The sequence below is a fragment of the Achromobacter sp. 1011791174 genome, assembly GCF_059760925.1.
In genome coordinates, this window is sequence record NZ_JCBANH010000035.1 from 1 (window position 1) to 55,080 (window position 55,080).

General features: G+C 69.0%; 53 protein-coding genes and 1 tRNA gene (1 of these 54 only partly in view). 33 read left to right on the forward strand and 21 right to left on the reverse strand.

The annotated features are described in order from the left end of the window. Positions 1-28: 28 nt before the first annotated feature. Positions 29-361 carry a SorB family sulfite dehydrogenase c-type cytochrome subunit gene (gene sorB / locus AC6LJ5_RS14200; protein WP_103272095.1) on the reverse strand — a complete coding sequence of 111 codons (333 nt, stop codon included), beginning with the start codon at positions 359-361 and terminating at the stop codon, positions 29-31. A gap of 10 nt (positions 362-371) precedes the next feature. Continuing rightward, positions 372-1,607 carry a SorA family sulfite dehydrogenase catalytic subunit gene (gene sorA / locus AC6LJ5_RS14205; protein ID WP_498140795.1) on the reverse strand — a complete coding sequence of 412 codons (1,236 nt, stop codon included), beginning with the start codon at positions 1,605-1,607 and terminating at the stop codon, positions 372-374. A gap of 151 nt (positions 1,608-1,758) precedes the next feature. Between sorA and AC6LJ5_RS14210 the strand changes: the two genes are divergently transcribed. Then, complete coding sequence (locus AC6LJ5_RS14210; protein ID WP_103272097.1) at positions 1,759-2,154, forward strand: ribosomal maturation YjgA family protein; 396 nt, start codon at positions 1,759-1,761, stop codon at positions 2,152-2,154. A gap of 42 nt (positions 2,155-2,196) precedes the next feature. On the opposite strand, the gene AC6LJ5_RS14215 is transcribed toward AC6LJ5_RS14210, so the two are convergent. Further along, positions 2,197-2,634 (reverse strand): universal stress protein, encoded by a 438-nt coding sequence (locus AC6LJ5_RS14215; RefSeq protein WP_103272098.1) that lies wholly within the window; start codon positions 2,632-2,634, stop codon positions 2,197-2,199. Between the two features lie 138 nt (positions 2,635-2,772). Then, positions 2,773-2,991, reverse strand: a complete 219-nt coding sequence (locus AC6LJ5_RS14220) for a hypothetical protein (RefSeq protein WP_103272099.1) — start codon at positions 2,989-2,991, stop codon at positions 2,773-2,775. Positions 2,992-3,254: 263 nt separating this feature from the next. Between AC6LJ5_RS14220 and AC6LJ5_RS14225 the strand changes: the two genes are divergently transcribed. The 15 genes from AC6LJ5_RS14225 (at position 3,255) to AC6LJ5_RS14295 (ending at position 17,137) form a co-directional block, all read left to right on the forward strand. After that, a complete protein-coding gene (locus tag AC6LJ5_RS14225) occupies positions 3,255-4,625 on the forward strand; it encodes an LLM class flavin-dependent oxidoreductase (RefSeq protein WP_498140796.1) in 1,371 nt (456 codons plus the stop codon). 220 nt (positions 4,626-4,845) lie between these two features. Then, positions 4,846-5,646, forward strand: coding sequence for a MetQ/NlpA family ABC transporter substrate-binding protein (locus AC6LJ5_RS14230; RefSeq protein WP_498140797.1), 801 nt, complete (start codon positions 4,846-4,848; stop codon positions 5,644-5,646). 46 nt (positions 5,647-5,692) lie between these two features. After that, entirely contained in the window at positions 5,693-6,286 is a 594-nt protein-coding gene (gene ssuE, locus AC6LJ5_RS14235) for an NADPH-dependent FMN reductase (RefSeq protein WP_103272102.1), read from the forward strand. A gap of 15 nt (positions 6,287-6,301) precedes the next feature. Then, the gene (locus AC6LJ5_RS14240) at positions 6,302-7,267 is read left to right on the forward strand and encodes a sulfonate ABC transporter substrate-binding protein (protein WP_498140798.1); all 966 of its coding nucleotides are present in this window, start codon (positions 6,302-6,304) and stop codon (positions 7,265-7,267) included. Between the two features lie 17 nt (positions 7,268-7,284). Beyond that, positions 7,285-8,454: an FMNH2-dependent alkanesulfonate monooxygenase gene (gene ssuD / locus AC6LJ5_RS14245; RefSeq protein WP_498140799.1), complete on the forward strand. Its 1,170-nt coding sequence runs from the start codon at positions 7,285-7,287 to the stop codon at positions 8,452-8,454. Then, a complete protein-coding gene (ssuC, locus tag AC6LJ5_RS14250) occupies positions 8,454-9,236 on the forward strand; it encodes an aliphatic sulfonate ABC transporter permease SsuC (RefSeq protein WP_498140800.1) in 783 nt (260 codons plus the stop codon). Before ssuD ends, ssuC begins: the two co-directional genes overlap by 1 nt. A gap of 21 nt (positions 9,237-9,257) precedes the next feature. Next, positions 9,258-10,499, forward strand: coding sequence for an acyl-CoA dehydrogenase family protein (locus AC6LJ5_RS14255; RefSeq protein ID WP_103276284.1), 1,242 nt, complete (start codon positions 9,258-9,260; stop codon positions 10,497-10,499). Positions 10,500-10,550: 51 nt separating this feature from the next. Next, the gene (locus AC6LJ5_RS14260; RefSeq protein ID WP_498140801.1) at positions 10,551-11,360 is read left to right on the forward strand and encodes a methionine ABC transporter ATP-binding protein; all 810 of its coding nucleotides are present in this window, start codon (positions 10,551-10,553) and stop codon (positions 11,358-11,360) included. After that, the gene (locus AC6LJ5_RS14265; RefSeq protein WP_103272107.1) at positions 11,360-12,022 is read left to right on the forward strand and encodes a methionine ABC transporter permease; all 663 of its coding nucleotides are present in this window, start codon (positions 11,360-11,362) and stop codon (positions 12,020-12,022) included. Before AC6LJ5_RS14260 ends, AC6LJ5_RS14265 begins: the two co-directional genes overlap by 1 nt. A gap of 27 nt (positions 12,023-12,049) precedes the next feature. After that, positions 12,050-12,889, forward strand: a complete 840-nt coding sequence (locus AC6LJ5_RS14270) for a MetQ/NlpA family ABC transporter substrate-binding protein (protein ID WP_498140802.1) — start codon at positions 12,050-12,052, stop codon at positions 12,887-12,889. A gap of 50 nt (positions 12,890-12,939) precedes the next feature. After that, on the forward strand, positions 12,940-13,854 hold the full coding sequence (locus AC6LJ5_RS14275) for an ATP-binding cassette domain-containing protein (RefSeq protein WP_498140803.1): 915 nt from the start codon (positions 12,940-12,942) through the stop codon (positions 13,852-13,854). Between the two features lie 64 nt (positions 13,855-13,918). Beyond that, positions 13,919-14,134 (forward strand): TOBE domain-containing protein, encoded by a 216-nt coding sequence (locus AC6LJ5_RS14280; RefSeq protein WP_006227327.1) that lies wholly within the window; start codon positions 13,919-13,921, stop codon positions 14,132-14,134. Positions 14,135-14,350: 216 nt separating this feature from the next. After that, on the forward strand, positions 14,351-15,331 hold the full coding sequence (locus tag AC6LJ5_RS14285; RefSeq protein WP_199770963.1) for a YVTN family beta-propeller repeat protein: 981 nt from the start codon (positions 14,351-14,353) through the stop codon (positions 15,329-15,331). Continuing rightward, the gene (locus tag AC6LJ5_RS14290; protein WP_498140804.1) at positions 15,315-16,127 is read left to right on the forward strand and encodes a polysaccharide deacetylase family protein; all 813 of its coding nucleotides are present in this window, start codon (positions 15,315-15,317) and stop codon (positions 16,125-16,127) included. Before AC6LJ5_RS14285 ends, AC6LJ5_RS14290 begins: the two co-directional genes overlap by 17 nt. A gap of 2 nt (positions 16,128-16,129) precedes the next feature. Then, positions 16,130-17,137 (forward strand): sterol desaturase family protein, encoded by a 1,008-nt coding sequence (locus AC6LJ5_RS14295; protein ID WP_498140805.1) that lies wholly within the window; start codon positions 16,130-16,132, stop codon positions 17,135-17,137. 19 nt (positions 17,138-17,156) lie between these two features. On the opposite strand, the gene AC6LJ5_RS14300 is transcribed toward AC6LJ5_RS14295, so the two are convergent. Together AC6LJ5_RS14300 and AC6LJ5_RS14305 are read right to left on the reverse strand one after the other, a co-directional pair. Beyond that, on the reverse strand, positions 17,157-18,131 hold the full coding sequence (locus AC6LJ5_RS14300; protein WP_498140806.1) for a Bug family tripartite tricarboxylate transporter substrate binding protein: 975 nt from the start codon (positions 18,129-18,131) through the stop codon (positions 17,157-17,159). 52 nt (positions 18,132-18,183) lie between these two features. Next, positions 18,184-19,680, reverse strand: coding sequence for a sulfatase-like hydrolase/transferase (locus tag AC6LJ5_RS14305; RefSeq protein ID WP_498140807.1), 1,497 nt, complete (start codon positions 19,678-19,680; stop codon positions 18,184-18,186). A gap of 134 nt (positions 19,681-19,814) precedes the next feature. On the opposite strand from AC6LJ5_RS14305, the gene AC6LJ5_RS14310 reads away from it, so the two are divergent. Then, positions 19,815-20,738, forward strand: a complete 924-nt coding sequence (locus tag AC6LJ5_RS14310) for a LysR family transcriptional regulator (protein ID WP_498140808.1) — start codon at positions 19,815-19,817, stop codon at positions 20,736-20,738. Between the two features lie 18 nt (positions 20,739-20,756). Here AC6LJ5_RS14310 and AC6LJ5_RS14315 read toward each other — a convergent pair whose 3' ends face one another. Both AC6LJ5_RS14315 and AC6LJ5_RS14320 read right to left on the reverse strand, forming a co-directional pair. Next, the gene (locus AC6LJ5_RS14315) at positions 20,757-21,266 is read right to left on the reverse strand and encodes an acyl-CoA thioesterase (RefSeq protein WP_103272115.1); all 510 of its coding nucleotides are present in this window, start codon (positions 21,264-21,266) and stop codon (positions 20,757-20,759) included. A 139-nt stretch (positions 21,267-21,405) separates the two neighbouring features. Further along, positions 21,406-22,998, reverse strand: a complete 1,593-nt coding sequence (locus AC6LJ5_RS14320; RefSeq protein ID WP_498140809.1) for a DUF1254 domain-containing protein — start codon at positions 22,996-22,998, stop codon at positions 21,406-21,408. A 397-nt stretch (positions 22,999-23,395) separates the two neighbouring features. Between AC6LJ5_RS14320 and AC6LJ5_RS14325 the strand changes: the two genes are divergently transcribed. Both AC6LJ5_RS14325 and AC6LJ5_RS14330 read left to right on the forward strand, forming a co-directional pair. After that, entirely contained in the window at positions 23,396-24,733 is a 1,338-nt protein-coding gene (locus AC6LJ5_RS14325) for an MFS transporter (protein ID WP_498140810.1), read from the forward strand. 100 nt (positions 24,734-24,833) lie between these two features. Beyond that, positions 24,834-25,538 (forward strand): SDR family oxidoreductase, encoded by a 705-nt coding sequence (locus AC6LJ5_RS14330; protein ID WP_392411536.1) that lies wholly within the window; start codon positions 24,834-24,836, stop codon positions 25,536-25,538. A gap of 35 nt (positions 25,539-25,573) precedes the next feature. Here the strand turns inward: AC6LJ5_RS14330 and solA are convergent, their stop codons facing one another. After that, complete coding sequence (gene solA, locus AC6LJ5_RS14335) at positions 25,574-26,713, reverse strand: N-methyl-L-tryptophan oxidase (protein ID WP_103272119.1); 1,140 nt, start codon at positions 26,711-26,713, stop codon at positions 25,574-25,576. 395 nt (positions 26,714-27,108) lie between these two features. Here solA and fdnG point away from each other — a divergent pair, with 395 nt between their 5' ends. The 7 genes from fdnG (at position 27,109) to AC6LJ5_RS14370 (ending at position 36,273) form a co-directional block, all read left to right on the forward strand. Then, positions 27,109-30,177 carry a formate dehydrogenase-N subunit alpha gene (fdnG, locus tag AC6LJ5_RS14340; RefSeq protein ID WP_158658322.1) on the forward strand — a complete coding sequence of 1,023 codons (3,069 nt, stop codon included), beginning with the start codon at positions 27,109-27,111 and terminating at the stop codon, positions 30,175-30,177. Positions 30,178-30,189: 12 nt separating this feature from the next. Further along, positions 30,190-31,089 carry a formate dehydrogenase subunit beta gene (gene fdxH, locus AC6LJ5_RS14345; RefSeq protein WP_103272122.1) on the forward strand — a complete coding sequence of 300 codons (900 nt, stop codon included), beginning with the start codon at positions 30,190-30,192 and terminating at the stop codon, positions 31,087-31,089. Continuing rightward, positions 31,082-31,741, forward strand: a complete 660-nt coding sequence (locus tag AC6LJ5_RS14350) for a formate dehydrogenase subunit gamma (RefSeq protein ID WP_498140811.1) — start codon at positions 31,082-31,084, stop codon at positions 31,739-31,741. Before fdxH ends, AC6LJ5_RS14350 begins: the two co-directional genes overlap by 8 nt. 88 nt (positions 31,742-31,829) lie before the next feature. Then, positions 31,830-32,765 (forward strand): formate dehydrogenase accessory protein FdhE, encoded by a 936-nt coding sequence (fdhE, locus tag AC6LJ5_RS14355; protein WP_103272124.1) that lies wholly within the window; start codon positions 31,830-31,832, stop codon positions 32,763-32,765. Next, positions 32,762-34,201, forward strand: coding sequence for an L-seryl-tRNA(Sec) selenium transferase (gene selA / locus AC6LJ5_RS14360; protein ID WP_498140812.1), 1,440 nt, complete (start codon positions 32,762-32,764; stop codon positions 34,199-34,201). The genes fdhE and selA overlap by 4 nt, the downstream gene beginning before the upstream one ends. Further along, positions 34,198-36,165, forward strand: coding sequence for a selenocysteine-specific translation elongation factor (gene selB, locus AC6LJ5_RS14365; protein ID WP_498140813.1), 1,968 nt, complete (start codon positions 34,198-34,200; stop codon positions 36,163-36,165). The genes selA and selB overlap by 4 nt, the downstream gene beginning before the upstream one ends. Before the next feature lie 12 nt (positions 36,166-36,177). Further along, positions 36,178-36,273, forward strand: a tRNA-Sec gene (locus AC6LJ5_RS14370). Positions 36,274-36,305: 32 nt separating this feature from the next. On the opposite strand, the gene AC6LJ5_RS14375 is transcribed toward AC6LJ5_RS14370, so the two are convergent. Together AC6LJ5_RS14375 and AC6LJ5_RS14380 are read right to left on the reverse strand one after the other, a co-directional pair. Then, entirely contained in the window at positions 36,306-36,845 is a 540-nt protein-coding gene (locus AC6LJ5_RS14375) for a TlpA disulfide reductase family protein (protein ID WP_103272127.1), read from the reverse strand. A 19-nt stretch (positions 36,846-36,864) separates the two neighbouring features. Further along, the gene (locus AC6LJ5_RS14380) at positions 36,865-37,980 is read right to left on the reverse strand and encodes a transglutaminase-like domain-containing protein (RefSeq protein WP_392411540.1); all 1,116 of its coding nucleotides are present in this window, start codon (positions 37,978-37,980) and stop codon (positions 36,865-36,867) included. A 137-nt stretch (positions 37,981-38,117) separates the two neighbouring features. On the opposite strand from AC6LJ5_RS14380, the gene selD reads away from it, so the two are divergent. Further along, on the forward strand, positions 38,118-39,179 hold the full coding sequence (gene selD / locus AC6LJ5_RS14385; protein WP_498140814.1) for a selenide, water dikinase SelD: 1,062 nt from the start codon (positions 38,118-38,120) through the stop codon (positions 39,177-39,179). Positions 39,180-39,219: 40 nt separating this feature from the next. On the opposite strand, the gene AC6LJ5_RS14390 is transcribed toward selD, so the two are convergent. Together AC6LJ5_RS14390 and AC6LJ5_RS14395 are read right to left on the reverse strand one after the other, a co-directional pair. Next, positions 39,220-41,274, reverse strand: coding sequence for an LTA synthase family protein (locus tag AC6LJ5_RS14390; RefSeq protein WP_498140815.1), 2,055 nt, complete (start codon positions 41,272-41,274; stop codon positions 39,220-39,222). Between the two features lie 247 nt (positions 41,275-41,521). Further along, the gene (locus AC6LJ5_RS14395) at positions 41,522-42,439 is read right to left on the reverse strand and encodes a LysR substrate-binding domain-containing protein (protein WP_212313711.1); all 918 of its coding nucleotides are present in this window, start codon (positions 42,437-42,439) and stop codon (positions 41,522-41,524) included. Between the two features lie 201 nt (positions 42,440-42,640). Between AC6LJ5_RS14395 and AC6LJ5_RS14400 the strand changes: the two genes are divergently transcribed. From AC6LJ5_RS14400 to AC6LJ5_RS14410, 3 genes are all read left to right on the forward strand, one after another. Beyond that, on the forward strand, positions 42,641-42,835 hold the full coding sequence (locus tag AC6LJ5_RS14400) for a DUF2917 domain-containing protein (protein ID WP_233772681.1): 195 nt from the start codon (positions 42,641-42,643) through the stop codon (positions 42,833-42,835). Continuing rightward, entirely contained in the window at positions 42,835-43,491 is a 657-nt protein-coding gene (locus AC6LJ5_RS14405) for a 2-hydroxychromene-2-carboxylate isomerase (protein WP_498140816.1), read from the forward strand. Before AC6LJ5_RS14400 ends, AC6LJ5_RS14405 begins: the two co-directional genes overlap by 1 nt. An 82-nt stretch (positions 43,492-43,573) precedes the next feature. Next, a complete protein-coding gene (locus tag AC6LJ5_RS14410) occupies positions 43,574-43,735 on the forward strand; it encodes a hypothetical protein (protein WP_199770965.1) in 162 nt (53 codons plus the stop codon). Positions 43,736-43,797: 62 nt separating this feature from the next. Here the strand turns inward: AC6LJ5_RS14410 and AC6LJ5_RS14415 are convergent, their stop codons facing one another. After that, the gene (locus AC6LJ5_RS14415; RefSeq protein ID WP_103272134.1) at positions 43,798-44,175 is read right to left on the reverse strand and encodes a DUF779 domain-containing protein; all 378 of its coding nucleotides are present in this window, start codon (positions 44,173-44,175) and stop codon (positions 43,798-43,800) included. Between the two features lie 95 nt (positions 44,176-44,270). Beyond that, positions 44,271-45,800, reverse strand: a complete 1,530-nt coding sequence (gene adh / locus AC6LJ5_RS14420) for an aldehyde dehydrogenase (protein WP_498140817.1) — start codon at positions 45,798-45,800, stop codon at positions 44,271-44,273. Positions 45,801-46,052: 252 nt separating this feature from the next. Here adh and AC6LJ5_RS14425 point away from each other — a divergent pair, with 252 nt between their 5' ends. Beyond that, a complete protein-coding gene (locus AC6LJ5_RS14425; protein WP_498140818.1) occupies positions 46,053-47,957 on the forward strand; it encodes a sigma-54-dependent Fis family transcriptional regulator in 1,905 nt (634 codons plus the stop codon). Positions 47,958-47,999: 42 nt separating this feature from the next. Here AC6LJ5_RS14425 and trpC read toward each other — a convergent pair whose 3' ends face one another. From trpC to rpe, 6 genes are all read right to left on the reverse strand, one after another. Next, positions 48,000-48,788 carry an indole-3-glycerol phosphate synthase TrpC gene (gene trpC, locus AC6LJ5_RS14430; protein ID WP_103272137.1) on the reverse strand — a complete coding sequence of 263 codons (789 nt, stop codon included), beginning with the start codon at positions 48,786-48,788 and terminating at the stop codon, positions 48,000-48,002. A 226-nt stretch (positions 48,789-49,014) separates the two neighbouring features. Beyond that, entirely contained in the window at positions 49,015-50,046 is a 1,032-nt protein-coding gene (gene trpD, locus AC6LJ5_RS14435; RefSeq protein WP_103272138.1) for an anthranilate phosphoribosyltransferase, read from the reverse strand. A gap of 13 nt (positions 50,047-50,059) precedes the next feature. Further along, positions 50,060-50,626 (reverse strand): aminodeoxychorismate/anthranilate synthase component II, encoded by a 567-nt coding sequence (locus tag AC6LJ5_RS14440; RefSeq protein ID WP_498140819.1) that lies wholly within the window; start codon positions 50,624-50,626, stop codon positions 50,060-50,062. A 61-nt stretch (positions 50,627-50,687) separates the two neighbouring features. Next, positions 50,688-52,208, reverse strand: coding sequence for an anthranilate synthase component I (gene trpE / locus AC6LJ5_RS14445; protein WP_498140820.1), 1,521 nt, complete (start codon positions 52,206-52,208; stop codon positions 50,688-50,690). Between the two features lie 306 nt (positions 52,209-52,514). Further along, complete coding sequence (locus AC6LJ5_RS14450) at positions 52,515-53,243, reverse strand: phosphoglycolate phosphatase (RefSeq protein ID WP_103272141.1); 729 nt, start codon at positions 53,241-53,243, stop codon at positions 52,515-52,517. A 17-nt stretch (positions 53,244-53,260) separates the two neighbouring features. Continuing rightward, positions 53,261-53,980, reverse strand: coding sequence for a ribulose-phosphate 3-epimerase (gene rpe, locus AC6LJ5_RS14455; protein WP_103272142.1), 720 nt, complete (start codon positions 53,978-53,980; stop codon positions 53,261-53,263). Between the two features lie 161 nt (positions 53,981-54,141). On the opposite strand from rpe, the gene apaG reads away from it, so the two are divergent. Further along, positions 54,142-54,516 (forward strand): Co2+/Mg2+ efflux facilitator ApaG/CorD, encoded by a 375-nt coding sequence (gene apaG, locus AC6LJ5_RS14460; protein WP_103272143.1) that lies wholly within the window; start codon positions 54,142-54,144, stop codon positions 54,514-54,516. 29 nt (positions 54,517-54,545) lie between these two features. After that, positions 54,546-55,080, forward strand: the start of a protein-coding gene (gene mltA / locus AC6LJ5_RS14465; RefSeq protein ID WP_103272144.1) for a murein transglycosylase A. Its footprint extends 761 nt past the window's final position; the window shows 535 of its 1,296 coding nt (coding positions 1-535); the start codon lies at positions 54,546-54,548; its stop codon lies off the right edge, out of view.

Genomic DNA, 55,080 nt, shown 5'->3' on the forward strand with positions numbered 1-55,080 from the left:
GGCCCGCCCCGGGCCTTCCCGGTCCGGCCTACTTCGCGGCGGCGGGCGCCGCCGGGGGCGGGGGGTAGGCCTGGTTGAGGTACTGGATGATCAGCTGCGCCTGATCCGGCGCGATGGGCGCGCCATAGACGGCGACCATCTTCTTGACCTCGGCCTCCCAGAAGCCCAGCGGCATGGGCGGCTGGGTGGACAGGTAGTCCACCGAATGGCACATGAGGCACTGGGCCGCGCTCTGTGCGCCGGGGCTGGCGCCCGGATGCAGGGTGGCGGTTTCGGCGGGCAGCTGGATGTCCAGCGCATGGGCCGGCGACAGCATGGCCAGGGCGGCAGCGCCGGCCAGCGCAAGCAGATGACGGTTCATGACGGGCTCCTCAGGCGGCGGTGACGCGCAGGGTTTCGACCACGTTGCGCATGTAGCCGGCGGGGTTCCACAGCGCCTCCAGCGGCTGGGTCTCGCCGGCCATGTTGGTGGCGCGGGCCTTCAGCTCGTAGGCGCCCGCCCGTTCCGGCCTGAAGTCCGCCTGCCATTCGCGGAAGGAGTAGCGCCCCAGGTCCTGGCCCAGTTGCGCGGCGCGCCAGGTCTTGCCGCCGTCGGCCGAGAACTGCACCTCGCGGATGCCGCGTCCGCCGTCGAAGGCGATGCCGCGCACGCGCTGCGCCTGGCCCAGCGGCAGGCGCGCGCCGTCGGCCAGGCTGGTGATGAAGCTGCGCACGTTGTAGCGGCCGATCGGGCGGGTCTTCTCCGGCGCCTTGCCCACCGGCGTACAGGCGCAGTCGTTGTCCGGGATGCGGTAGGCCTTCTGCATCCAGTAGCCGTCGAACTCCTTGTCCAGCACGGTGATGTCGGCCAGGTGCTTGACCCAGTAGGTGCCGTAGTGGCCCGGCACCACCAGGCGCACGGGATAGCCGTTGAGCAGGGGCAGGTCGGCGCCGTTCATGGCGTAGGCCAGCATGACCTCGCCGTCCATCGCGTGGGCCGCATCCAGCGCCTTGACGAACTCGGGCGTGCCCGGCAGCACCGGCCGGTCCATGCCTTCGAAGCTGACCTGGCGCGCGCTCTTGCCGATGCCGGCCTTCTCCAGCACGCGCGACAGGGGGATGCCGAGCCAGCGCGCATTGCCCATGGCGCCGTTGCCCAGCTGTCCGCCGCCCACGCGCGGCTCGAAGAAGCCGCGGCTGTTGCCGGAACACTGGGTCACGGCCACCAGCTCCACCGGCGCGCCGAACTTCTCTTTCAGGTCGGCCAGCGTCAGTTCCAGCGGCGCGTCCACCAGGCCGCCCACGCGCAGCCGGTAGGCGGCCGGGTCGATCCGGGTCGGTATGTTCCCCAGGTGATAGCGCACGAAGAAGGCATCGTTGGGGGTGATGAGGCCCTCGTTGTAGACCTCGAACGGCGTTTCCAGCTGCGGCGGCCGGGCGGTCTGGCGGATCAGGGGGCGCTTCTGCGGGTAGGCGATCAGCTCGCGCTCGCCGTTGGCGAAGGGCAGGGTGACGGTGGCGGGGGCCGCCAGCGCGTTCAGGGCCTGGCCGGCTGTCGTGCCGGCCGCGCCCAGGGTACAGGCCTGGCGCAGGAAGCGCCGGCGTCCGTTGGTGCCGGATGTGCTCATACTCGTTGTCTCCAGGAGTTTTTCGAGTACGCTGCCGGCGTTGCGCAACCTGTCCGGCGGCGGCTTGCCAGAGTATGCGCCCGGACCCCGTCGCCGCGCCACGCTTTTGCGCGCCGCGCGGTTTCAAAAACCGCTATTTCCGTCTTGGACCATGTCGCTACGATTCGATGGCCGCGCCTTCGCGGCCCTGCTGCTGCTCACCGCCGTGGAGGCGTTGATCGCCACCGTGGGAAAACCCTATCCCTGGCTGCGAGGCTTCGTCGGCGACGTGCTGGCGGTGGGCTGGGTGTACCTCGTGTTCCGCAGTTTCATCCGGGCGGGCGTGCTGCCGCTGGCGGTGGCGGCGCTGCTGACGGGCTATGCGGTCGAGTTCGGCCAATACCTGGCCAAGCTCTACGGCTGGCAGATCAAGCAGCCGCTGCTGCGCATCCTGCTCGGCAGCGTGCCGGACTGGTGGGACGTGCTGGCCTACACCGTGGGTTTCTTCCTGGTGCTGGCGCTGGCGGGCTGGCGCCGGCGCGGCGGGCGCGTGCCCGCCGGCGCCTAGGTGGCGTGCGCATGCCGGCGGCCGTATTTGCGGGACTGCACACTAGCGCAGCACCAGCACCGGCAGCTTGGTCTGCGCCAGCACGCGCTGGGTTTCGCTGCCCAGCAGGAAGCCGGTCATGCCGTGGCGTCCATGCGAGCCCATGATGATGAGATCGCAGCCCTGCGCCTTGGCGGTGTCGACGATGGCGGCGTGCGGGTGGTCGTTGACCGCCACCAGGCAGGAGCAGGGCACCAGCGCACTGCGGGCCTGCGCCTCCAGCCCGTCCAGGTAGGCCTGCGCGTTCTTGCGCGCCTGGTCGGTGTGGTAGCCCTGGGCGGTGCCTAGCATCTCGGCCTGGTAGACCAGCAGGTGGTCTTCGGGAATGGCGCGCAGCACGGTGACGGCGGCGTTCATCTCCTTGGCGAAGACGATGCTGCGCTGGAAAACCGAATCGGACAGCGGCGAGCCGTCCACGGTGATGAGCAGGTGCCTGTACATGTTGCCTCTCCCTTGGAAAAAGGAACGTTCAGCAACGGCGAATTCAGTATAGGCCCGTGTTTTGGCGTGATCCAGTCCCGCTTTCGGACGAGGGCGGCGGGGTTTTCCCGGACGGCGCCGGGCGTGTCGGACGGCGGGTCAGGCGTGCGCGGGAGCGCGGCGGCCGACGGCCGGCGCGGCCCGGTCGGCGGCGGGCGGCGCGCCATCAACGGCGCGGCCGTCCGGCAGGATCACGTTGGGGAACAGCGCGCCGGTGCCCATCAGAGCGCCGGCGGCCATCAGCCAGCGGTGCAGGGTCTGGCCGACGCCTTGCGGGTCGCTGGCGCCGTTTCGGGTGTCCGGTAGGGTAGGGGTCATGGATCTGCTCGCGATGCCGCGCAGGCGCTGCCGCCCGCGGTTTGGGCTGGTGGTGGCAAGCCCAGACTCTAAGCAAGCGTGCGCATCGCCAGCAAGCATTCTTTAGTGATGACGATATGCGCGCGCCTTATGCCGGCCTCGCATAAGCGCATGCGCAATCCGTTCTTCCGCGCCGACGCGCGCGGCGATAGGCTGCATGCCTGAACCCCGCCGGGGCCAGCCGTCGCGCCGGCCCCGGCCAGAAGCCTGGAAGACCGTCCGTCATGACCAAGAAGCAGATCCTGCTCAACGCCTTCAACATGAATTGCGTGGGCCACATCAACCATGGGCTGTGGACGCATCCGCGCGACACGTCCACCGCCTACAAGACACTGGATTACTGGACCGGCCTTGCGCGGCTGCTGGAGCGCGGCCTGTTCGACGGCCTGTTCCTGGCCGACATCGTCGGCGTGTATGACGTGTACCAGGACTCGGCCGACCTGACCCTGCGCGAGTCCATCCAGCTGCCCGTCAACGACCCGCTGCTGATCGTGCCGGCCATGGCGGCGGCCACGCGCCACCTGGGCTTTGGCGTCACCGTCAACCTGACCTACGAGGCGCCCTATCTGCTGGCGCGCCGCTTCTCCACGCTGGACCACCTGACCCAGGGCCGCGTGGGCTGGAACATCGTCACCGGCTACCTGGAGAGCGCGGCGCGCGCCATGGGGCTGTCCGGGCAGATCGCGCACGACGAGCGCTACGACCGCGCCGACGAATTCCTGGACGTGGCCTATCAGCTGTGGGAAGGCAGCTGGGACGCGGACGCGGTCAAGGCCGACAAGCGCGCGCGGGTCTATGCCGATCCCGCCGCCGTGCGCCGGGTGGACCATGCCGGCAAATACTATCGTGTTCAAGGCTATCACCTGGCCGAGCCTTCGCCGCAGCGCACGCCGGTGCTGTACCAGGCGGGCTCGTCGGGCCGGGGGCTGGCCTTCGCCGCGCGCCATGCCGAATGCGTGTTCGTTTCCAGCCAGACCAAGGAGGGGCTGCGCAAGCTGGTGTCCGAGCTGCGCGAGGCGGTCGCGCGCGAGGGCCGCGATCCGCGCGACATCAAGTTCTTCATGGGCATCACGGCCGTCGTCGGGCGAACGGAACGGGAAGCCCGGGACAAGCACGCCGAGTACCTGCGCTACGCCAGTCCCGAGGCTGGCCTGGCGCACTACGCCAGCTCCACCGGCATCGATTTTTCCACCTACGCGCCGGACGAGCCGATCCGCTACGTGAAGAACAACGCCATCGAATCCGCCGTGCGCAGCCTGACCGTCGCGCGCACCGACCGCACGGTGCGCGACCTGCTGGCCGACATGGCGCTGGGCGGGCGCTATCCGGCGTTGGTGGGCAGCGCCGCGCAGGTGGCCGACGAGCTGGAATCCTGGGTCGCGGAAACCGGCATCGACGGCTTCAACCTGGCGCGCACGGTCACGCCGGAGTGCTATGAGGACTTCATCGACCTGGTGATTCCCGAGCTGCAATCGCGCGGCTCATACAAGACCGTCTACGCCGACGGCACGTTGCGCGAGAAGCTGTTCGGCGCGGGCCGGGCGGCCTTGCCGGACGTACACGCGGGCGCGCGCGCCCGGGCCGCCTACGCCTGAACGCGCGGCGCGCATGCGTGGCAGATAACCGGCGCCGCAAGGCGCCGGCTTTGCTTAGAACCCCAGGCGATAAGCGCATATTTCCCGAAGTGGGTTGCTGTCCATGCGGTGCAAGCGCGGCCACATAAGGCACATAAGGTCATGCCGACTAAGTATTTTTCGGCGCGCAAACGCGATGACAGAATCGTCCCGTCTCCTGTCCCATCCTGGAATCGAAACGATGTCTACCCTGATCCGCCTGCTGTCCGTCGCCGTCCTGGCCACCGCCTTCACCGCCGGCGCGCAAGCGCAGCAAAAGTCCTCCATCAGCGTCGGCATTTCCGTCGGCACGACCGAGAAGATCTTCGACGTGGTCAAGCAGGTCGCGGCCCGCGACGGACTGGAGATCAAGCTGGTCAAGTTCAATGACTACCAGCTGCCCAATGCCGCGCTGAACGCCGGCGACCTGGACGCCAACGCCTTCCAGCACAAGCCCTTCCTGGACAACCAGATCAAGGCGCGCGGCTTCGACATCGTGCCGGTGGGGCTGACCGTCACCGCGCCGCTGGGCTTCTATTCGCGCAAGATCAAGGCGCTGGGCGACCTGCCCGAGGGCGCTTCGGTGGGCATCCAGAACGACCCGTCCAACGGCAACCGCGCGCTGCGCCTGCTGGCGGCGTACAAGCTGATCACGCTCAAGCCCGAGGCCGAGCAGAAGAACAACGCCACGCCGCAGGACGTGGTGTCCAACCCGCGCAAGCTCAAGCTGGTGCCGCTGGACGCGGCGCAGTTGCCGCGCTCGCTCGATGACCTGACCGCCGCCGCCATCAACAACGACTATGCCGACCAGGCCGGCCTGGTGCCGGCGCGCGACGCCATCGGCCGCGAAGCCGCCGATGGTCCCTACGCCAACCTGATCGCGGTGCGTACCAAGGACCGCGACCAGCCCTGGGTCAAGAAGCTGGTGGCGGCCTACCAGTCGCCCGAGGTCCGCGCCTTCATCGAGAAAGAATTCAAGGGCTCGCTGGTGCCCGCGTTCTGACGCGTCCGGCAGTCTTTTCCGCATCCCTGACATCCGGCGACACACCATGAGCATCATCACCCTGGCGGGCAGCCCGTCGCAGCGTTCCCGTTCCTCCGCCCTGCTGCGCCACGCCGCCAACCGGCTGCGCGCGGGCGGCTGGAACATCGGCGAACTGGGCCTGCGCGACATTCCCGCCGAAGAGCTGATCGAGGGCCACTACGCCAGCCCCGCCGCCGGCGCGCTGCGCGCCCGCGTCGCGGCCGCCGACGCGGTGCTGATCTCCACCCCGGTCTACAAGGCCTCGTTCGCCGGCGGCCTGAAGGCCGTGCTGGACCTGCTGGACGAGAAGGCGCTGGCCGGCAAGGTGGTGCTGCCCATCGCCACCGGCGGCAGCCCGGCGCATCTGCTGGCGCTGGAATACGGCCTCAAGCCCGTGTTGTCCGCGCTGGGCGCGCGCCACATCCTGGCCGGCGTGTACGCCACCGACAAGCAGGTGCGCGTCGACGAGGCCGGCCAGCCCCATATCGACGACGACGTGCGGCAGCGGCTGGAGGACTCGGTCGACCGGCTGTCCGAACAATTGCGTCCGCATGCCTATGTCGCCAATGAAGCCTATGACCTGGGCCGGCTGGCGCTGGCCGGCGGCTTCAGCGTCTGAACCGGAAACCCGCACATGAACCCATTTCCTTCCGCCATCCGCCGCGCCTTGCTGCGCGGCCTGCTGGGCCTGTTGGGCGCGGCGCTGCTGGCGCCGGCCGCGCAGGCGCAGGACGGCAAGACGCTGCGCATCGGCTTTCAGAAATACGGCACGCTCACCATCGTCAAGGCGTTGGGCACGCTGGACAAGCGCCTGGCCGAGCAGGGCGTGACGGTGAAGTGGACCGAGTTCCCCGCCGGCCCGCAATTGCTGGAAGGCCTGAACGTGGGCTCGATCGACTTCGGCACGGTGGGCGAGGCCCCGCCGATCTTCGCCCAGGCCGCCGGCGCCGCGCTGGTGTACGTGGGCAGCGAGCCCGCCGCGCCCGCCAGCGAGGCCATCCTGGTGCCCAAGGATTCGCCGCTGCGCGGTGTGGCCGACCTGAAGGGCAGAAAGGTCGCGCTGAACAAGGGCTCGAACGTGCACTACCTGCTGGTCAAGCAGCTGGAGCGCGCGGGCGTGGCCTACCGCGACGTGAACGTGGTCTACCTCACGCCGTCGGACGCACGCGCCGCCTTCGAGCGCGGCGCGATCGACGCCTGGGTCATCTGGGATCCGTTCCAGGCCGCCGCCGAGAAACAGCTGGGCGCGCGTGTGCTGGCCGACGGCGCCGGCGTGGTCAAGAACTACCAGTTCTTCCTGGCCGCCAGTGGCTACGAGAAGGCGCATCCGCAGATCATCCAGACCGTGCTGGACGAAGTGCGCAAGGGCGACCTGTGGGCGCGCGACCACCGCGCCGAAAGCGTGGCCCTGCTGCAGCCGGTGCTGGGCCTGGACCGCGAGATCGTGGAGCTGGCCGCGAGCCGGCTGGCCTATGGCGTGCAGCCGATCACGCGCGAGGTGCTGCTGGAACAGCAGCAGGTGGCGGACGCCTTCCATGCGCTCAAGCTCATCCCCAAACCGCTCAACGTATTCGACGCCGCGCCGTCGATACTGAAATAGACGAGGGCAGGATTTTCATGGACGTTTTCTGGTTCATCCCCACGCACGGCGATTCGCGTTACCTCGGCACCAGCCTGGGCGCGCGCGAGGCCGGTTACGACTACTTCCGGCAGGTGGCCGTGGCCGCCGATACGCTGGGCTACGACGGCGTGCTGCTGCCCACCGGCCGCTCCTGCGAAGACGCCTGGGTGGTGGCCTCCAGCCTGATCGGCGCGACCAGCCGGCTCAAGTTCCTGGTGGCGATACGCCCCGGCGTCAGCTCGCCGCAGTTCTCCGCGCGCATGGCCGCCACCTTCGACCGCCTGTCGCAAGGGCGTCTGCTGGTCAACGTGGTGACGGGTGGCGATCCCGGCGAACTGGAAGGCGACGGCGTGTTCGTCAGCCATGACGAGCGCTACGCCATCACCGCCGACTACCTGAAGATCTGGCGCGGCATCCTGGCCGCCAGCCACGAGGGCGCGGGCTACAGCCATGACGGCGAAAAGCTGGTGTCCAAGGGCGGCAAGGTGCTGTATCCGCCCACGCAGAAGCCGTATCCGCCGCTGTATTTCGGCGGCTCGTCCGAGGCCGCGCACGAGCTGGCGGCCGAGCAGCTGGACGTGTACCTGACCTGGGGCGAGCCGCCCGAGGCCGTGGCCCGCAAGATCGCCGACGTGCGCGAGCGCGCGGCGCGCCATGGACGCAGCGTCAAGTTCGGCATCCGGCTGCATGTCATCGTGCGCGAGACCGCGGCGGCCTGGGCCGCCGCCGACGAGCTGATCAGCCATCTGAGCGAGGACACGGTGAACGCCGCGCAGGCGGCCTTCGCCAGGATGGATTCGGAAGGCCAGCGGCGCATGGCCGCGCTGCATGGCGGCAAGCTCGACGATGGCCGGGGCGGCCGCTCGCATCTGGAGATTGCCCCCAACCTGTGGGCCGGCGTGGGCCTGGTGCGCGGCGGCGCGGGCACGGCCCTGGTTGGCGACCCGCAGACCGTGGCGGCGCGCATCCAGGAGTACGCCGAGCTGGGCATCGACACCTTCATCTTCTCGGGCTATCCGCACCTGGAAGAGTCGTACCGCTTCGCCGAGCTGGTGTTTCCGCTGCTGCCCGGCAAGGGCCGTGGCCGCCAGGGCAATCCGGTGTTGACCGGCCCGTTCGGCGAGGTCATGGCCACCGAGCTGGTGCCGAAGGTCGCGGCCAGCTGATGAGCGCCCGACTCGAACGCGGCTGGCGCGCGGCGCTGGCGCCCTGGCTGGTGCCGCTGGGCATCCTGGCGCTGTGGCAGCTGGCGGCGCAGGCCGGCTGGCTGTCATCGCGCATCCTGCCCGCGCCCTCGGCCGTGGCCGCCGCGGCCTGGTCGCTGGCCGTGTCGGGCGAGCTGTGGCTGCATCTGCGCGTCAGCGCGCTGCGCGCCTTGTGGGGCCTGCTGCTGGGCGGCGGGCTGGGCCTGGCGCTGGGCCTGCTGAATGGCGCGTCGCGCCGCGCCGAGACGCTGCTGGACACCACGCTGCAGATGATCCGCAACATTCCCGTGCTGGCGCTGATCCCGCTGTTCATCCTGTGGTTCGGCATCGAAGAGACCGCCAAGCTGGCGCTGCTGTCGGTGGGCGTGTTCTTTCCCGTTTATCTCAACACGTTCCACGGCATCCGCTCGGTGGATCCGGCGCTGATCGAAATGGGCCGGTCCTATGGCCTGAGCGGCTGGCGCCTGTACCGCGACGTGATCCTGCCCGGCGCGCTGCCGTCCATGCTGGTGGGCCTGCGCTTCGCGCTGGGCCTGGTGTGGGTGGTGCTGATCGTGACCGAGACCATCTCGGCGCAGTCCGGCATCGGCTACATGACCATGAACGCGCGCGAGTTCCTGCAGACCGACGTGGTGCTGCTGGGCATCCTGCTCTACGCGCTGCTGGGCAAGGGCGCGGACGCGCTGGCCCGCGCGCTGGAGCGGCGCCTGCTGCGCTGGAACCCCGCTTACCGGCCGGCCTGAGCCGGCCCTCTAGGAGTGATGATGGCCAAGACCCAAACCGTGCAGGACGCGCGCCGCGACGACGGCGCGGGCGCCGCTTCCGGACGCGCGGCCGACGCGCCGCCGCCCACGCCGGCCGAGGCGCTGGAAACGCTGGCGCAGGCGCTGGCCGCCACCGCCGTCGAGCGCGACCGCCAGGGCGGACATGCCGCCCGCGAGCGCGAACTGATCCGCCAGAGCGGCCTGCTGCGGCTGTCGGTGCCGACCGCGTATGGCGGGGCCGGCGCCAGTTGGTCGACGGTCCTGGGCGCCGTGCGCCGGCTGGCCCAGGCCGACAGCGCGCTGGCGCATGTATTCGGTTTCCACCATCTGCAGGTGGCCGGGGTGCTGCTCTACGGCACGCCCGAGCAGCATGCCTACTTCCTGGAACCGACCGTGGCGCGCAACCTGTTCTGGGGCAATGCGCTCAATCCGCTGGACCGCCGCGTGGTCGCGCGCGCCGAGCTGGACGGCTATCGCATCGACGGTGTCAAGAGCTTCAGCTCGGGCTCGGTGGGCTCGGACCTGCTGACCTTCTCGGCCTGGCACAAGCCGTCCGGCACGGCGCTGATCGCCGCGCTGCCGACGCGCGTCGAGGGCATCACCGTCAATCCGGACTGGGACGCCTTCGGCCAGCGCCAGACCGACAGCGGCACGGTGCGCTTCGACCATGTGCGGCTCGAGCCCGTGCAGGTGCTGCAGGCGCCGGGCGCCACGCCGACCGCGCGCGCCACGCTGCGCTCGCAGGTGGCGCAGCTGATCATGACCAATCTGTACCTGGGCATCGCGCAGGGCGCATACCAGGACGCGCGCGGCTATGTGCGCGACGCCGCCCGGCCGTGGTTCGCCTCGGGCGTGGAGCGCCACGCCGACGATCCCTATGTGCAGGAGCGCTTCGGCGAGTTCTGGCTGTCGCTGCAGGCGGCCCGCGCGCTGGCCGACCAGGCGGCGCAGGCGCTGGACGAGGCGCTGGCGCGCGGCCCGTCCGTCACCGCCGAGGAGCGCGGCCGCGTCGCCGTGGCCGGCGCGCAGGCCAAGGTGCTGGCGCATCGCGCCGCGCTGTCGGTGGGCGCCGAGCTGTTCGACGTGACCGGCGCCAGCTCCACCCACAACCGCCACGGCCTGGACCGCCACTGGCGCAACGCGCGCGTGCACACGCTGCACGATCCCGTGGCCTACAAGATCCGCGACCTGGGCCGCTACGCGCTGCTGGATCAGTTGCCCGAACCCACGCCGTATTCCTGACCCCAGGCCTGTCCCGATGATGAACCGACCGCCATTTCCCGGATTTACCCGATGACCCAGAGCGCGACGCTTTCCCCGCTTTCCACCGTGCCCCAGCCCGTGATCCGGCTGGACGCCGTGAGCAAATCCTTCCGCCTGCCGGCGGGCCGCTTCGACGCGGTTTGCGACGTGTCGCTGTCGATCCGCGCCGGCGACACCTTCGGCATCATCGGCAAGAGCGGCGCCGGCAAGTCCACGCTGCTGCGCCTGATCAACCTGCTGGAGCGGCCCGACCACGGCGCCGTGTACGTGGCCGGCACCGAGCTGACCGGCCTGGGCAAGTCCGCGCTGCGCGCCGCGCGCCAGAACATCGGCATGATCTTCCAGCAGTTCAACCTGCTGCAGAACGAGACCGTGTTCGAGAACGTCGCCTTCCCGCTGCGCGTGCACGGCGGCCGCAACCGCGAACAGATCGCCGCGCGGGTGCGCGAGTGTCTGGAGATCGTGGGGCTGGCGGACAAGGCCGCCAGCCATCCGGCGCAGCTGTCCGGCGGCCAGAAGCAGCGCGTGGCCATCGCCCGCGCGCTGGCCAGCGAACCGGCGGTGCTGCTGTGCGACGAGCCCACCTCCGCGCTGGATCCCGAAACCACCCGCTCGGTGCTGGGCGTGCTGCGCGACATCAACCGGCGGCTGGGCGTGACCATCGTCATCGTGACGCACGAGCTGGCCGTGGTGCGCGCGCTGTGCCGCCATGTGGCGGTGATGGAGAACGGCCGCGTGCTGGAGCAGGCCGAGATCACGGGCGCGCACGTGAACCTGAGTTCGGCGCTGGGGCGCGAACTCATCCGCGAGGCCGCCCATCCCTATGAAGAGGTGGCGTGATGCTGGATACCTTCGTGCAATTGCTGCCCGAGCTGGGCGTGGCGATCGGCCAGACCTTCCTGATGCTGGCGATCGCGCTGTCCGCGTCCATCCTGCTGGGCGGGCCGCTCGGCGTGCTGGTGTTCCTGACCGGGCCGGGCCAGTCGCTGGACCGCCCCGTGCTGCACCGGCTGCTGAGCTGGACGGTGAATACCGTGCGGTCCTTTCCCTTCATCATCCTGCTGGTGGCGCTGGTGCCGTTCACGCGCGTCATCGCCGGCACTTCGATCGGTCCGGTGGCCGCGGCCGTGCCGCTGTCCTTCGCCGCCATTCCGTATTTCGCGCGGCTGGTCGAGCAGGTGCTGCGCGAAGTGCCGCGCGGCGTGATCGAGGCCGCGCATGCCGCCGGCGCGTCGGAGCTGCAGATCGTGCGGCGCGTGCTGCTGGTGGAAGCGCGTTCCGGCCTGGTGCTGGCGCTGACCGTGCTGGCGGTTAGCTTCCTGTCCTACTCGGCCGTGGCCGGCGTGGTGGGCGGCGGCGGCATCGGCGACCTGGCCATCCGCTACGGCTATTACCGTTTCCAGACCGACGTGATGGCGCTGACCGTAGCGCTGCTGGTCGTGCTGGTGCAGATCATCCAGTTCGCCGGCAACACCATCGCCCGGCGCATCGACAAACGCTGATTCCCCTACGCCATTCCGAGGTCGTCCATGTCCGTCTTGCGCAAGCTCTCCCTCCGTCAACTGGCCGTCGCCGTCGCCGCGCTGGCCCTGTCCGGCGCCGCCGTCGCGGCCGATCCGGCCAAGAAGGAAATCGTCTTTGGCGCCACCGCCGGTCCCTACAGCGACCAGATCAAGCTGGGCATCAAGCCCATCCTGGAAAAGCAGGGCTACACGGTGCGCGTGGTCGAGTTCAACGACTATGTGCAGCCCAACTTCGCGCTGGCGCAGGGCGCGCTGGACGCCAATGCGTTCCAGCACGTGGTTTATCTGAAGAACTTCGCGGCCAAGAACAAGCTGGAGTTGTCGGAGCTGGTGAAGGTGCCGACCGCGCCGATCGCCATCTACAGCCGGAAATACAAGAGCGTGGACGCCGCGCCCGAGGGCGTGAGCGTGGCCGTGCCCAACGATCCCACCAATCAGGCGCGCGCGCTGGTGGTGTTGCAGGAGCTGGGCTGGATCAAGCTGCGCGAGGGCTACGACCCGCTGCAGGTGTCGGAGAAGGACGTGGCCGCCAATCCGAAGAAGATCAAGCTCATCCCGTTGGAGGCGGCTCAGTTGCCGCGCTCGCTGGAGGACACCGACTATTCCTTCGTCAACGGCAATTTCGCGCTGGCGTCCGGGCTCAAGCTGACCGAGGCGCTGGCGCTGGAAAAGACCACGCCCACCTACCAGAACCTGGTGGCGGTGCGCACGGCCGATCTGTCCAGGCCCTATGTGCAGGACATCGCGGCGGCCTACCGCTCGCGCGAGTTCCTGGCCGTGACCGAGAAATCCTTCGCCGGCTTCGTCAAGACCGACGACCAGCGCAAGCTGGAGGCGTCCCGCTGAGGGCCGCGCGGCCGGGCGCGGGCAGGATCGGGTATCGGGAGGCTGCCGTCATGTTCATCAACCCCAACGAGTTCGAGTTGCTGCGGCACCTGGACGGGCCGGCCCGCACGGGGCCCGAGGCCGGCGCGGACGCCCGGGCGGCGCAGGCCGAGCCGGGACCGACGCCGCCGCTGGGCGTGACGCTGCGCAAGCTGGGCAAGCGCTACGGCGAGCGCGTGGTGCTGCGCGGCCTGGACCTGGAGCTGGCCGCCGGCGAGTTCGTGGCGGTGGTCGGGCGCAGCGGCTGCGGCAAGAGCACGCTGCTGCGCCTGCTGGCGGGGCTGGAAGCGCCCAGCGGCGAGCAGGGCGGACCGCCCGCGCGCGCGCCGGTGCTGTTCGACGGGTTTCCTCAGTGGGGCGCCGACGACCGGGTCCGCATCATGTTCCAGGACGCACGGCTGCTGCCGTGGAAGTCGGTGCTGGACAACGTGGCGCTGGGCCTGCCGCGCCGGGAGCGGGCGCAGGCCGCGGCGGTGCTGCGCCAGGTCGGCCTGGGCGACCGGGGCGGCGACTGGCCGGCGCAGCTGTCGGGCGGGCAGCGTCAGCGGGTCGCGCTGGCGCGGGCGCTGGTGCACCGGCCGGGCCTGCTGCTGCTGGACGAGCCGCTGGGCGCGCTGGACGCGCTCACGCGCATCGACATGCAGCAGCTGATCGAGACGCTGTGGCGGCGCGACGGCTTCACGTCCGTGCTGGTGACGCACGACGTGGGCGAGGCCGTGGCGCTGGCGGACCGCATCCTGGTGCTGGACGAGGGCGGGGTGGCGCTGGACGAGCGCGTGCCGCTGACGCGTCCGCGCGCGCGCGGTTCGGCCGCCTTCGCCGCGCTGGAGGCGCGCGTGCTGCGGGTGGTCCTGCGCCAGCCGGAAGAGGAGCCGCGGCCGCTGGCGCAGGTGATTCCCATCCGGCACCTCAAGCTGGCGATTTAGCATTGCCCGCGCCGGCAACGGCGGGCGCGGATTTTCCTTGTATTTCTCAATTCGGGAGCAAGTCATGAGCATTCAATCCATCAACGCCCGCAACCAGTTCCGCGGCAAGATCAAGGAGATCATCCTCGGCCCGGTGGTGTCCGAGGTGGACGTGGACACGCCGGCGGGCATCGTCACCTCGGTGATCACGACCCGTTCGGTCAAGGAACTGGACCTGCAGGTGGGCACCGAGGTGCTGGCCTTCGTCAAGGCCACCGAGGTGTCGGTCGCCAAGCTTTGACGCGGGGGCCGCAACCTTGTAGCGGCTTCATGTGGCGGCCGCGTCACGCGGCGGCGCGCAGCGGGGCTGGCCGGCGGTTGTTGCGACCCAGCAACAGCCGCCGGGGATTGTTTCCAAACCCTGCGCCGTCGCTTTTTTATCCTGCCGCTATGCCAAAATGTCGGGCACCGGGATCGGAGCCAGATCCCCCCTTGCCGGACCTTGAAATTGAATCCCATGCATTTTGTCCGCTGCGCCCTGTTCGGCGCAGGGATGGCGCTTAGCGCCGCGGCGGCCTCGGCCCCCATCTTCGTCCTGAATTCGCTGGACGCCAACGTCAGCATCGTCGATCCCGCTTCGTACAAGGAAGTGCGCCGCGTGCCCACCGGCAAGGAGCCGCACCACCTGTACCTGACGCCCGACGAGAAGTCGCTCATGGTGGCCAACGCCACCGGCGACTCGATCACGCTGATGGATCCCAAGACCGGCGAAGTGCAGCGCACGCTGACCGGCATCGTCGATCCCTACCAGCTGCAGTTCTCGCCCGACATGAAGTGGTTCGTCACCGCCGCGAACCGCCTGGACCACATCGACATCTATGCCTGGAAGCCGCTGGAAAAGGGCTTCGACCTGAAGCTGGTCAAGCGCATCCCGGCGGGCAAGACGCCCAGCCACATCATGATCGACGCCAAGAGCACCACGGCCTACGTCACGCTGCAGGACAGCGACCAGCTGATCGCCATCGACCTGGCCACGCAGACGCCGAAGTGGACCGTGTCGGTGGGCAAGACGCCGGCCGACGTGTTCCTCACGCCCGACCAGAAGACGCTGCTGGTGGCCCTGACCGGCGATTCCTACGTCGAGGCGTATGACGTGAGCAACGGCCCGGCCAAGCTGGTCACGCGCATCAAGACGGCGGCCGGCGCGCACGCCTTCCGCGCGCAGGGCGACAAGCGCCACCTGTTCGTCAGCAACCGCACCGCCAATTCCATCAGCCGCATCGACCTGCAGACGCTGGCCGTGACCGACACCTTCGCGGTGCCGGGCGGCCCGGACTGCATGGACGTGCTGGCCGACGGCAAGACCCTGCTGGTCACGTCGCGCTGGGCGCGCAAGCTGACCGTGGTCGATCTGGAGCAGAAGAAGGTCGTGCAGCAGGTGCCGGTCGGCAAGTCGCCGCACGGCGTCTGGACGCTGAACCATGCGCCGACGCGCTGAGCCGTCGAAGCGGGCGGCGGCGGCCTGCCTGGCCGCGCTGCTGCCGGCGCTGGCCGGTGCCGCCGGGCCGGCCCCGGCGGCCGTTTGCGACAAGCCCGTCTACCTGACCTTCGATACCGGCCACATGGGCGTGGCCCCGCTGGTGGCCGACGTGCTGGCCCGGCATCACGTCAAGGTCACGTTCTTCCTGGCCAACGAACGCACGCTGACCGACGGCGCCAGCCTGGACGACCAGTGGGCGCCCTGGTGGAAGGCGCGCGCCGCCGAGGGCCATGCCTTCGGCTCGCACACCTACGACCACGTCTACTGGCAGGGCGACCTGCCGGACGGCAAGTTCCGCGTCAAGCCCAGCGCCGGTCCGCAGACGGGCAAGGTCCAGACCTGGACCGCGCAGCAGTATTGCGAAGAAATCAAGCGCTCGTCCGCGCGCTTCACGCAGATGACCGGCCACGCCATGCTGCCCCTGTACCGCGCGCCGGGCGGCAAGACCTCGCCGGCGCTGCTCAAGGCGGCGCGCGAATGCGGCTACGAGTACGTGGGCTGGGCGCAGGCCGGTTTCCTGGGCGACGAGCTGCCCAGCGACAAATTCCCCAACGCCCGCCTGCTGGAGCAGGCGCTGCGCAACATCAAGCCCGGCGACATCCTGCTGGCCCACCTGGGCATCTGGTCGCGCCAGGACCCCTGGGCCCCCGCCGTGCTGGAGCCGCTGGTTGAAGGCTTGCAGCGCAAGGGCTATTGTTTTGCCACCTTGGATACGCATCCGGCCTACAAGGGCTGGATCGCCACGCATCACTGATCATGGATACGCTTAGTCAATGGTTCGGGGAGTGCCAGCAATGGCTCTTCGAGACCCTCGTGCAGCCCGCGCTGTTTCATCTGGGCTTGAGCAACTTCATCGAGGACGGCTACGACGCCACCATGTGGCTGCTGGTCGGCCTGCTGCAGATCGCGCTGCTGGTGCTGGTGTTCGGCCCGTTGCAGCGCCTGCGCCCGGTCGAGCCCGTGACCGACCGCCGCCAGATCGGCATCGACGTGCTCTACACGCTGATCCACCGGCTGGGCGTGTTCCGCCTGGCGCTGTTCTTCACCGTGGACCCGCTGTGGGACAGCGTGTTCGGCCAGCTGCACGTCTGGGGTTTCGCGCCGTTCCAGCTGGACCAGTACTGGCCGGGCGTGACCGACCGCGCCTGGGTCAGCCTGATCATCTACCTGCTGCTGTTCGACGCGGTCGATTACTTCTACCATCGCGCCCAGCATCGCTTCGGCTGGCTCTGGTCGCTGCACGCGGTGCACCACAGCCAGCGCCAGATGACGATCTGGAGCGACGACCGCAACCATCTGCTGGACGACATGCTGCGCGACGTGGTCGTGGTGTTCGTGTCGCAGCTGGTGGGCGTGCCGCCGGCGCAGTTCGTGGCGGTGGTGGCGATCACCCAGCTGGCGCAGAGCTTCTCGCACGCCAATCTGCGCCTGCATTTCGGTGCCATCGGCGAACGCCTGCTGGTCAGCCCGCGCTTTCACCGGCATCACCATTCCATCGCCTACGACGCCTCGTCGCCGGGCCCGGCCGGCGGCTACAACTTCGCCGCGCTGTTCCCGATCTGGGACGTGCTGTTCCGCACCGCGCGCTTCGGCACGAACTACGGTCCCACCGGCATCCATGACCAGCTGCCCGAGCAGGGCGGACGCGACTACGGTCGCGGTTTCTGGTCGCAGCAATGGCTGGCGCTCAAGCGCATGACGGGTCGCCAGCGCGATCCGGAAACGGCGGCGCCCAAGCCGCCGGCACAGGCCGGCCAGGTCTGAACTGGCGCGGCGCGCGGACTCACTGCGCCAGGCGCAGCCCGCGTTCGCGAGCCAGCGTCTCGATCGACTCGCGCTGTTCGTCCAGGAAGCTGGCGAACGCCGCGCTGGCGCGGGTGTCCAGCGCGATGCCCTGTTCCTGGAATTGCCTGCGCAAGCCTTCGTCGCGCGCCGCCTCGGCGATCGCGGCGGCCAGCGCGTCGACCACGGCCGGGGGCGTGCCCCGGGGCGCGAACACGCCATGCCAGGACGCGAAGCGAAAGCCGGGCAGGCCGGCTTCGGCCAGCGTCGGCGTGTCGGGGAAGGCCGGGGAGCGATCGGCGGTGACGGCCAGCAGGTCCAGCTTGCCGCCCTTGACCAGCGGCGCGGCGGCGCCGTCGATCATCACATCCACCTGGCCCGAGGCCACGTCGTTGAGCGCGGGCGCGCTGCCCTTGTAGGGCACGGCCAGCAGGTCGATGCCGGCCGCGCCGCGCAGCATCTCCATCGCGAGCTGGCTGGGCGTGCCGATGCCGCCGGTGGCGTAGCTCAGCTTGCCGGGATGGGCCTTGGCGTAGGCGATGAAGTCGCCGGCGGTCTTGAAGCCGGTCTTGGGCGTGGCGACCAGCAGCAGCGAGACGCTGGTCAGGCGCGCGACGGGCACGAAATCGCGCTGCGCGTCATAGGGCAGATTGGGCATCGAGAGCCGGTTGATGGCGTGCGTGGCGATGTCGCCCAGCAGCAGCGTATGGCCGTCGGGCTCGGCCTTGGCCGCGATGCCGGTCCCGATCGAACCGCCCGCGCCGGGGCGGTTGTCGACGATGAAGGTCTGCCCCAGTCTGTCGCCCAGCGCCCGCGCGAACACGCGGCCGATCATGTCGGCGTTGCCGCCGGCGGGATAGGGCACGATCAGCCGGATGGGCTTGTCGCCCGGCCAGGACGGCCCCGGGCCGGCGGCGCCCGCCAGGGGCGCGCAGAATGCCAGGCCGATGGCCAGCAGCGTTTTGGCACAGCTCATGATGCAGTCTCCCTTGTCGTTGTCGTCGCCGGCGCGGGGCCGGGCGCGCGTCTCAGCCCGGCGATCCCACCGTCCGGGTGGGATCGCTCAGGGGCGGTTGCGGATAGTGCAGGCCGCGCTGGCCGCCGAACTGGCGGTCCGCGCGCGGCGGCGCGGCGGGAGCCGGGAAGCCGGTCAGCCGGCCCGCGGAAATCCAGTCCCGGTCCACGCCCCAGGCCCGTTCGACCAGCGCCTGTTCCAGGCGCTGGCGGATGAGCGCGTACTGCGCCGCCTCGGACAGGTCGCGGCATTCGCGCGGGTCGGCCTGCAGGTCGAACAGCTGCACAACGTTGCCGGCCGGGTACCAGATCAGCTTGTGGCGGCCGTCATGCGCCATGCGGGTCGCCAGCCGGTCTTCCTTGCATTCGCCATAAAGAATGTCGCGGCGCCGCTCGCCCGTCATGGGCAGGCCTTCCACCGTGGCGGGGACCGGCAGCCCGGCCAGCGACAGCAGGGTGGGCATGACGTCCTGCAGGCCCACCAGCCGCTCGTCCACCTGGCCGGCGGGCACGCGCGCATCGCCGGCCGCGCCGACCAGGATCATGGGCACGCGCGCCGAGCCTTCGTAGAACAGGCGCTTGGCCCACAGGCCGAAGTCGCCCAGCATGTCGCCATGGTCGCCGCAGAACAGGATGACGGTATCGTCCAGCAGTCCTTCCTCGCGCAGGGTGCCGAGCAGCACGCGCAGTTGATGGTCGATGTGGCTGCACAGCGCGTAGAAGGCGCGCCGGATGGCGCGCAGCCGGGCGGGGTCGTCGCCGATGGGCCAGTGCTCGCGGATGCTGCGCAGGGCGGGCGGAATCGCGTCCGCGTCCTGGTCCCAGCGCTGTTCCCAGGCGGCGCGCGCGGGCAGGTCGATGGCGTCGCGCCCATACAGATCCAGGTAGGCGGCCAGCGGCACCAGCGGCGGATGCGGATGGGTGTAGGAGACATGCCACAAGGCCGGCCGGCGCGGATCGCGCCGCTTGATCATCCGGGCGGCCTCGCGGGTGGTCCAGTTGGTGACGTGCAGGCGTTCCGGCAGGTGCCAGGGGCGGTGCAGATAGTCGTTGTTGTTCATGCCGTGCAGGTACTGCTCGCCCGCCGCGCCCTGTTCGGCCAGGTACATGTCGTAGTCGTCCACCGCGCCCAGTGGCGAGCGGCCTTCCTCGGCCAGCAGGATGTCGTCGAAGCCGATGCGGTCGCGCTGCGGGTACAGGTGCATCTTGCCCACCGCGTAGGCCTGGTAGCCGCCGTCGCGAAAGCGCTGGGCCAGCGTGGGCAGCGCGGGCATGGGCAGCGCGGGAGCGAAATTGCGGTCGCCGTGGCCGCGCGGCGAGGTGCCGGTCATCACGCTGCGTCGCGCCGGGATGCAGATCGGGCATTCAGCATAGGCGCGCGGATAGCGGGTGCCCAGGCGGGCCAGGTGGTCCAGCGTCGGCGTCTGGATGACGGGATGGCCGGCGCTGCCCAGCAGGGCGCCGGGCCATTGGTCGACCATGATGAAGAGCACGTTGGGCGGATGGGGCATGGGGGCGTCTCGCGGATACGGATCCCGGCCAGTCTAGGACGCCGTGGTTTGCGAAAACAGGGCATGACGGCGATAGCAGATATACTTTTTTTGTCATGTCTGACGCCGCGCGCGTCTTCTCTCCCGGGTGCCTCATGGCTACGTTGACGCTGGATCAATGGCGCTTGTTCATCCAGATCGCCGATCTGGGCAGCCTGACCAAGGTCGCCGCCCTGCGCGATGGCGCGCAGTCGGCCGTCAGCCGCCAGCTGGCGGCGATGGAGCAGGCCTGCGGCGGCCGCCTGTTCCTGCGCACGGGTCGCGGCGTGGCCCTGACCGAGGCCGGGCGCCGCCTGTATCCGCGCGTGCTGGCCTGGCTGGAGGCGGGCGAGGCGCTGGGCCAGGATCTGGCGCGGCAGGTCGAGCAGCCGGCCGGTCAGGTCTGCATCGGCGTGCTGTCCTCGATCGATCCGCAGTACCTGTCGCGCGCCTATCTGGAGCTGAGCCGGCGCTATCCGGGCATCCGCCTGCGCGTGCGCGATGGCGTGGGCGCGGCGGTCGACGAGTGGCTGGAGAACGGCGAGGTCGACATCGGCATCCTGCCGCGCAGCGGCCGCGGCGCGCGCCGCCGCGACAGCGCGCTGTTCACCGCCCGGCACCTGCTGGTCGGCGCGCCGGACAGCTGGGTCGCGGGCCGCCGGACCGTGCCCTTCGCCGGGTTGCAGGGCCTGCCGCTGGTGCTGGCCGGCGCGCCCAGCGCCTTCCGGCGCCAGATGGACCAGCTCGCGCGCCGCATGGGCGTGACGCTGACGGTGGCGCTGGAATGCGATTCCCTGGCGCTGCAGAAACACATGGTGCTGCAGGGCGGGCTCTACGCCGTGCTGGCCGAGCACGCGGCCCTGCGGGATATGCAGGCCGGCGCGCTGGCGGCCGCGCGGATCGTCGAGCCCGGCATCCGGCGCGGCATCACGTTGGCCATGTCCGAGGTCCGGCCGACGACGCAGGCGAGCCGCGAGGTCGCGCGCATCCTGCGGCTGTGCCTGGAGCCCCTGGCGCAGGCGGGATCCGGAACGGATTGAACGCCGCCGCGCGGGTCTTCAGCCGGCGTTGCCGGCGTCGTGCGTGGTTTCGCGCTTGATCTCGCCGTGGCGGCGTTCCATTTCCTGGCGCAGCTCGCGCCGCAGCCGCGCGGCCACGAAGCGCTGCTTTTCCTCCAGCGTGCCCGGATTCAACGGCGGCACTTCGGCGGGCACGCCGTGCTCGTCCACCGCCACCATCGTGAAGTAACAGCTGTTGGTGTGGCGCACCAGCTTCTTGCGGATGTCCTCGGTCACGACCTTGATGCCGATCTCCATCGAGGTGCGGCCGGTGAAGTTCACCGCCGCCAGGAAGGTCACCAGCTCGCCCACATGGATGGGTTCGCGGAACACCACCTGGTCGACCGACAGGGTCACCACGTAGTGGCCTGCGTAGCGGCTGGCGCAGGCGTAGGCCACCTGGTCCAGGTATTTGAGGATGGTGCCGCCGTGCACATTGCCTGAGAAGTTCGCCATGTCTGGCGTCATCAGGATGGTCATCGACAATTGGTGGCTGAAGGCGTCGTCCATGTCGGGCGCTCCTGATTGCTGAAATGAATATGGTAGCGGCTGGCGGGGGCGCGCCGCCGTCTTTTTCGCGGGCGGATGGGGCGGGCCATGCCTGCGCCGGCACGGCGGCGACGCCGCCTCGCGCGCACGGCGCCGCCGGTCAGCGGCCCGGCTGGGACTGCGCTTGCGGCTTGGCCTTGCCCTGGACCGCCGGTTTGGCCGGCGGGGTCGCCGGGGCGGACGATGTGGCGGTCGTGGCGGAAGCCGCTGGCGCGCTTGCCCCGGTCTCGGGGGCGGGGTCGGTCGCGGGTGCCGCCGGCGCCGGGGCGGCCTCGGCGGTGACCTCCGGCGGCGTTTCCGCCAGCAGCGGTGGCGGCGTCCAGAGTCCGTCCAGCAGCGCCGGGCCAGGCTGGTAGACGCGCAGCAGCAATTGCGCGGGTCCGGAGGCCGGCAGCGGCAGCCAGTTGGACTGCTGCTCGGGCGCGGGCGCTTCGTGGCCGAGGACCAGGTCCAGCGAGCCGTCCTCGTTGTAGCGCAGCGGGTCGCGGCTGCCGAGCGCCTGGCGGTTCAGCGCGTTGGGCGCCAGCAGGCCCTGGGCGTCGTAGGCCGCCAGCGACCAGAAGGCGCCGGCCGGCGGCAACTGGCCGCTGGCGAAGCGCAGGTGATAGCGGCGCGAGCCGTCCACGGCCTCGCCCCGGCTGTCGGCGGCCAGCAGCAGCGTGGTCAGGTCCTCCGGCAGGCTGGCGCCGGGCTGGGCCTGGGCGGCCAGCGCGCGGCGCATGTAGGCATTGCCGTACACACCGACGCCGCCCGCTTCCCGCTGCCAGCCATTGGCCTCGCGCAGCGTGGCGCCGGCGGCGGCCTGCATGCGCTCGCGCGCGGCCCGCAGGCCCCGGCGCATGCCTTGTTTGGCGGGATGGTCCAGCTTGTCGAAGTCGAAGGGGCGGCCGGGGATCAGCCCCTCGCCGCGCAGCCGGGCCAGCACGGGCTGGTCGGCGGCGTGTGGCGGGTTCCGGCGCAGCAGCTCGGCGGCGTAGGCGAACAGGGCGTCGGTCGGCAGCGACTCGACCTGCTCGCGCGGCGAGACCTTCATGTTCAGCGCGCCGTCGGCGCGCACGCGTTGCGCCTGCGGCGGCAGGTTCCATTGCGACAGCGGCGTGATCACGAAGCCATCCTGCAGGGCGTGCACCGCCGGGTACTCGGCCGGACCGTCGGCCTGGATCAGCAGCCGGGCCAGGACATGGGTGGTGGGCGCGTCGATGCGCGGCATGCCGGACGGCAGGGTGCCGCTCCAGCCGGGCGGCACCAGCACGGTGTTGCCCTTGGCGGTGCCGGTGCTGCGCTTGCCCAGGACGGCGAAAGCGTCGTTCCACAGGTCCACCAGCGTCAGCGTGTACAGCCGGCCGCCGGTGTCGGGCACGGACAGCACCACGGGGCCGGCGCTCAGGTCCAGCCAGGCCGTGCCGCGCAGCATGTCGGGATTGGCCCAGGGGGCGGCGGCGCCGGCCTGGGGCAGGCCGCGCACGAAGGCGTAGGCGTTGGGCGGCGTGTTCTGCGAGGGATGGGCGGCCTGGCGTCGCGTCAGATCCATGACCAGCAGCGGGTAGAAGTACAGATAGCCTTCCATCGCGGCCTGGTGCGCGGCCTCGGTGGCGGCCGCGGCCGGGGTCGGGGCCGGCGGCGCGGCCGGCGCCAGGGATGGCCAGACGGCGGCCAGGGACAGGGACAGGATCAGCGGGGCAACGCGGCGCATCGGCGCTCCAACGGACTTGCGGGGTTCGCGGGCAATGGTACCAGTCCCGCGATTGTCCAAAATCCGCGAAAAGCCGGGATCCGGCCGTCAGATTGCCGGCTTGCGCATGGCCGGCCTTGCCATGCCCGCGCGTGCGCAAGTTGCGCAACTTGCGCGGCGGGCGCGTCGCATACATTCGCGCGATAGCAGCGGTTGAATGATTGTCTTGGACTCTTTCCCGGGCGACAGCTAACTTGCGTCGAAGCAGCGTCGAAGCATGCCGTGCGAGTCTGGGGCATTCAAGGACGGGTTTCGCGGAGCGTTTTTCCGGACGAGAACATCTGCCATCGCGCCCTTCTCGTCAGCCCCGATTCGAGTGTCTTTTCCTGAAACAGGCATCTGAATGAAAGGCTGAGAAATGGACAGCTCGCTCAAGAGTATCGACCCCGACGCGCCTGGGCATGGGGTGCGCGAACAGCAGGGAGATACTAGTCCGCCATCTTCCGTGAACCGCGCGGTGATGGCCGGCGCGATTGGCAATTTCGTCGAGTGCTTCGACTGGTTCGCCTACGCGCTCTTCGCCAGCTATCTTTCGCGCCTGGTCTTTCCCTCGGGTGATCCGCTGGGGGCGTTGCTTTCAACATTCGCCGTCTTCGCCATCGGCTTTTTCGTGCGGCCGCTGGGGAGCTTCATCTTCGGAATCTATGCGGATCGGTATGGCCGCAAGAATGCGTTGGCCGCGACGATTTTCCTCATGGCCACGGGAAGCCTGATGATCGCGATCGTCCCGTCCTTTCAACAGGCGGGCTGGTTGGCCCCCGCCATGCTCCTGTTGGCGCGCCTGATGCAGGGGCTGGCCATGGGCGGTGAAACATCGTCAGGCGGCAGCTATATCGTCGAATCGGCGCCCTTGCACCGTCGCGGCTTCAGCGGCAGTTTCTTCTACATCAGCGTTGGGCTGGGGACGTTATGCGCGTCGTTGACGGGAACCTTCCTGACCTATCTGTTGCCGAAGGACCAGATGGAAAGTTACGGCTGGAGGCTGGTGTTCGTGCTGGGCGCGTTGCTTGGCATCTTCGGCCTCTATCTGCGGCGCTCGATCGGAGAGTCGGAAGTTTTCAAGCGCGCCGCTCGAACCACGTCAAAGAAAGACCGGGGCAGCCTGCGCGCCGTCATGCTCAATCATTGGCCGGGCGTGTTGCGAGTCTTTTTCCTTGCGATCGGCACGACGATGGCGTTCTATATCTGGGCTGCCTACATTCCCAACCTGTTGCGAGCCAGTGGTCGCATATCCGCATCGACATCATTTCTCGCGAGCACGTTCGGATTGATTGCCTATAGCGTGTCTATGCCTATCAGTGGCGCGCTTGCGGACCTTGTGGGTCGTCGGCTCGTGCTCGGGAGTTCGTGGCTGCTGTTCGCGGCATTGTTCATACCCATGATTCATTATGCGCTGGGCAATCCTGAATCGCTGCCATGGATCATGGTGGCCGCGATGAGCCTGATCGGACTGGGCAGCGGCGCGGTCGCCGCCAGCTTCGCCGAGCAGTTTCCAACCAGCGTGCGCGCGATCGGCTGGGGGGTGCCCTACAACGTTTCCATTGCCGTGTTTGGCGGCACCGCGCCGTATCTCGGCTCCTGGCTCGCCAGTAAAGGAATGCCCGACCTGTTCAATTGGTATGTCGTGGCGCTTTGCGTCATAAGCGGCCTGGCGGCATTCGGCCTGCGGGACCTTCGGGGAAGACCGCTGGATTGAAATCGAAGGCGGGCCGAAGGTCCCGTGCAAGCGGCTTGCCATGCCCGGGGATGGGCGGCTCTGAGTCTTGTCCACATAGTCAATGAAAAAGGACTTTCACATGTCAATGGAAAAAGTGGCGCTCATTTCCGCCGGCGGAAGCGGCTTGGGCGCGGCAGCCGCCAAGCGCCTGGCGACGGAAGGTTTCAAGGTGGCGATTCTCTCGTCCTCCGGAAAAGGCGAAGCGCTGGCGAATGAACTGGGCGGGATCGGCGTGACCGGCTCCAATCAATCGAATGACGATTTGCAGCGCCTGGTCGATGCGGTCATGCGGCAGTGGGGGCGCATCGACGTGCTGGTCAACAGCGGCGGCCACGGGCCGCGCGGGCCGGTTCTGGAAATCACTGACGAGCAGTGGCACCTGGGCTTGGATATCTATCTGATGAATGTCATTCGTCCGGTTCGCATCGTGGCCCCGATCATGCAGGCGCAGAAATCGGGTTCGATCATCAATTTTTCATCGGTCGCGGCCTTCGAGCCGGTTGCGGGATTCCCGACGTCCGCGGTGTTCCGGGCAGGACTTGCCGCCTACGCTAAGGTCTTCGCGGATACCTATGCCGCCGACAACGTGCGCATGAACAACATTCAATGCGGTTGGATCGACAGCCTGCCGACGGTCATCGAGCGCCGCGATGGCGTTCCCATGAAACGCTATGGAAGCACCGCTGAAATCGCCGCGACCGTGGCGTTTCTGGCTTCCGAGGGCGGGGGTTACATCACCGGACAGAACCTGCGGGTCGATGGCGGCCTGGGACGCTCCATATAGCGTCGAGCCAGAGGGGGCTGTGCGGCGCGCAGCCCTCAGGCCGGAAATCGGTCGATGCGGAATCGCGAGATGTCCTGCTCCGTGTCACCGCTGATCGCCAGGTCGGCAGCGATCTCGCCGACGACGCCGGCGAACTTGAAGCCATGCCCCGAGCACGGAGAGACGACCACGATGCGATCGTCCTCCGGTGACGTGTCGATGATGAAATCCGTATCCGGGGTCATGGTGTACAGGCACGTCTTCATGCCAAGCAGCGGGCCGGCGCCTTCGGGCATGTAGCGTTCAAGATAGTCGCGCGTGTGGTTTTCATCTGGCGCCGATGCGTCTTGTCGCGCCAGATCGGCATGCTGGATCTGCCCGGTTCCATAGTGCGAGCCACACTTCAGGCCGACATCGCCAAAGTCCGGGAAGCCGTAGAAGAAATCGCGCCCGTCATCAATCATGAAGACGGGCAGCGCGCCGGACTTGAACAGCTCGGGCCGCTTGGGTCGGTACCAGCAGGAGACCGCCCGCGTGAGCGTGAGCGTGGACTTCAGGGATGGCACCAGATCGCTCGTCCACGGCCCCGCGCAGACGACCACCGATCCGGCTTCGATGGCGCGCCCGTCGTCCAGGACCAGTCGCACGACGCCGGCCCGGGGCTCGATGGCCAGCACGCGCGCGTTCGTCACGACTTGCGCTCCCTGGGCGATCGCATGGCGGATATGCAGTGCATTGATGGCATCGGACCGCAGGATCCCGGCATCCGGCTGCCAGACCGAGGAATAGTCTTGCGGCAATTCAATGGCGGGATAGCGGCGCTGAACTTCGCGCGGGCTCAGCACCTCGTGGTCCAGTCCATATTGCTCGCTCGCCTTGAGCGTGCCCGCCACCAATCGGCTGCCTGGCATGCCCATCTCCAGGATCCCGGAAGTCAGCAGCAGCGTTTCACCCGTCAACTGCTCGAGCTCGCGCCAATACGCGTAGGCGCGCCGCAGCAATGGCACGTATTGCGGACTTTCCGAGTAGCCCAGGCGGATCGCCCGCGACTCCCCGTGCGACGAGCCGCGATCGTGCCCCGGCTGGAACCGTTCGATGCCGATGACGCGCTGGCCGCGTTCCGCGAGCTGAAAAAGCGTCGCGGCGCCCATTGCGCCCAGGCCGATCACGGCCACATCATGGATAGATTCTTGCATCTCGTCTCCAGGATCCTTGAACCCGTCGCCTTTGCGTGGCGAGTCACAGCGGCAAGCCGTGGCAACGTGGATGGATCGGATGGTACGAGTGGAGAAATTTCGCGTCGAATATATTCGCGCGATGGTTGCAAGACCGGCGCGATATCGGCGATTGCGGCGGCGCACCAAGGGATTGGCAGGGGGCGCCGGCATTGGTAACAGTCTCGCGATCATCCAAAATCCGCGAAAAACCGGGATCAGGCCGTCAAATTCCCGGTTTGCGGCTCGTCCGTCCGGCCCGTGGCGCGGGGACGGGTTCTGGGCATATACTTCGCGTTAAATATCCTTGGAATTCGTAGGGCTTTCCCGTCGGGCCGGCCCTTGGCTTCCGTCACTCACCCGGAGAGGAGTGTTTCATGGTCAACATGAACCGCCGCCAGTTCTTCAAGGTGACAGGTGCGACGCTGGCAGGCTCCAGTCTGGCATTGCTGGGGGCTGCCCCCGGCACGGCCATGGCGGAAGTCCGTCAGTACAAGCTTGCGCGCATGACCGAAACGCGCAATACCTGTCCCTACTGTTCGGTCGCCTGTGGCCTCTTGATGTACGGCCTGGGCGATGGCGCCAAGAATGCGCGCGCCAGCATCGTCCACATCGAGGGCGATCCCGATCACCCGGTCAACCGCGGCACGCTCTGTCCCAAGGGCGCGGCCCTGATCGACTTCATCCATAGTCCCAACCGCCTGAAGTACCCGGAATACCGGGCGCCCGGTACGGACAAGTGGGTGCGGATGTCGTGGGACGACGCCCTGACGCGCATCACCAAGCTCATGAAGGCCGACCGTGACGCCAACTTCGTCGAGAAGACGGAAGACGGCAAGACGGTCAACCGGTGGCTGACCACCGGCATGCTGGCCGCCTCGGCAAGCAGCAACGAGGTGGGCTACATCACGCACAAGACCGTGCGCAGCATGGGGATGTTGGCATTCGATAACCAAGCCCGTGTCTGACATGGCCCGACGGTGGCAGGTCTTGCCCCGACGTTTGGCCGTGGAGCGATGACGAACCATTGGGTCGACATCAAGAACGCGGACGTAGTACTGATCATGGGCGGAAATGCCGCCGAGGCCCACCCTTGCGGGTTCAAATGGGTCACGGAAGCCAAAGCCCACAACAAGGCGAAACTCATCGTCGTGGACCCGCGCTTCACGCGCTCGGCGTCCGTGGCGGACTTTTACGCGCCCATACGCACCGGCACCGACATCATCTTCCTGGGTGGCGTCATCAAGTACCTGTTGGATCACGACAAGATCCAGCACGAGTACGTGCGCAACTACACCGACTTTTCCTTCATCGTGCGCGAAGACTTCGCGTTCGACGCGGGCCTGTACTCGGGCTACAACGCCGAGAAACGCAGCTATGACAAGTCGAGCTGGGACTACGAGCGCGGCGACGACGGCTACGTCAAGACCGATCCCACGCTGGAACACCCGCGCTGCGTCTACCAGCTGCTGAAGAAGCACTACTCGCGCTACACCGAGGAAATGGTCGAGCGCGTCTGCGGCACGCCCAAGGACAAGTTCCTGAAGGTCTGCGACATGCTGGCCTCGACGGCGACCAAGGATCGCGCCGCCACCATCCTGTACGCGCTGGGCTGGACGCAGCACTCCATCGGCTCGCAGATCATCCGTACCGGCGCGATGGTGCAGCTGCTGCTGGGCAATATCGGCATCGCCGGCGGCGGCATGAACGCGCTGCGCGGGCACTCGAACATCCAGGGCCTGACCGATCTGGGCCTGATGTCGAACCTGCTGCCCGGCTACATGACGCTGCCCAACGAGCCCGAGCAGGACTACGGCAAGTACATCGCCGCGCGCGCCTCCAAGCCGCTGCGTCCGAACCAGCTCAGCTATTGGCAGAACTACGCCAAGTTCCACGTCAGCCTGATGAAGGCCTGGTGGGGCAAGGCCGCCACGGCCGAGAACAACTGGGCCTTCGATTACCTGCCCAAGCTCGACAAGCTCTACGACATGCTGCAGGTCTACGAGCTGATGAACCAGGGCAAGATGAACGGCTACCTGGCGCAGGGCTTCAACCCGCTGGCCGCCGCGCCCAACAAGGCCAAGCTGACCGCGGGCTTCTCCAAGCTCAAGTACCTGGTCATCATGGACCCGCTGGTCACGGAGACCTCCGAGTTCTGGCGCAACGCGGGCGAGGCCAATGACGTGGATCCGAGCAAGATCCAGACCGAGGTCTTCCGCCTGCCGACCACCTGTTTCGCCGAGGAAGACGGCGCGCTGGTGAACTCCGGGCGCTGGCTGCAATGGCACTGGAAGGGCGCCGAACCCCCGGGCGAGGCCAAGAGCGACATCGAGATCATGTCGCTGATCTTCACGCGCCTGCGCAAGATGTACCAGGACGAGGGCGGCAAGTACCCCGATCCCATCGTCAACCTGTCGTGGCCGTATTCCAACCCGCAGAGTCCGACCGCCGAGGAACTGGCCAAGGAATACTCGGGCAAGGCGCTGGCCGACCTGGCCGATCCCAAGGATCCGACCAAGATCACGCGCAAGGCCGGCGAGCAGCTGGCCGCCTTCGCCGAGCTGCGCGACGACGGTTCCACCGCCAGCGGCTGCTGGATCTTCGCCGGCGCCTGGAGCCCGGCGGGCAACCTGATGGCGCGTCGCGACAACAGCGATCCCACCGGCATCGGCCAGACCCTGAACTGGGCTTGGGCGTGGCCGGCCAACCGCCGCATTCTCTACAACCGCGCGTCCTGTGACGTGTCGGGCAAGCCCTTCGACCCGCGCCGCAGCCTGATTTCCTGGAACGGCAAGAGCTGGGGCGGCGCCGACATCCCGGACTTCAAGGCCGACGAGAATCCGGAAGGCGGCATGGGGCCGTTCATCATGAACCCCGAGGGCGTGGCGCGCTTCTTCGCCCGCGCGGGCATGGCCGAGGGTCCGTTCCCCGAGCACTACGAGCCGTTCGAGACGCCGCTGGGCTACAACCCGCTGCATCCCAAGGCCAAGGGCGTGACCAGCAACCCGGCCGCGCGCGTGTTCAAGGACGACCTGGCGGCGATGGGCACGGTGGACAAGTTCCCGTTCGTGGCCACCACCTACCGCCTGACCGAGCACTTCCACTACTGGACCAAGAACGTCCGCATCAACGCGATCCTGCAGCCCGAGCAGTTCGTCGAGATCGGCGAGGCGATGGCCAAGGAATTGGGCATCGCCAACGGCCAGCGCGTGAAGGTGTCCTCGAACCGCGGCTACATCAAGGCCGTGGCGCTGGTGACCAAGCGGCTGCGCGCGCTGACGATCGAAGGCAAGACCGTGCACCACGTGGGCATCCCGATCCACTGGGGCTTCGTGGGCATCGCCAAGCCGGGCTTCCTGACCAACACCCTGACGCCGTTCGTGGGCGACGGGAACTCCCAGACGCCGGAGTTCAAGTCGTTCCTGGTCAACGTCGAGAAGGCATAACAGGAGACCGACATGGCTATGCAATCCCTGGACATCAAGCGGCGCTCCGCCACCACCACCCCGCCGCCCGGCGTCCGCGAGCCGTCCGTCGGCTCGGTCGCCAAGCTGATCGACGTTTCCAAGTGCATCGGCTGCAAGGCCTGCCAGGCCGCGTGCATGGAATGGAACGACCTGCGCGACGAGGTCGGCACCAACGTGGGCGTCTATGACAACCCGGCCGACCTGACCGAGCATTCCTGGACCGTCATGCGCTTCTCCGAATACGAGAACACGCAGGGCGACCTGGAATGGCTGATCCGCAAGGACGGCTGCATGCACTGCGAGGATCCCGGCTGCCTGAAGGCCTGTCCTTCGCCGGGCGCGATCATCCAGTACAACAACGGCATCGTGGATTTCCACGAAGAGAACTGCATCGGTTGCGGCTACTGCATCACCGGCTGTCCGTTCAACGTGCCGCGCATCTCGAAGAAGGACAACAAGGCCTACAAGTGCACCCTGTGCTCCGACCGCGTCGCGGTCGGCCAGGAGCCGGCCTGCGTGAAGTCCTGTCCCACCGGCGCCATCGTGTTCGGCACCAAGGAGGACATGAAGCAGCACGCGGCCGAGCGCATCGAGGACCTGAAGTCGCGCGGCTTCGAGCAGGCCGGGCTGTACGACCCGCAGGGCGTGGGCGGCACCCACGTCATGTACGTGCTGCACCACGCCGACCAGCCGGGGCTGTACCACGGGCTGCCGAAGGATCCGCACATCAGCCCGATGGTGTCGTTGTGGAAGGGCATCGCCAAGCCTTTGGGCGTGGCGGCGATGGCGCTGACCGCGCTGGCGGGCTTCTTCCACTACGCCCGCGTCGGCCGCAACGAGGTGCACGAGGAAGACGAACGCAAGGCCGAAGAGGAGGCTCGCCATGAGTGACAGCCAATCCCGCGACCACCGCGGCAACCGCCTGATCAAGCGCTACTCGCCCGGTGAACGCACCAACCACTGGGCCATCGCGCTGACCTTCATCCTGCTGGCGCTGTCCGGCCTGGCGCTGTTCCATCCGGCCTTCTTCTGGCTCTCGAACCTGTTCGGCGGCGGTCCCTGGACCCGCATCCTGCATCCGTTCATCGGGCTGGTGATGTTCTTCTGCTTCGTGGTCTTCGCAGGCCACATGTGGCGGCACAACCTCATGACGAAGGCCGACCGCCAGTGGCTGCGCCAGCTGGACGACGTGATCGACAACCGCGAGGAAAAGCTGCCCGAGGTCGGCAAGTACAACGCCGGCCAGAAGCTGCTGTTCTATGTGTTGATCCTGTGCATGCTGGGCCTGTTCGTCAGCGGCATCGTGATCTGGCGCGAATATTTCGCGTTCTACTTCCCGATCTGGGCCATCCGCGCCGCCTCGGTGCTGCATGCCGTTTGTGCGCTGGTGCTGATTTGCGCGATCATTGTGCATATTTACGCGGCGATCTGGGTCAAGGGTTCCTTGACGGCGATGCTGCGGGGCCATGTGACGGCAGGCTGGGCGTGGAAGCACCATCGCGCCTGGTTCCGCGAGCAGCTCAGGAAGCCCGCGGGCAAGTAGCCCGTCGCCTTCCCCGACCGGACCGGTCGCACGGCTGCCCGTCCCCCACCCGGGGCGGGCAGCCGTGTTCGTTTTCTTGGAGACGCAATTGCAGCGAATTCTTCCGCGCGGCGAGATCGAAGCGCTAGACCACAACCGCATTCCCCGCATCCAGCTGCCCGAGCGCGCCAGCGTGTTCGCCACGCGCGCCGCGCGCCTGCGTCATCTGGCGGCCGAAAGCCCGGTGGGCGACTACCTGCGGCTGATGGCCGACCTGGTCGACGCCCAGCACCGCGCCCTGCAGGATTGCCAACCCCCCGGCGCCGACGAGGACCGCATCTCGCTGGCCCAGGCACATGGCATGCCGCCGCTGCAGGCGGTGGGCTGGCCGCGCGACCCGCTGTGGCGGGCCATCCTGGCGCGGCTGGTCGACGAGGTCGCCAGGACGCCCGGCACGCCCGCCGAGGCCGCCGAGGTCTGCGCCGCGCTGCGGCGCGCCGTGGACGAGGACCCCGAGGCGCTGGAGGACCTGGCCGAAGCCGTGCTGGCCGAGCAGGACCACGGCGTCGACGGCGCCGCCGCGCCCTTCGTCATGGCGGCCCTGCAGGTCTACTGGACCAGCCTGGCCAGCCGTTTCGATGAGAAGCAGCTGCCGGTGACCAGCCCCTTCGGCGTCTGTCCGGTCTGCGCCAGCCTGCCGGTGGCCAGCATCGTGCGCGTGGGCGGCCAGTTCGAGGGCTACCGCTACCTGTGCTGCAGCCTGTGCTCGACCCAGTGGCACATGGTGCGCGTGAAGTGCTCGCACTGCGAGGACGTGGAATCGGTGGCCTATCAGGCCATCGAAGGCCGCTCCGAGGCCATCAAGGCGGAGACCTGCGACCACTGCCACAGTTATCGCAAGATCTTCTACCAGGACAAGGATCTGCACGTCGAGCCGGTGGCCGACGACCTGGCCAGCCTGATGCTGGACGTGCTGGTCGGCGAGGCCGGCTACGCCCGCGCCAGCGGCAATCCCTTGCTGTGGAACGGCACGGAGGAAGAATGAGCGCCGTCCCGTCGTCCGCTGGCGCCGCCCAGACCGCCGCCGTTTCCGACATTCCTTCGCTCGACCGGCTGTTGAACGCCGACGCGCTGCGGCCGGCGCTGGACGCCCACGGCCGCACCCAGGTGGTGGCGGCGCTGCGCCAGGATCTGGACGCGCTGCGCCAGCGCGCGCTGCAGGGCGGCCTGACGCGCGCCGAGCTGGACGCGGCGGCCGTGGCGGGCCGCGTGGACGCCGCGCTGGCCCGCGCCACGGCGCCGCGCCTGCGCGCCGTGCACAACCTGACCGGCACCGTGCTGCACACCAACCTGGGCCGCGCGCTGCTGCCCGACGAGGCCGTGGCCTCGGTGCTGCGCGCGTTGACCTCGCCGGCCAACCTGGAGTTCGACCTGGACACGGGCGGGCGCGGCGACCGCGACGATCTGGTCGAGGGCCTGCTGCGCGAGCTGACCGGGGCCGAGGCGGCCACCGTGGTCAACAACAATGCCGCCGCCGTGCTGCTGATGCTCAATGCGCTGGCGGACCGGCGCGAAGTGGTGGTGTCGCGCGGCGAGCTGGTCGAGATCGGCGGCGCCTTCCGCATCCCCGACATCATGAAGCGCGCCGGCGCCAAGCTGATCGAGGTGGGCACCACCAACCGCACCCACGCCGCCGACTACGAGAACGCCATCGGCCCGCGCACCGCGATGCTGATGAAGGTGCATTGCAGCAACTACGCCGTCACCGGCTTCACCAAGAGCGTGAGCGTGGCCGAGGTGGCCGCCCTGGCGCATGCGCGCGGCCTGCCGGCCACGGTGGACCTGGGCAGCGGCACGCTGGTGGACCTGGCCCAGTTCGGCCTGCCGAAAGAAGATACGGTGCGCGAGACCATCGCCGCCGGCGCCGACCTGGTCACCTTCAGCGGCGACAAGCTGCTGGGCGGCCCGCAGGCCGGCCTGCTGGTGGGCCGCGCCGACCTGATCCGCAAGATCAAGAAGAACCCGCTCAAGCGCGCGCTGCGCGTGGGCAAGCTGACGCTGGCCGCGCTGGAGCCGGTGCTGGCCCTGTACCGCGCGCCGGAGTTCCTGGCCGACCGCCTGACCACGCTGCGCCTGCTGACACGGCCGCAGCGCGAGATCCAGGCGCTGGCCGAACGGCTGCGCGGCGCGCTGGCGCACGCGGCCGGTTCCGCTTTCGAGGTCGAGGCCGTGCCCATGTACAGCCAGATCGGCAGCGGCGCTTTGCCGGTGGACCAGCTGCCCAGCTACGGGCTGGCGGCGCGCCATCGCGGCCCGGGCCGGCCGGGGCGGCACCTGGACAGGCTGGAAGCCGCGCTGCGCGGCCTGCCGGTGCCGGTGATCGGCCGCATCGCCGACGATGCGCTGTGGCTGGACCTGCGCTGCCTGGAAGCGCGCGACGAGGTCGCCTTCGCCGCGCAGCTGGCGGAGCCCATCCTGTGATCGTCGGCACCGCGGGCCATATCGACCACGGCAAGACCACGCTGGTGCGCGCCCTGACGGGCGTGGACACCGACCGCCTCAAGGAAGAAAAGGCGCGCGGCATTTCCATCGAGCTGGGCTATGCCTACACGCCGCTGGACAATGGCGACGTGCTGGGCTTCATCGACGTGCCCGGCCACGAGAAGCTGGTGCACACCATGGCCGCCGGCGCCAGCGGCATCGACTTCGGCCTGCTGGTCGTGGCGGCCGATGACGGCGTCATGCCGCAGACGCGCGAGCATCTGGCCATCCTGTCGCTGCTGGGCGTGGCGCGCGGCGCGGTGGCGCTGACCAAGGCCGACCGCGCCGACGCGGCGCAGCTGGCGGCGGCGCGCGACGGCATCGCCGCATTGACGGCGGGCACCTTCCTGGACGGCGCGCCGGTGTTCGAACTGTGCGCCGCGCAGGCTGGCGACGCCGGCACGGAACGGCTGCGGCGTCATCTGCACGAGGCGGCCCAGGCGCTGGGCCAGCGCCGCGACGACGGCCTGTTCCGGCTGGCCGTGGACCGCGTTTTCACGCTGGCGGGCCACGGCACGGTGGTGACCGGCACGGCGCACGCCGGCCTGGCGCGAGCGGGCGACGAAAGCGCCGACCTGCGGTTGATGCCGGCCGGCGAACGGCTGCGGGTGCGCGGCATCCACGCGCAGAACCGGCCCAGCGAAACCGGCGCGGCCGGACAACGCTGCGCGCTCAACCTGGCCGGCATCGACAAGAATGCGATCGCGCGCGGCGACTGGGTGGCGGACGCGCGTTGCTTCCTGCCCTCGCGCCATGTGGATGTGGAACTGACGCTGCTGCCGGGTGGTGAGGCCGATGCCGCCGGCGCGGCCGGCACGGTGCGAGCCTGGACGCCGCTGCATGTGCATATCGGCGCGGCCCGCCATCTGGCGCATGCCGTGCCGCTGTCGGCGGAAACGCTGGCGCCGGGCCAGTCCGGCTGGGCGCAGCTGGTGTTCGAGGCGCCGGTCTGCGCCATGCCCGGCGACCGCTACATCGTGCGCAACGCGCAGGCCACGCGCACGGTGGGCGGCGGCCGCGTGCTCGATCCGAATGCGCCGGACCGCAAGCGGCGCGCGCCGGCGCGGCTGCAATGGCTGCGCGCGCTGGCGGCGATGCTGGACGGCGCGGATCTCGCGCCGCTGCTGGAACAGGCGACGCTGGGCCTGGACGAAGCCGCCTTGCAGCGCCTGACCGGCCGCGACGCGCGCGCGCTGGCGGCACCTGCCGGGGCGCGATGGCTGGCCGGCCGCACGCCGCAGGCGCCCCGCACGCTGATCCTGGCCGCGCAGTGGGACGCGCTGCGCGCCAAGGCCGAGCAGGCGCTGGCGGCCTTCCATCAGGCAGCGCCCGACGAGCCCGGCCCGGACGGCGCGCGGCTGCGCCGCATGGCGCTGCCGGCCATGCCGGACGCCTTGTGGCAGGTGCTGCTGGACGATCTGCAAGCGCAAGGACGGATCGCGCGCAACGGGCCCTGGCTGCATCTGCCGGGACATGCCGCGACGTTGTCCGATGATGAAACCGCGCTGGCCGGCGCGCTGCTGCCGTTGCTGGCCGAGGGCCGCTACGATCCGCCCTGGGTGCGCGACCTGGCGCGCCTGCGCGGCGAGCCGGAAGAGCGCGTGCGGCTGCTATTGCGCAAACTGCTGCGGCGTGGCGAGGTGGCGCAGGTGGTGAAGGATCTGTTCTATCACCGTGACCGCGTGCGCGAGCTGGCGACGCTGGCGCGCGGACTGGCGGCCGCGCCCGCCGGGCTCAACGCCGCGGCGTTCCGCGACGCGACCGGCCTGGGGCGCAAGCGCGCGATCCAGATCCTGGAGTTCTTCGATCGCGTCGGCTACACGCGGCGCGTGCGCGACAATCACGTGCTACGCGGCGAAAGCGCCTACGCGCTTGGGCAAGCGGCGGCAGAGCCGGTATCATAGGCGGGCCTTCGCGGAAGGCATCCGTGCCCGGCGGCACGGCCGGGCTTCAAACCCGGTTGGGGGCGTCAGACGTTCCCAGGTAGGTTCGACTCCTGCTGCCTTCCGCCATCCCTCTTGCGCCCGATGCCGCGCGCGGCGCTTCAGGCCCGCAGCATGCGCGTGACGACGCCGCTGACGCGGTCGGCCTTCCAGTCCAGTTCGCCCAGATGCCATTGGCGCGCCGCGCCGCCTCGGTCGATCAGGTAGTTGGCCGGCAGACCCACCGCATTCCATGCCTTGGCCGCCGCGCTGTTGCGGTCGTGCAGCACCGTGCCGGCGACCGGCCATTTGGCGAGAAAGGTGCTGACCTTCGCCAGCGACTCGCCCACGTTCACCGCGACCAGCCGCAGACCTTCCTCGCGGTGCCGCCGCGCCATCGCCGACATCAGCGGGATTTCGTCGCGGCAGGGATCGCACCAGGTGGCCCAGAAGCTCAGCATCACGACACTGCCGCGCCAGGCCGAAAGCTTGTGTTCGCGGCCGGACAGGTCGGGCAGGATCAGCGGCGGCGTGGGCGAGGTCCAGGCCGCCCAGTCCGGGCCGGTGGCGGACTTGAGCGCGTCGTCCGAGGCGGCGCGCGCCGCCAGCGGCAGCGCGGCCAGCGCGAGGCCCGATTGCAGGAAGTGGCGGCGGCTGAACAAGGCGGACGGTCCGTGGCCGTCAGGCCGGGAGCTGGCGCGCCGTCAGGCGGTAGCGGAAGCTGTCGGGGTCCAGGCTGTCCATGCGCCCGGCGGCTGTCTCGCCATTGGGATACATCAGGAAAGGAACCGGGCCGAGGCCGGAGCCGGGCAAGGCCACGTCGTGGCCGTGGTTGAAGGCCACCCAGTTCATCTCCCAGGCGCCGAACAGCATCACGCGCGCCGCGCGCACCTGCGGATTGTTGATCGGCAATTCGCCCGGCGGCTCTTCCAGCATCACCTTGCGCACGTCGGCCGGGTCGACCGGCACCCAGCCGTGGCTGGCGGCGTAGAACTCGGCGCGGCAGTGCTGGGCGCGGGTGACGTCGCCGGCCTTGCCCAGGCTTCTGTAGCCCAGTTGCGAATCGGCCACGCGCAGCCCGTAGGCGTCGCGCGCGGGGATGCCTGCGGCGCGCGCCAGCGCCACGAACAGCGCATTGATGTCGGCGCACTTGCCGTTCAGGTCATTGGCCGTGAGCATGTAGCGCACGTCGCCCACGCCGCAGCCTCGGGTGGAGGCCGTGCGGCAGGTGTTCTCGACCACCCATTCGTAGATCGCGCGCGCCCGCGCCAGATCGCCGCTGTGGCCGCGCGTGATGCGGTCGGCGGTGGCCTTGACGATGCCGTCGGTGGGCAGCAGATCGGTGGGCTTGAGGTATTCACGCAGCGTCGCCGCGCTTTCGGGCCGGAAGTTGGCGGGCGCGGGCTGGTCCAGGTCGACGCGGCGGTTGCGCGTCTGGAAGCGGCTGATGACCGTGATCCTGCGTATGTCCGGGTTTTCAGGCCATTGCGCGGCCAGCATGCGCACGCCATAGCCGGGGGCCTGCGCCAGGCTGGCGGTGCCGCCGCCCTCGATGCGCCAGATGGTCTGCGCGCCGCGCTGGTAGTCGGTGTCGGCGCTGTCGGGCACGGGAATCCAGAGGCGGGCCTGGGCCCCGGGATCTTCGATGCTGATGTCGGCGGTCAGCTCGAAGGCGCGCCAGTCGGCGGAGACGGTGGCGGTGCGCTCCTGCGCCAGCGCGGAGCCGGCGAGCGTCGCGCCGGCGGCGCACAGGGCGCCCGAGGCGCCGGTGATACGGAGAAAGTCGCGGCGGTCCATATAGCCCTCACGCACGGTGAAGTGTGGCTGTCGGTGCGCCCTGGCGGGCGGCCGTCCCTTGCTGCCTGCTGCCTGGCCATGATAGGCCCATCATGGGCGCGGTGCTATCCTTTTTCGGTCTACATATGGAGAACCCTATGAACCAGAATGCAGCGGCCCCGGCCGTGCCGCGCCTGACCTCGCTGTCGCATGGCGGCGGCTGTGGCTGCAAGATCGCGCCGGGCGTGCTGTCCGAGCTGCTGGCCCGTTTCGGTCCGGCGGCCAGCTACCCGAACCTGATGGTGGGCACCGAGACCGCGGACGATGCCGCGGTCTACAAGCTCAACGACGAGCAGGCGCTGATCGCCACGACCGATTTCTTCATGCCCATCGTCGACGATCCCTACGACTTCGGCCGCATCGCCGCGACCAACGCGCTCTCGGACGTCTATGCCATGGGCGGCACGCCCATCATGGCGCTGGCCATCGTCGGCATGCCGATCAACGTGCTGCCGCACAGCGTCATCGCCGACATCCTGCGCGGCGGCGAATCGGTCTGCGCCGAGGCGGGCATTCCGGTGGCCGGCGGCCACAGCATCGATTCGGTCGAGCCCATCTATGGTCTGGCGGCAATGGGGCTGGTGCATCCCGGCCGCGTCAAGCGCAATGCCGATGCGCGCGCCGGCGACGTGCTGATCCTGGGCAAGGCGCTGGGCGTGGGCATCCTGTCCGCCGCGCTGAAGAAAAACCGGCTGGACGAGGCCGGCTACCGCGTCATGATCGACACAACCACGCGGCTCAACCGGCCCGGCGCCGCGTTGGCGGCGATGGAGGGTGTGCACGCCATCACCGACGTGACCGGGTTCGGCCTGCTCGGCCACGCGCTGGAAATGGCGCGCGGCGCGGGCCTGACCGCTCATCTGCGGCGCGCTGCGCTGCCCTGGCTGCCGGGCGTGCAGGCCTACGCGGCCGATGGCGTGATCACCGGCGCGTCGGGCCGCAACTGGGCGTCCTATGGCGCTTCCGTGAAGCTGGCGGATGACGTGACGGATGTGGAACGCGCGCTGTTGACCGATCCGCAGACCTCGGGCGGTCTGCTGGTGGCTTGCGCGCCGGAAGCGGCCCAGGCGGTGCTGGACCTGTTCCGCAGCCAGGGCTTCGACCAGGCGGCCGTGGTCGGCGAGATGGGCGCGGGCGCGCCCGAGGTGCGGGTCGGCTGAGTCCCGCGCGGGCCGCGCCGGCGCGCGGCCCGATCCCGCCTTATTTGCGCAGATGGCCCTGTTCCTGCACCTGCAGGTTGATCTGCCACTCCATCAGCGCCGGATAGGCGTTCAATCTGACGTGCTCCGCCCATTCCTCGGCCGTGGCGTCGCGCTCGGCCGCCAGGGCCAGGCCCGACGGGCCGGCCCAGGGCCGGATCCGGCTGGGGCGCTGGGGTTGGTAGGCGCCGGCCTGCGTGAGCATCAGATAGGGCGCGTTGAAACCGAAGCACCAGCCGCTGTCCGGATGCCGCGCCAGCAGGTCGCAGCCGGATTGAAAGTACGGGGCCTGCGAGAGGCTCAGCTGATAGAGCGTCGGCATGATGTCCTTGTGGCTGCCGATCCGCTCGCGGTCATAGACGGCATTGGCGCGGTAGGCCGGCGGGGCGTACACATAGAACGGCACCGCGCGGGCCAGCGCCGCGTCGTTCGGGTCCTGGTAGTCCACGCCCAGGATGTTGTGGTCGCCGGTGGCCGCGATGATGGTGCGGGCGCCGGCGGACGAGGCCTTCACGCGCGTGATGAAGCCGCCCAGCTGGTCGTTGGCGTAGCGCAGCGTGCCCAGCACGTCGTCGATGGCGGTCCAGTCGTAGAAATGCTTGGCCCGCGTCGCTTCGTCCAGCGCCAGGCCACGCCCGCCGGCGCCGGGCGGAGGCGTGAAGGGCGGATGATGGGTGGTCGACAGCGCCATGATGAACAGGGGCTGGCCGGCGCGGTCGGCCTCGGCCAGCCGTTCCTCCATGTAGCGGAACATGTATTCGTCGGGCACGCCCCAGGTGCCGATCTGCGCCTCGGGATAGCGCTGGCGCAGCGTCTGCTGGTCGATGAATTCGTGCGCGCCCTGCTGGCGCACGAAGGAGCCCAGGTTGCGCCAGGTGGACGTGCCCGAGGTAACGAACAGCACCCGGTAGCCGCGTTGCAGATACGGCGCGAAGGCATTGCCGGCGAACCTGGCCGATGCCGCCGACGACTGGCCGATGGCCTTCATGGGGCTGCGCACCAGCAGCCGGGCCAGCGAATCGATGGTGCCGTTGCCTTCGGACACGAAGCGGTCGAAGCGCCAGTCGGATTCCCAATGCGGCCGCAGCGCGCCCAGCAGGTCGCGTCCGGGGGCGTCGAGCGAGCTGAGGTGATGCCCCATGCTCTCCATGACCTGCAGCACGACGTGCGGCGGACGTTCGCGCGCGACAGGATTCAATGCCGTGACGGCCATGAAGGGTTCCAGGCCATCGCCGGGGCGGCCCAGGAAGCGCTGGTACAGCAGCTGCCCTTCGCGCTGCGTCACCGGAGAAAAGCGCTTGTCGTTGTCGCGGTCGGCCAGGGCCCAGGTGAAGGCCGAGATGCCGTTGGGCGCGATGTCGTTGAGCAGCGCGACGGCGGACAGGTTGGTGTCGTCCTTGTTCAGGGGGAACTTGCTGATCGAGCCGCGGCAGGCCAGCACCGTGATGCCGATGATCAGCAGCAGCCGCAGCGCGCAGGCGAGGACCGAGCGCGGTTCTGGCAAGGCCCGCTCCAGCCGCGCGCGCCATTTCGCGGTCAGCCACCATGTGGCCGCGAGCACGGCCGACAACAGCAGGCCGGCGCGCAGCACGGGATAGCCCTGCCACACGGTGCCCAGGACGGCCGAGGTGTCTTCGTCGATCAGGCCGAACACGAAGACGTCGATCGAACGGGCAAAGGTGGCGTAGTAGAAAACGCTGATCACCGTGGCGGCGGTGAACAGCATGGCCATCACCGCGCCCAGCGCGGACTGCCAGCGCAGCCAGCCGCGCTGCAGCCGGGGGAAGGCGGCGATCGCCAGGCCGGCCAGCAGCGGCGCCGAAAAGGCGATGGCGGCGACCTTGATGTCGAACAGCAGGCCGATGGTCAGCGAGCGGCCGACGTCTGCCGATGAGGCTGTGTACAGCGACGGCGGCGCGTGCTTTGCCAGCAGGTAGGCGCGGCCGGCGAACTGCGCCAGCACGCTGACCAGCCAGGGGGCCAGCAGCAGCAGGAAAGACTGCTGGAAGTTCTGGAACCAGCCTTGCCAGGAAAAAACCGGACGGGAAAGCTTCATCTGCGCCAATAGGTAAAAAAGAGCCTGCCCGCCAACGGCTGGGCCGGGCGGCGCGGGATGCTGCGGACTGCTTCTGGGAAAAGCGCGACGTCAGCGTCGCGCGGGGGCGTGCGGGGCAGGGCGCGTCCGATAGGTTGTTTGCATCATTGCGGAGGCGTTTCGCTGCAGGCCGACGGCATTCTAGCGAAGTCGCGGCCGGTCTTTATAAAGTTCTGTATAAATTTGTCCTCATGGGCCGCCAGGGTAATCAGTCCCCCAATCCGCGCGCCGTGGCCGCCGCCTGCTCCGTCAGCCAGCGCGTCACCACGTCGGCGTCGGGCGTGCTGCGGCGCGCGTTGCGGACCAGCCAGTAGGCGTGTTCGGTGGCGCTGGCCGGTTGTCCGCCCACGGCCGCCAGCCGGCGATCGGCCAGCATGGGCGCGATCAGCGCCAGGCGGCCCAGCGCGATGCCGTGGCCGGCCAGGGCCGCGTGCACGATCTGGTCGTACTGGTTGAAGCGCAGCATGCCCTTGGGCCGCACGCGCGACAGGCCGCGCGCGCTGAGCCATTCGGACCATTGCAGCCAGGGCCGGCTCGGGTCGTCGAATTCCAGCAGCACGTGGCGCTGCAGTTCGCGCGCGTCCAGGCCGCGCACGTCCAGCGTGGGGTGCGCCACCGGCACCACCGATTCGCCGAACATCCAGGCGGCGCCGTCGGGCACGGTGTCGCGCAGACTGTAGCGGATGGCGATGTCCACGCTTTCGCGGTCGATGTCGATGACCCGGTTGTCGGCCGCCACGCGCACATCGATGTCCGGGTGCGCCGCCTGGAAGTCGCCCAGGCGCGGCAGCAGCCACAGCGAGGCCACGCCGATGGTGGTGGTGACGGTGACCGGGGTGCGGCGCTCGGGCGCGCGCAGCTGCTCGGTCAGGTCGCCGAGCTGGGCCAGCCAGATATCGGCCATGCGGAACAGCCGAGCGCCTTCCGACGTGAAGGACACGCTGCGAAAGCCGCGCACCAGCAGCGGCACGCCCAGGTGCGCCTCCAGCGCCCGAATCTGGCGGCTGACGGCGGACTGGGTCACATGCAGGTCCTCGGCGGCCAGCGTGATGCTCATGCGCCGCCCCACGGCCACGAAGCCTCGGACCAGATCAAGCGGGGGCAGTTTGGCCAGTGGGTATGACATTCCTGAGACTCATGCGTAAGGGGCCGAAATATCGCTTGAGCACTATAACGCCTGAAGCGTCCAATATGACTCAGACGATGGGTTCCGTTGTATTTCATGCGAGGGTTCCCGCCGCGATAGCCGTTGCCGCGGCAAGGGGGCGTCATGATCCAGTTATGTTGCACTGCGGGAATGTCATTCCGTTTGGCCGGGCGTTCGACTATGCTGCTCAGACGCGCTTCGGGCCTGCGCATCGTGTGCCACGTCGGCACGCTTTGGGTGTCCGAATACCGCCAACCCGACGACAGCGTGCTGCATGCGGGAGAGGCCATCACCGTGGGCAGCGATCGCGATGTCGTCCTCAGCGGCCTGCCGGATGCGCAGGTCGCGCTAATTCAGGTCGCCGGAGCCCCGTGATGAATGTTCCCCAGCCCGATATGCCGCGCATGCAGATGTGGTTCGATTTCGCCAGCCCGTACAGCTACCTGGCGATCGAGCGCATCGAGGACCTGGCGCGCGAGGCCGGGGTGCGCGTGGAGCTGCGGCCCTTCCTGCTCGGCCCGATCTTCCAGGCCCAGGGCTGGAACGACACGCCGTTCCGGCTGTTTCCGGGCAAGGGCGCCTACATGATGCGCGACATCGCGCGCCTGGCCGACAAGTACGGCGTGATCTACCGCCGTCCGCGCCTGTTCCCGCGCATGAGCGTGCTGCCGGCGCGCATCGCGCTGATGGGACAGGATGAATCCTGGGGGCGCGATTTCTGCCTGGCCGTGTTCCGCGCCAATTTCCAGCACGACCTGGACATCCAGGCCGAGGATGTGGTCCATGACCTGCTGCGCGACCTGGCGCTGGACGCGGACGCGCTGATCGCGCGCGCCAAGACCGAGGCGGTCAAGGAATCGTTGCGCCGCCAGGTCGACCGCGCCCGCAATCTGGGCCTGTTCGGCGCGCCCACCTTCTTCGTCGGCGACGAGATGTTCTGGGGCAACGACCGGCTCGAGGATGCGCTGGAGTGGGCGCAGCAGGGCCCTGCGGCCGCCCGCGCCACGGCCCGCGTCGCCGCGTCGGCCTGAGGCCGTTCAACCGCTTGATGGCCGCGCCACGCGCTTGAACAAGGCCGCGCCCACCGCTTTTTCCCACCCCTTCAGCCTAGCAATGAAGAACTCCAGCAGTCCCTTGCGCGGCGCGCCCATGCCGGGCGGCCGTTCGTTCACCCAATTCCGCGCCGCGCGCATCCGTCGCGTCGCGTTCCAGTGGAAGCAGTCCGGGTCCGCCGATGCCGTGCCGCCGGGCAAGCAGGGGCGGGGCGGCAGCTGATTGGGCCCGACTCCCTGTTTCACGGCTGCGCGATTGGCCTTGAGCGGTCGCGGAACCGGTTCTCAGCCGCGGCCCACCGGCGCCACGTTCGCCCATTCCTCGTCCGAGTACAGCCGCGAGCGCAGCAGGAAGCGCCGGCCCTCGGCGCTGTCCAGCGAGAAGGCGCCGCCGCGGCCGGGCACGGCGTCGATGATGAGCTGGGTGTGCTCCCAGTAGGCGAACTGGTCCTCGCCCATGTAGAACGGGCAGCCTTCCAGGTCGCCCAGCAGCACGTCGGCGCCGCCCACCATGAATTCGCCCAGCGCGTAGCACATGGGCGAGCTGCCATCGCAGCAGCCGCCGGACTGGTGAAACATCAGCGGGCCGTGCTTGGCCCGCAGCGTGGCGATCAGGTCGCGGGCCGCGTCGGTGGCGACCACGCGCGGCGTGGCTTCGGGCATGGCGTGTCTCCGGTCGCGCGTTGCGGACCCGGTCCGCGGCGCTTGCCTTGGACCGGGCGGGCGGCGGCCGCGACGCCGCCGCCGCTGTCGCCGGATCAGAAGAAGCCCAGCTTCTTTGGCGAGTAGCTCACCAGCAGGTTCTTGGTCTGCTGGTAGTGGTTGAGCATCATCTTGTGGTTCTCGCGCCCGATGCCGGATTGCTTGTAGCCGCCGAACGCCGCGTGCGCCGGATAGGCGTGGTAGCAGTTGGTCCAGACGCGGCCGGCCTTGATGCCGCGGCCCATGCGGTAGCAGGTGTTGATGTCGCGCGACCAGACGCCCGCGCCCAGTCCGTAGAGCGTGTCGTTGGCCTGGCTGAGCGCGTCCTCGGCGTCCTTGAAGGTGGTCACGGCCACCACCGGGCCGAAGATCTCTTCCTGGAAGATGCGCATCTTGTTGTGGCCCTTGAACACCGTGGGCTGCACGAAGTAGCCGTGCTCCAGCGCGCCCGCCAGCTGCGCGCGCGCGCCGCCGGCCAGCACCTGCGCGCCTTCCTGCTTGCCGATGTCCAGGTAGGACAGGATTTTTTCCAGCTGCTCGCTCGACGCCTGCGCGCCCAGCATGGTGTCGGCGTCCAGCGGATTGCCTTGCTTGATCGCCGCCACGCGCTTGAGCGCGCGCTCCATGAACTTCTCGTAGATTGATTCCTGGATCAGCGCTCGGCTGGGGCAGGTGCAGACCTCGCCCTGGTTGAGCGCGAACATCACGAAGCCTTCGACGGCCTTGTCGAAGAAGTCGTCGTCCTCGGCGGCGACGTTGTCGAAGAAGATGTTGGGCGACTTGCCGCCCAGTTCCAGCGTCACCGGGATGATGTTCTGCGACGCGTACTGCATGATGAGGCGGCCGGTGGTGGTCTCGCCGGTGAAGGCGATCTTGGCGATGCGCTTGCTGGAGGCCAGCGGCTTGCCCGCTTCCAGGCCGAAGCCGGTGACGACATTGAGCACGCCCGGCGGCAGGATGTCGGCGACCAGCTCGGCCAGCAGCATGATGCCCAGCGGCGTCTGCTCGGCCGGCTTGAGCACCACGCAGTTGCCGGCGGCGAGCGCCGGGGCGAGCTTCCACGCGGCCATCAGGATGGGGAAGTTCCACGGGATGATCTGCCCGACCACGCCCAGCGGCTCGTTGAAGTGATAGGCCACCGTGTCGTGATCGATCTCGGACAGCCCTCCCTCCTGGCTGCGGATGGCCGAGGCGAAGTAGCGGAAATGGTCGATCGCCAGCGGGATGTCGGCGGCGCGGGCCTCGCGGATGGGCTTGCCGTTGTCCCAGGTCTCGGCCGTGGCCAGGCGCTCCAGGTTGGCTTCCATCGCGTCGGCGATGCGCAGCAGCATGCGCGCGCGCTCGGCCGGCGCGGTGGCGGCCCACTTGGGCGCGGCGCGGTGCGCGACGTCCAGCGCCATCTCGATGTCGCGCTCCTTGGAGCGGGCGTTGCGCGTCAGCAGCTGGCCGGTGACCGGGGTGAGGTTGTCGAAGTATTCGCCGTCAGCCGGCTTCTGCCAGCGTCCGTCGATGAAATTGTCGTACTGCGGCTTGATGTCGATGCGCGTGCCATAGGTGTCGGGGGTGACGCGGGTCGCGATGTCCATTGCTAGTCTCCGTAAGTGTTTTTATGCAGCGGGTTGATGCAGCGGGAATGGCGGCGGCAGCCTGCCTGCATGCTCTCAAGCAATCCGCGTGCCAACCGGGGACGCGGCTGGACAAGCGCGCGGACCGCGTGCGAAAGTAGGCTTGCGCGCGCCTCCCGCAGGCGCGGACGGCGCAAGTCCGTCCCGGCGCTGTCGCGTTTTGCGACAACGTCGCGCAACAGGTGTCGCAGAACGCCGCTCAAGGAGACATGCATGGCCATCCAGACCCGTCGGCAGTCGCTGACGCAAGCGCGCCTGCTGTTCAATCAGCAGGGCGCGGTGCCCGGCGGCATGGTCGCCGAGCCGATCCTGCGTTCGTGGCGGCGCTGCGCCGACCTGGGTTTCGACATGCGCGGCCTGCGCCCCGCCGAGCCGCTGACCCAGGCCGAGCTGCGCGAGGCCCGCGAGCGCAACGAGGCGCTGCGCCGCATGTCCGATCCTGTCATGGCCGAGCTGCGCAAGCGTGCGCACGGGCAGGGCGGCCTGGTGATCCTGTCCGATTCGCGCGGCCTGGTGCTGGATTGCGGCGGCGACCTGGATTTCGCCCAGCGCGCATCGCGCATCGCCCTGATGCCCGGCTCTCCCTGGGACGAGGCCGCGGCTGGCACCAATGCCATCGGCACGGCGCTGGTCGAGGGCCGTTCCATCGTCGTGCACGGGGCCGAGCACTATTTCGAGCCCAACCGCATCCTGACCTGCGCGGCGGTGCCGGTGTGCGACAGCCAGGGACGGATCCTGGGCGTGCTGGACCTGTCCAGCCTGGCGGGCGGCATCCGGCCCGATGCGCTGGCCCTGGTGCGTGCCGCCGTGGACCAGATCGAACATCGCCTGTTCGCGCAGGCGCACGAGCGCGACACCGTGCTGCGCCTGCATGCCGATCCGGCCGGGCTGGGGGCGCCGGGCGAGGCGCTGCTGGCCTTCCGGGGCGACCTGCTGGTCGGGGCCAACCGGCTGGCGCTGCGGGCGCTGGAACTCTCGGCCACGGCGCTGGGCGTGTATCGCCATGAAGACCTGTTCGAAGACGCGCTGACGCACGCGCCCGATGCCACGGGCCGGGTGCAGGCGCGCAACGGCGCCGTCTATCACGCGCGGCTGAGCCTGCCGCCGTCGCCCGCGCCGCGCGTCGTGCCGGCGCCTGAACGCAGTCAGCCCCGCGCCGTCGCGCCCGCGCCAGCCGCCGTCAGCCTGGACGCGGCGGCGCTGGACGCGCTGGGTCGATCTGTGCACCTGATGGATGCCGGCGTCTCCATTCTGCTGCAGGGCGAAACCGGCGCGGGCAAGGAAGTGTTCGCGCGCCAGATGCATGCGCGCAGCCGGCGCGCCGCCGGGCCGTTCGTGGCGGTGAACTGCGCGGCGCTGCCTGAAAGCCTGATCGAATCCGAACTCTTCGGCTATGAAGACGGGGCCTTCACCGGCGCGCGCCGCCAGGGCAGCAAGGGGCTGCTGCGGCAGGCGCATGGGGGCGTGCTGTTCCTGGACGAGATCGGCGACATGCCGCTGGCCTTGCAGTCGCGCCTGTTGCGCGTGCTGCAGGAGCGCGAGGTATCGCCGCTGGGCGGGGCGCGGCCGGTGCCGGTGGATTTCGCGCTGCTGTGCGCCACGCATCGCCCGCTGGCGCACGAGGGCGCGGATGCGCCGGTGCGGCCGGACCTGTATTTCCGCATCGCCGAATACACGGTGACGCTGGGGCCGCTGCGCGAGCGGACGGACCTGCGCGAGCTGCTGCGCACGCTCTGGAACGCGCAGGGCGCGGCGACGGCGTTGCCGCCCGTGGTCGAGCGGGCGTTGGCCAGCTACGCCTGGCCGGGCAATTACCGGCAGCTGGTCTCGGTGCTGCGCACGTTGCGCGTGCTGGCCGGCCCGTCGGGCGTGGCGGGCTTGTCGATGTTGCCGGAGGAGATCCAGCGCGGGGGCGTTGATGCGGCGCGGCATGCGCCGCGCCAGCCCGAGGAGGCGTCGCCGCCCAGCCTGCAGGCCTTGGCAGACGCGGCCATCCGCGAGGCGCTGGCCGCGCATGGCGGCAATGTCAGCCGTGCGGCGCGTGTGCTGGGCGTGCACCGCAGCACGCTGTACCGGCGCGTGGCGGCGCTGGAAGCGGCCCGGGCCGAACGGCCGTAGGCTGTCCGGGACCGGGCCCGCTGGAGATCAGGGGGCAGGGGATCAGCGGATCAGCCGCGCCAGTTCCGCGCCCGGATCGGGCGCGCGCATGAAGGCTTCGCCCACCAGGAAGGCGTCGACCTTGTGCTGGCGCATCAGCTGAACATCCTCGGGCTTGAGGATGCCGCTTTCGGTCACGACGCGCTTGCCGGCGGGAATCAGGGGCAGCAGGTCCAGCGTGTTCGACAGGCTGGTCTCGAAGGTGCGCAGGTTGCGGTTGTTGATGCCCAGCAGCGGCGTCTTCATCGTAAGCGCGACTTCAAGTTCCTTGGCGTCGTGCACTTCCACCAGCACGTCCATGCCCAGTTCCATCGCCAGCGTTTCCATCTCGCGCAGCTGGCCGGGGCTGAGCGCGGCCACGATCAGCAGCACGCAGTCGGCGCCCATGGCGCGGGCCGAGATGATCTGGTAGGGGTCGATCACGAAGTCCTTGCGCAGCACCGGCAGGGAGCAGGCCGCGCGGGCCTGGCGCAGGTGGTCGTGCGAGCCCTGGAAGAACTGCACGTCGGTCAGCACCGACAGGCAGGCCGCGCCGTGCACGGCATACGAGGCGGCGATCTCGGCCGGGCTGAATGTTTCGCGCAGCACGCCCTTGGACGGCGAGGCCTTCTTGATTTCGGCGATCACGCCGGGCTTGCCTTGCGAGATCTTGTCTTCGATGGATTGCGCGAAGCCGCGCACGTCCTGCCGGGCCTGCGCCTCGCGCAGGACTTCGGCTTCGCTGCGCATCTGGCGTGCGGCTGCGACTTCCTCGGCCTTGACGGCGAGAATTTTCGCGAGAATGTCATTCATTTCATTGATCCATGATGCAGGTGCAATACCGGCAATAACTGAAACCCAGGCCGTGCAAGAGGGATGCCGCGGAGCCGGCTTTGCCGGTCCGCAGGCATGCCCCCGTGAGGGGGAAAGCGCGTGAGCGCGTCGGGGGCGGGCCCCACGCTCGCGGAGCCGGCTTTGCCGGTCCGCAGGCGTGCCCCCTTGAGGGGGAAGCGCGCAGCGCTTCGGGGGTGGGCCTGTGTCATTTTTGGAATTTCCGGGTGTATGCGCAGAATTCTTCTAGCTTGGCGCGTGCGGCGCCGGTGGCGATCATTTCGAATGCTAGCGCCAAGGCTTCGGGAATGGAACCGGCTTTGTTACCGGCATAGATGGCCAGACCCGCGTTGAGCGCGACGATATCACGGGCGGCGCCCTCGGCATTGTCCAGCGCCTCGATGACAAGCGCACGCGATTCCTCGCGATTGGATACCTTGATGCTGCGGTTCGACATCATGGACAGGCCGTAGTCCTCGGGATGGATCTCATATTCCGAGACTTTGCCGTCCTTGAGTTCGCCCACCAGCGTGGCCGCGCCCAGCGAGGCCTCGTCCATGCCATCCTTGCCATGCACCACCAGCACATGGCGCGAGCCCAGGCGCTCCAGCACGCGCACCTGGATGCCGACCAGGTCGGCGTGGAACACGCCCATCAGCTGGTTGGCGGCGCCGGCCGGGTTGGTCAGCGGGCCCAGGATGTTGAAGATGGTGCGCACGGCCAGTTCCTTGCGCACGGCGGCCACGTTCTTCATGGCGCCGTGGTGGGCGGGCGCGAACATGAAGCCGATGCCGGTGGCCTGGATGCATTCGGCCACCTGCTCGGGCGACAGCGTCAGGTTGGCGCCCAGGGCTTCCAGCACATCGGCGCTGCCGCTGGACGAGGAGGCGCTGCGGTTGCCGTGCTTGGCGATGGGCACGCCGGCGGCGGCGGCCACGAACATGGACGTGGTGGAGATGTTGAAGGTGTGGCTGCCGTCGCCGCCCGTGCCGCACATGTCGAGCAGGTCGGCCGGATTGGGCGTGACCACGGGCGTGGCGAATTCGCGCATGACCTGCGCGGCGGCGGTGATCTCGCCGATGGTTTCCTTCTTGACGCGCAGGCCCATCAGCAGGGCGCTGGCGATCTGCGGCGACATCTCGCCGCGCATCAGCATGCGCATGAGATGCAGCATCTCGTCATGGAAGATTTCGCGGTGTTCGATACAGCGCGTGAGCGCTTCGGCGGCGGAAATGGTCACGATGCGTCCTTCTTCAGGCGAGGTTCAGGAAATTGCGCAGCAGCGCGTGGCCGTGCTCGCTGAGCACGGACTCGGGATGGAACTGCACGCCGTATAGCGGCAGGGTCTTGTGGCGCACGCCCATGATGTCGCCGTCGGGCGCCGTGGCCGTGACGGCCAGGCAGTCGGGCAGCGTGGCCGGGTCTATGGTCAGAGAGTTGTATCGGATCACCGTGTAGGGCGTGGGCAGGCCGGTGAAGATGTCGGTGCCGGTGTGCGAGATGCGGACGGTCTTGCCGTGCATGATCTGCTGGGCGCGCACGATGTCGCCGCCGAAAGCCGCGCCGATCGCCTGATGGCCCAGGCACACGCCCAGGATGGGCTTCTTGCCGGCGTAGGCCTGGATCACGGGCACCGAGATGCCGGCCTCGGCCGGCGAGCAGGGGCCGGGCGACACGCAGATGCGGTCGGGGTTGAGCGCGGCGATCTCCTCCAGCGTGATCTGGTCGTTGCGCGCGACGCGCACGTCCTCGCCCAGTTCGCCGAAGTACTGCACCAGGTTGTAGGTAAACGAATCGTAGTTGTCGATCATCAGCAGCATGTTCTTCTCTCCTGGGGAGCCGGGGCCGGCTCCGCTGGTCGTATCGGTTGTCGGGGCGCGCTCAGATGGGTTCGTCCAGGCCGTGCTGCACCTGCTCGGCCGCGCGCAGCACGGCGCGGGCCTTGGCTTCGGTCTCGGCCCATTCGGCTTCCGGATTGGAGTCGGCGACGATGCCGGCGGCGGCCTGCACATACAGCGTGCCGTCCTTGATCACGCCGGTGCGGATGGCGATGGCCACGTCCATCTCGCCGCCATAGCTCAGGTAGCCGGCCGCGCCGCCGTAGATGCCGCGGCGCACCGGTTCCAGTTCGTCGATGAGCTTCATGGCCTCGACCTTGGGCGCGCCGGTCAGCGTGCCGGCGGGGAAGGAGGCGCGCAGCACGTCCATGCTGCTCATGCCGGGATTGAGGGTGCCGGTGACGTTGGACACCAGGTGCATCACGTGCGAGTAGCGTTCGATCACCATGGTGTCGCTGACCTTGACCGAGCCCACCTCGGCCACGCGGCCGACGTCATTGCGCGCCAGGTCGATCAGCATGACGTGCTCGGCCACTTCCTTGGGATCGGCCTTCAGTTCGGCCGCCAGCGCCGCGTCCTCTTCCGGCGTGGCGCCGCGCTTGCGGGTGCCGGCCAGCGGGCGGATGGTGATCTGGGACTTCGGTACGCCGTTGTCGACGATGCGCTCCTGGCGCACCAGGATCTCGGGCGAGGCGCCCACGACCTGGAAGTCGCCGAAGTTCCAGAAATACATGTAGGGGGAGGGATTGAGGGACCGCAGGGCGCGGTAGAGGGAGAGGGGCGAATCGCGGAAGGGCTTGGCGATGACCTGGCCGACCTGGACCTGCATCAGATCGCCGGCGGCGATGTGTTCCTTGGCGCGGTGCACGGCCGCCAGATAGTCTTCCTTCTTGAAATCGCGCCGTTCCTCGGTCTGCATGCTGGCGTGGCTGTACGGGATTTCCACCGGGCGTCGCAGCCGCGCGCGCAGGTCGTGCAGGCGCTGCTGGGCGCGGCTGTAGGCCTCGGGCTGGGCCGGGTCGGCGTAGACCATCAGGTAGATGCGGCCGGCCAGGTTGTCGACGATGACCAGCTCGTCCACGTGCATCAGCATCAGGTCCGGCGTGCCGCCTTCCATGCCGGCCGGGAAGGGCTTGACCGCCGGGCCCAGGCAGGGCTCGATGTGGCGCACCGTGTCGTAGCCGAAATAGCCCGCCAGGCCGCCGCAGAAACGCGGCATGCCGGGGCGCAGCGCGACCTTGAAGCGCGCCTGGTATTGCTCGATGAATGCCAGCGGGTCGCCGTCATGGGTTTCGCTGACCTTGCCGTCGTGCAGCACCTCGGTGCGCGTGCCGCTGGCGCGGATCACCGTGCGCGCCGGCAGGCCGATGAACGAATAGCGGCCGAAGCGCTCGCCGCCCACCACCGATTCCATCAGGCAGGTCATGCGGCCGGCCTGGGGGCCGGCATGGGCCAGCTTCAGGTAGATGCCCAGCGGCGTGTCCAGGTCGGCATAGGTCTCGGCCACCAGCGGGATGCGGTTGTAGCCTTGGGCGGCGAGGGCTTTGAATTCGATTTCGGTCATGTCGGGTCTCGTCGGCGATGGTTTGCGGGGGTGTCGCGGTATTCGCGGGGTTTCGCGGGGTTTCGCATTCGGGACCGGGCGCGCAACAAAAAAGCCCGGTCCAGGTTACTGGTTCCGGGCTTGGCGCTGTGCTTGCACAGTGTCGGCGCTAGGCGGCTACGTCGCGTCTAGGGCCGGGAAGGGAATCATCGCCACCCGGAAGACAAACGCCACCAGCGCCACGAGGCGCCGAGCATTTGGTTCTGGATGGAAACGTTCATGTGTTGTGCGAGCGTTCTTGCGTTGTGCAGGGTTTTGCGTTGTCGATCAGGCTTGCGGCCCGGCGATGCCATGATGGATTTCAGCTGCGTCCCTGTTTTGATTCCAGAGCGCGACCCACCGGGCGGCGTCGACAAGCGTGTCCACTATACCATCGACATCCAGCTCGCGCACGTCACGACCTTCGTTGTAGCCATAAGGCACCACCAGCACCTGGGTGCCGGCATTGCGCCCGGCCTGGGCGTCGTTGATGGAGTCGCCGATGGTCACGGCCTCGCGCGGGGCCACGCCCAGCAGCTCGCAGGCATGCAGCACCTGATCCGGATCGGGCTTGCGCCGGGCGCAGGTGTCGCCGCAGACCACGGCGTCGAAAAAGCCCGCCAGGCCGGCGCGCTGCAAGAGCGGAAGGGTGAATTCGGTGGGTTTGTTGGTCACCACCGCCAGCTTCAGTCCTTGCTCGCGCAGGTGCTTCAGGCCCTCGATCACGGCGGGGTAGACGGTGGCCTTCTCGCCGTTCACCTCGTGGTAGTGGCGGTGGAAGATCTCGCGGGCATGGGCGAAGGCGTCGGCGTCCGGCTCGGCCGCCTCCAGGCTGCCGGCCAGGCTGCGGCGCACCAGGTTGTCCACGCCCTTGCCGACGAAGGTGGCCACCACGTCCTCGCGCAGCGGCGCCATGCCCAGCTCCACGCGCATGGCGTTGGCGGCCCAGGCCAGATCGGGGATGGAGTCCAGCAGGGTGCCGTCCAGGTCCAGCAGCGCGGCGCGGAATGCGGTCATGGCGTTGTTCCCGAGGCTCAGGCGGACAGGCTCTCGCCCAGCGCGATCTGCTCGCGCATGGACTTGATGATGCCGGGGTAGTCGGGCTTGCCGAAGATGGCCGAGCCGGCCACGAAGGTGTCGGCGCCGGCGCGGCGGATCTCGGCGATGTTGTCGATCTTGACCCCGCCGTCGACCTGCAGCGCTATCGGCTGGCCGCCGGCCTGGGTCCAGGCGTCGATCCGGGCGCGCGCCTCGCGCAGCTTGGCCAGGGTGCTGGGGATGAAGCTCTGGCCGCCGAAGCCGGGGTTCACCGACATGAGCAGCACCAGGTCGATCTTGTCCATCACGTGGTCCATCAGCGACAGCGGCGTGGCCGGGTTGAACACCAGTCCGGCCTTGCAGCCTTGCTCGCGGATCAGCGACAGCGTGCGGTGCACGTGGCGGCTGGCCTCCGGGTGGAAGCTGATGTAGTCGGCGCCGGCCTTGGCGAACATGGGCACCAGCTCGTCCACCGGCTCGACCATGAGGTGCACGTCGATGGGCACCGTCACGTGCGGGCGGATCGCCGCACAGACCATCGGGCCGATGGTCAGGTTGGGCACGTAGTGGTTGTCCATCACGTCGAAGTGGATCCAGTCGGCGCCGGCGGCGACGACGTCGCGCACTTCCTCGCCCAGGCGGGCGAAGTCGGCGGACAGGATGCTGGGAGTGATGCGGGTGGCGTTCGACATGGCGTTCGGGGTGCGGGAGGGCATAATGTGCCATTATTGCAGTTTGGGGCGCGAAGTCGGGAAAAGCCCTTGCGGCGGCGTCCGTCCGCGGTTGTCCGACAAGCGCGCCGCCAGCGCGTCCTGGAACGCCCTGGCGTGGCGCCAGGAGCCGCCCCGGGTGCATCATCCCCACACAGGGAAGGACTGTGAAACCTTACGACCTCAGCGTCTCTGTCTCTCCGCGCTTCGTTCCCGAACAGTCCGATCCGGGCGAGCACCAGTTCGTGTTCGCCTATACCGTCCGCATCACCAACACCGGCGAACACCCGGCCCAGGTGATCAGCCGCCACTGGATCATCACCGACGGCAACCAGCGCGTGCAGGAAGTGCGCGGGCTGGGCGTGGTCGGGCAGCAGCCCCTGCTGGCGCCCGGCGAGACCTTCGAATACACCAGCGGCTGCCCGCTGCCCACCCCGGTGGGCACGATGCGCGGCACCTATCATTGCGTCGGCGAGAACGGCATCCCGTTCGAGGTGCCGATTTCCGAATTCGTCCTGGCGATGCCGCGTACCTTGCACTGACGCCGCGAGGCGACTGTTTTTTCTGGCCCATGAAGCGCATTCTCTGTCTGTCCGTGCTGTCGGCGCTGCTTGCCGCGTGCACCACCACCTCCGAAATCCCCCCTGAATCGGGCGCTGGCCCAGGCATATCGGCCCCCGCGGCCGAAGGCCCGCTGCGCGTGCCGTCGCTGTCGGCGCTGGCGGACACGCCGCCGCGCGCGCTGGCCGGCAAGCTCAAGCCCGCTTCCTGGGCCGAGATGCCCGGCTGGAGCAACGACGACCTGTCGCAGTTCTGGCCGTTGTTCATCCGCAATTGCCGCGGGCTGATGCGGCCCACCAGCGGCAACCTGGCCGCGCCGGCCCGCGCCACGCCGCGCGCCTGGCAGCCGGTCTGCGCGGCCGCGGCCGATCCGGCGCGCGCGCCGGCGGCGGGCGACGGCGAGGGCGTGCGCCGCTTCCTGCAAACCTATCTGCAACCCTGGCGGCTGAACGCCGCCGACGGCAAGCCGGCCACGAACACCGTCACCGGCTATTACGAGCCGCTGGTGCGCGGTTCGCGGCGGCAGGGCGGCGCCTATCAATGGC

What these genes read in the sequence shown, in the direction of transcription:
- AC6LJ5_RS14410 (WP_199770965.1), top strand. Translation starts at nt 43,574, where the DNA reads ATGAAGAACTCCAGCAGTCCCTTGCGCGGCGCGCCCATGCCGGGCGGC.
- AC6LJ5_RS14440 (WP_498140819.1), bottom strand. Translation starts at nt 50,626, where the DNA reads ATGCTGCTGATGATCGACAACTACGATTCGTTTACCTACAACCTGGTG.
- AC6LJ5_RS14390 (WP_498140815.1), bottom strand. Translation starts at nt 41,274, where the DNA reads ATGAAGCTTTCCCGTCCGGTTTTTTCCTGGCAAGGCTGGTTCCAGAAC.
- fdxH (WP_103272122.1), top strand. Translation starts at nt 30,190, where the DNA reads ATGGCTATGCAATCCCTGGACATCAAGCGGCGCTCCGCCACCACCACC.
- AC6LJ5_RS14395 (WP_212313711.1), bottom strand. Translation starts at nt 42,439, where the DNA reads ATGTCATACCCACTGGCCAAACTGCCCCCGCTTGATCTGGTCCGAGGC.
- AC6LJ5_RS14320 (WP_498140809.1), bottom strand. Translation starts at nt 22,998, where the DNA reads ATGCGCCGCGTTGCCCCGCTGATCCTGTCCCTGTCCCTGGCCGCCGTC.
- selD (WP_498140814.1), top strand. Translation starts at nt 38,118, where the DNA reads ATGAACCAGAATGCAGCGGCCCCGGCCGTGCCGCGCCTGACCTCGCTG.
- AC6LJ5_RS14290 (WP_498140804.1), top strand. Translation starts at nt 15,315, where the DNA reads ATGCGCCGACGCGCTGAGCCGTCGAAGCGGGCGGCGGCGGCCTGCCTG.
- ssuE (WP_103272102.1), top strand. Translation starts at nt 5,693, where the DNA reads ATGAGCATCATCACCCTGGCGGGCAGCCCGTCGCAGCGTTCCCGTTCC.
- AC6LJ5_RS14255 (WP_103276284.1), top strand. Translation starts at nt 9,258, where the DNA reads ATGGCCAAGACCCAAACCGTGCAGGACGCGCGCCGCGACGACGGCGCG.
- trpC (WP_103272137.1), bottom strand. Translation starts at nt 48,788, where the DNA reads ATGAATGACATTCTCGCGAAAATTCTCGCCGTCAAGGCCGAGGAAGTC.
- AC6LJ5_RS14300 (WP_498140806.1), bottom strand. Translation starts at nt 18,131, where the DNA reads ATGAGCTGTGCCAAAACGCTGCTGGCCATCGGCCTGGCATTCTGCGCG.
- AC6LJ5_RS14350 (WP_498140811.1), top strand. Translation starts at nt 31,082, where the DNA reads ATGAGTGACAGCCAATCCCGCGACCACCGCGGCAACCGCCTGATCAAG.
- ssuD (WP_498140799.1), top strand. Translation starts at nt 7,285, where the DNA reads ATGGACGTTTTCTGGTTCATCCCCACGCACGGCGATTCGCGTTACCTC.
- AC6LJ5_RS14400 (WP_233772681.1), top strand. Translation starts at nt 42,641, where the DNA reads ATGCTGCTCAGACGCGCTTCGGGCCTGCGCATCGTGTGCCACGTCGGC.
- AC6LJ5_RS14240 (WP_498140798.1), top strand. Translation starts at nt 6,302, where the DNA reads ATGAACCCATTTCCTTCCGCCATCCGCCGCGCCTTGCTGCGCGGCCTG.
- AC6LJ5_RS14275 (WP_498140803.1), top strand. Translation starts at nt 12,940, where the DNA reads ATGTTCATCAACCCCAACGAGTTCGAGTTGCTGCGGCACCTGGACGGG.
- sorA (WP_498140795.1), bottom strand. Translation starts at nt 1,607, where the DNA reads ATGAGCACATCCGGCACCAACGGACGCCGGCGCTTCCTGCGCCAGGCC.
- AC6LJ5_RS14425 (WP_498140818.1), top strand. Translation starts at nt 46,053, where the DNA reads ATGGCCATCCAGACCCGTCGGCAGTCGCTGACGCAAGCGCGCCTGCTG.
- AC6LJ5_RS14325 (WP_498140810.1), top strand. Translation starts at nt 23,396, where the DNA reads ATGGACAGCTCGCTCAAGAGTATCGACCCCGACGCGCCTGGGCATGGG.
- AC6LJ5_RS14415 (WP_103272134.1), bottom strand. Translation starts at nt 44,175, where the DNA reads ATGCCCGAAGCCACGCCGCGCGTGGTCGCCACCGACGCGGCCCGCGAC.
- AC6LJ5_RS14260 (WP_498140801.1), top strand. Translation starts at nt 10,551, where the DNA reads ATGACCCAGAGCGCGACGCTTTCCCCGCTTTCCACCGTGCCCCAGCCC.
- AC6LJ5_RS14215 (WP_103272098.1), bottom strand. Translation starts at nt 2,634, where the DNA reads ATGTACAGGCACCTGCTCATCACCGTGGACGGCTCGCCGCTGTCCGAT.
- AC6LJ5_RS14225 (WP_498140796.1), top strand. Translation starts at nt 3,255, where the DNA reads ATGACCAAGAAGCAGATCCTGCTCAACGCCTTCAACATGAATTGCGTG.
- selA (WP_498140812.1), top strand. Translation starts at nt 32,762, where the DNA reads ATGAGCGCCGTCCCGTCGTCCGCTGGCGCCGCCCAGACCGCCGCCGTT.
- sorB (WP_103272095.1), bottom strand. Translation starts at nt 361, where the DNA reads ATGAACCGTCATCTGCTTGCGCTGGCCGGCGCTGCCGCCCTGGCCATG.
- ssuC (WP_498140800.1), top strand. Translation starts at nt 8,454, where the DNA reads ATGAGCGCCCGACTCGAACGCGGCTGGCGCGCGGCGCTGGCGCCCTGG.
- AC6LJ5_RS14285 (WP_199770963.1), top strand. Translation starts at nt 14,351, where the DNA reads ATGCATTTTGTCCGCTGCGCCCTGTTCGGCGCAGGGATGGCGCTTAGC.
- AC6LJ5_RS14450 (WP_103272141.1), bottom strand. Translation starts at nt 53,243, where the DNA reads ATGACCGCATTCCGCGCCGCGCTGCTGGACCTGGACGGCACCCTGCTG.
- AC6LJ5_RS14380 (WP_392411540.1), bottom strand. Translation starts at nt 37,980, where the DNA reads ATGGACCGCCGCGACTTTCTCCGTATCACCGGCGCCTCGGGCGCCCTG.
- AC6LJ5_RS14305 (WP_498140807.1), bottom strand. Translation starts at nt 19,680, where the DNA reads ATGCCCCATCCGCCCAACGTGCTCTTCATCATGGTCGACCAATGGCCC.
- adh (WP_498140817.1), bottom strand. Translation starts at nt 45,800, where the DNA reads ATGGACATCGCGACCCGCGTCACCCCCGACACCTATGGCACGCGCATC.
- solA (WP_103272119.1), bottom strand. Translation starts at nt 26,713, where the DNA reads ATGCAAGAATCTATCCATGATGTGGCCGTGATCGGCCTGGGCGCAATG.
- rpe (WP_103272142.1), bottom strand. Translation starts at nt 53,980, where the DNA reads ATGCCCTCCCGCACCCCGAACGCCATGTCGAACGCCACCCGCATCACT.
- AC6LJ5_RS14310 (WP_498140808.1), top strand. Translation starts at nt 19,815, where the DNA reads ATGGCTACGTTGACGCTGGATCAATGGCGCTTGTTCATCCAGATCGCC.
- trpE (WP_498140820.1), bottom strand. Translation starts at nt 52,208, where the DNA reads ATGACCGAAATCGAATTCAAAGCCCTCGCCGCCCAAGGCTACAACCGC.
- AC6LJ5_RS14270 (WP_498140802.1), top strand. Translation starts at nt 12,050, where the DNA reads ATGTCCGTCTTGCGCAAGCTCTCCCTCCGTCAACTGGCCGTCGCCGTC.
- AC6LJ5_RS14230 (WP_498140797.1), top strand. Translation starts at nt 4,846, where the DNA reads ATGTCTACCCTGATCCGCCTGCTGTCCGTCGCCGTCCTGGCCACCGCC.
- AC6LJ5_RS14265 (WP_103272107.1), top strand. Translation starts at nt 11,360, where the DNA reads ATGCTGGATACCTTCGTGCAATTGCTGCCCGAGCTGGGCGTGGCGATC.
- AC6LJ5_RS14220 (WP_103272099.1), bottom strand. Translation starts at nt 2,991, where the DNA reads ATGACCCCTACCCTACCGGACACCCGAAACGGCGCCAGCGACCCGCAA.
- AC6LJ5_RS14315 (WP_103272115.1), bottom strand. Translation starts at nt 21,266, where the DNA reads ATGGACGACGCCTTCAGCCACCAATTGTCGATGACCATCCTGATGACG.
- AC6LJ5_RS14210 (WP_103272097.1), top strand. Translation starts at nt 1,759, where the DNA reads ATGTCGCTACGATTCGATGGCCGCGCCTTCGCGGCCCTGCTGCTGCTC.
- AC6LJ5_RS14405 (WP_498140816.1), top strand. Translation starts at nt 42,835, where the DNA reads ATGAATGTTCCCCAGCCCGATATGCCGCGCATGCAGATGTGGTTCGAT.
- AC6LJ5_RS14280 (WP_006227327.1), top strand. Translation starts at nt 13,919, where the DNA reads ATGAGCATTCAATCCATCAACGCCCGCAACCAGTTCCGCGGCAAGATC.
- AC6LJ5_RS14330 (WP_392411536.1), top strand. Translation starts at nt 24,834, where the DNA reads ATGTCAATGGAAAAAGTGGCGCTCATTTCCGCCGGCGGAAGCGGCTTG.
- AC6LJ5_RS14295 (WP_498140805.1), top strand. Translation starts at nt 16,130, where the DNA reads ATGGATACGCTTAGTCAATGGTTCGGGGAGTGCCAGCAATGGCTCTTC.